At 40.8% G+C, this 57,671-nt stretch carries 44 protein-coding genes, 1 pseudogene and 1 other annotated feature; of the genes and pseudogenes, 42 read left to right on the top strand and 3 right to left on the bottom strand.

The genetic code is table 11. The features are described from left to right. Nucleotides 1-37 precede the first annotated feature (37 nt). From atpD to RDY04_RS07350, 14 genes are all read left to right on the top strand, one after another. The gene (gene atpD, locus RDY04_RS07415) at nucleotides 38-1,444 is read left to right on the top strand and encodes a F0F1 ATP synthase subunit beta (RefSeq protein WP_002885994.1); all 1,407 of its coding nucleotides are present in this window, start codon (nucleotides 38-40) and stop codon (nucleotides 1,442-1,444) included. 13 nt (nucleotides 1,445-1,457) lie between these two features. Continuing rightward, nucleotides 1,458-1,874 (top strand): F0F1 ATP synthase subunit epsilon, encoded by a 417-nt coding sequence (locus RDY04_RS07410; RefSeq protein ID WP_002890211.1) that lies wholly within the window; start codon nucleotides 1,458-1,460, stop codon nucleotides 1,872-1,874. 255 nt (nucleotides 1,875-2,129) lie between these two features. After that, nucleotides 2,130-3,410 (top strand): cell division peptidoglycan polymerase FtsW, encoded by a 1,281-nt coding sequence (gene ftsW / locus RDY04_RS07405; RefSeq protein ID WP_303951306.1) that lies wholly within the window; start codon nucleotides 2,130-2,132, stop codon nucleotides 3,408-3,410. Between the two features lie 236 nt (nucleotides 3,411-3,646). Beyond that, a complete protein-coding gene (tuf, locus tag RDY04_RS07400) occupies nucleotides 3,647-4,843 on the top strand; it encodes an elongation factor Tu (RefSeq protein WP_003095670.1) in 1,197 nt (398 codons plus the stop codon). 250 nt (nucleotides 4,844-5,093) lie between these two features. Next, nucleotides 5,094-5,852: a triose-phosphate isomerase gene (gene tpiA / locus RDY04_RS07395; RefSeq protein ID WP_303951304.1), complete on the top strand. Its 759-nt coding sequence runs from the start codon at nucleotides 5,094-5,096 to the stop codon at nucleotides 5,850-5,852. A gap of 235 nt (nucleotides 5,853-6,087) precedes the next feature. Next, nucleotides 6,088-6,717: a dTMP kinase gene (tmk, locus tag RDY04_RS07390; RefSeq protein ID WP_303951302.1), complete on the top strand. Its 630-nt coding sequence runs from the start codon at nucleotides 6,088-6,090 to the stop codon at nucleotides 6,715-6,717. Between the two features lie 8 nt (nucleotides 6,718-6,725). After that, a complete protein-coding gene (locus tag RDY04_RS07385; RefSeq protein ID WP_003095448.1) occupies nucleotides 6,726-7,601 on the top strand; it encodes a DNA polymerase III subunit delta' in 876 nt (291 codons plus the stop codon). After that, on the top strand, nucleotides 7,598-8,404 hold the full coding sequence (ricT, locus tag RDY04_RS07380) for a regulatory iron-sulfur-containing complex subunit RicT (RefSeq protein ID WP_303951300.1): 807 nt from the start codon (nucleotides 7,598-7,600) through the stop codon (nucleotides 8,402-8,404). The genes RDY04_RS07385 and ricT overlap by 4 nt, the downstream gene beginning before the upstream one ends. Next, nucleotides 8,391-8,711 (top strand): DNA replication initiation control protein YabA, encoded by a 321-nt coding sequence (yabA, locus tag RDY04_RS07375; protein ID WP_002887582.1) that lies wholly within the window; start codon nucleotides 8,391-8,393, stop codon nucleotides 8,709-8,711. Before ricT ends, yabA begins: the two co-directional genes overlap by 14 nt. A gap of 2 nt (nucleotides 8,712-8,713) precedes the next feature. Then, a complete protein-coding gene (gene rsmI, locus RDY04_RS07370) occupies nucleotides 8,714-9,580 on the top strand; it encodes a 16S rRNA (cytidine(1402)-2'-O)-methyltransferase (RefSeq protein WP_303951296.1) in 867 nt (288 codons plus the stop codon). A gap of 136 nt (nucleotides 9,581-9,716) precedes the next feature. Next, a complete protein-coding gene (locus RDY04_RS07365) occupies nucleotides 9,717-10,952 on the top strand; it encodes an ammonium transporter (RefSeq protein ID WP_303951294.1) in 1,236 nt (411 codons plus the stop codon). Nucleotides 10,953-10,962: 10 nt separating this feature from the next. Further along, nucleotides 10,963-11,304, top strand: a complete 342-nt coding sequence (locus tag RDY04_RS07360; protein WP_303951291.1) for a P-II family nitrogen regulator — start codon at nucleotides 10,963-10,965, stop codon at nucleotides 11,302-11,304. Between the two features lie 90 nt (nucleotides 11,305-11,394). After that, entirely contained in the window at nucleotides 11,395-12,051 is a 657-nt protein-coding gene (locus tag RDY04_RS07355; protein WP_303951290.1) for a glycoside hydrolase family 73 protein, read from the top strand. Nucleotides 12,052-12,073: 22 nt separating this feature from the next. After that, on the top strand, nucleotides 12,074-12,895 hold the full coding sequence (locus tag RDY04_RS07350; RefSeq protein ID WP_303951288.1) for a Cof-type HAD-IIB family hydrolase: 822 nt from the start codon (nucleotides 12,074-12,076) through the stop codon (nucleotides 12,893-12,895). An 18-nt stretch (nucleotides 12,896-12,913) separates the two neighbouring features. Here RDY04_RS07350 and RDY04_RS07345 read toward each other — a convergent pair whose 3' ends face one another. After that, nucleotides 12,914-13,420, bottom strand: coding sequence for a YgjV family protein (locus RDY04_RS07345; RefSeq protein ID WP_303951286.1), 507 nt, complete (start codon nucleotides 13,418-13,420; stop codon nucleotides 12,914-12,916). A 385-nt stretch (nucleotides 13,421-13,805) separates the two neighbouring features. Here RDY04_RS07345 and RDY04_RS07340 point away from each other — a divergent pair, with 385 nt between their 5' ends. From RDY04_RS07340 to RDY04_RS07305, 8 genes are all read left to right on the top strand, one after another. Next, a complete protein-coding gene (locus RDY04_RS07340) occupies nucleotides 13,806-15,437 on the top strand; it encodes a Na/Pi cotransporter family protein (protein ID WP_303951284.1) in 1,632 nt (543 codons plus the stop codon). 84 nt (nucleotides 15,438-15,521) lie between these two features. Continuing rightward, on the top strand, nucleotides 15,522-16,670 hold the full coding sequence (gene nagA, locus RDY04_RS07335; RefSeq protein ID WP_303951282.1) for an N-acetylglucosamine-6-phosphate deacetylase: 1,149 nt from the start codon (nucleotides 15,522-15,524) through the stop codon (nucleotides 16,668-16,670). A gap of 105 nt (nucleotides 16,671-16,775) precedes the next feature. Further along, nucleotides 16,776-18,020, top strand: a complete 1,245-nt coding sequence (locus RDY04_RS07330; RefSeq protein WP_303951280.1) for a hypothetical protein — start codon at nucleotides 16,776-16,778, stop codon at nucleotides 18,018-18,020. A gap of 273 nt (nucleotides 18,021-18,293) precedes the next feature. Further along, nucleotides 18,294-18,665, top strand: coding sequence for a GFA family protein (locus tag RDY04_RS07325; protein ID WP_303951278.1), 372 nt, complete (start codon nucleotides 18,294-18,296; stop codon nucleotides 18,663-18,665). A gap of 35 nt (nucleotides 18,666-18,700) precedes the next feature. After that, nucleotides 18,701-19,618 carry a glycine--tRNA ligase subunit alpha gene (gene glyQ / locus RDY04_RS07320; protein ID WP_049496776.1) on the top strand — a complete coding sequence of 306 codons (918 nt, stop codon included), beginning with the start codon at nucleotides 18,701-18,703 and terminating at the stop codon, nucleotides 19,616-19,618. A 208-nt stretch (nucleotides 19,619-19,826) separates the two neighbouring features. Beyond that, complete coding sequence (glyS, locus tag RDY04_RS07315) at nucleotides 19,827-21,863, top strand: glycine--tRNA ligase subunit beta (protein ID WP_303951275.1); 2,037 nt, start codon at nucleotides 19,827-19,829, stop codon at nucleotides 21,861-21,863. Nucleotides 21,864-21,875: 12 nt separating this feature from the next. Further along, nucleotides 21,876-22,133: a DUF896 family protein gene (locus tag RDY04_RS07310; RefSeq protein ID WP_303951274.1), complete on the top strand. Its 258-nt coding sequence runs from the start codon at nucleotides 21,876-21,878 to the stop codon at nucleotides 22,131-22,133. 167 nt (nucleotides 22,134-22,300) lie between these two features. Next, nucleotides 22,301-23,692, top strand: a complete 1,392-nt coding sequence (locus tag RDY04_RS07305) for an amino acid permease (protein ID WP_303951272.1) — start codon at nucleotides 22,301-22,303, stop codon at nucleotides 23,690-23,692. A 71-nt stretch (nucleotides 23,693-23,763) separates the two neighbouring features. Here the strand turns inward: RDY04_RS07305 and RDY04_RS07300 are convergent, their stop codons facing one another. Then, complete coding sequence (locus tag RDY04_RS07300; RefSeq protein ID WP_303951270.1) at nucleotides 23,764-24,399, bottom strand: nucleotidyltransferase; 636 nt, start codon at nucleotides 24,397-24,399, stop codon at nucleotides 23,764-23,766. Nucleotides 24,400-24,707: 308 nt separating this feature from the next. On the opposite strand from RDY04_RS07300, the gene RDY04_RS07295 reads away from it, so the two are divergent. Next, nucleotides 24,708-26,609, top strand: a complete 1,902-nt coding sequence (locus RDY04_RS07295; protein ID WP_303951268.1) for a beta-glucoside-specific PTS transporter subunit IIABC — start codon at nucleotides 24,708-24,710, stop codon at nucleotides 26,607-26,609. Between the two features lie 35 nt (nucleotides 26,610-26,644). Here the strand turns inward: RDY04_RS07295 and RDY04_RS07290 are convergent, their stop codons facing one another. Further along, complete coding sequence (locus RDY04_RS07290; RefSeq protein ID WP_303951266.1) at nucleotides 26,645-27,403, bottom strand: peptidylprolyl isomerase; 759 nt, start codon at nucleotides 27,401-27,403, stop codon at nucleotides 26,645-26,647. A 288-nt stretch (nucleotides 27,404-27,691) separates the two neighbouring features. Here RDY04_RS07290 and RDY04_RS07285 point away from each other — a divergent pair, with 288 nt between their 5' ends. The 19 genes and pseudogenes from RDY04_RS07285 to RDY04_RS07195 form a co-directional block, all read left to right on the top strand. Next, complete coding sequence (locus tag RDY04_RS07285; protein ID WP_303951265.1) at nucleotides 27,692-28,948, top strand: hypothetical protein; 1,257 nt, start codon at nucleotides 27,692-27,694, stop codon at nucleotides 28,946-28,948. 720 nt (nucleotides 28,949-29,668) lie between these two features. After that, on the top strand, nucleotides 29,669-29,947 hold the full coding sequence (locus RDY04_RS07280; RefSeq protein WP_303951263.1) for a hypothetical protein: 279 nt from the start codon (nucleotides 29,669-29,671) through the stop codon (nucleotides 29,945-29,947). Between the two features lie 856 nt (nucleotides 29,948-30,803). Continuing rightward, nucleotides 30,804-32,042, top strand: coding sequence for an MFS transporter (locus RDY04_RS07275; RefSeq protein WP_303951262.1), 1,239 nt, complete (start codon nucleotides 30,804-30,806; stop codon nucleotides 32,040-32,042). A 112-nt stretch (nucleotides 32,043-32,154) separates the two neighbouring features. Next, the gene (locus tag RDY04_RS07270) at nucleotides 32,155-33,060 is read left to right on the top strand and encodes a LysR family transcriptional regulator (protein WP_117648136.1); all 906 of its coding nucleotides are present in this window, start codon (nucleotides 32,155-32,157) and stop codon (nucleotides 33,058-33,060) included. A gap of 10 nt (nucleotides 33,061-33,070) precedes the next feature. Further along, a complete protein-coding gene (gene lspA / locus RDY04_RS07265; RefSeq protein WP_303951260.1) occupies nucleotides 33,071-33,532 on the top strand; it encodes a signal peptidase II in 462 nt (153 codons plus the stop codon). Next, nucleotides 33,516-34,406 carry an RluA family pseudouridine synthase gene (locus RDY04_RS07260; RefSeq protein WP_303951258.1) on the top strand — a complete coding sequence of 297 codons (891 nt, stop codon included), beginning with the start codon at nucleotides 33,516-33,518 and terminating at the stop codon, nucleotides 34,404-34,406. Before lspA ends, RDY04_RS07260 begins: the two co-directional genes overlap by 17 nt. A 220-nt stretch (nucleotides 34,407-34,626) precedes the next feature. Further along, nucleotides 34,627-35,148 carry a bifunctional pyr operon transcriptional regulator/uracil phosphoribosyltransferase PyrR gene (gene pyrR, locus RDY04_RS07255; protein ID WP_295494461.1) on the top strand — a complete coding sequence of 174 codons (522 nt, stop codon included), beginning with the start codon at nucleotides 34,627-34,629 and terminating at the stop codon, nucleotides 35,146-35,148. A gap of 290 nt (nucleotides 35,149-35,438) precedes the next feature. Beyond that, on the top strand, nucleotides 35,439-36,716 hold the full coding sequence (locus RDY04_RS07250) for a uracil-xanthine permease family protein (RefSeq protein ID WP_303951257.1): 1,278 nt from the start codon (nucleotides 35,439-35,441) through the stop codon (nucleotides 36,714-36,716). Between the two features lie 24 nt (nucleotides 36,717-36,740). Then, nucleotides 36,741-37,667, top strand: coding sequence for an aspartate carbamoyltransferase catalytic subunit (locus RDY04_RS07245; RefSeq protein ID WP_303951255.1), 927 nt, complete (start codon nucleotides 36,741-36,743; stop codon nucleotides 37,665-37,667). Between the two features lie 152 nt (nucleotides 37,668-37,819). Further along, nucleotides 37,820-38,908 carry a carbamoyl phosphate synthase small subunit gene (locus tag RDY04_RS07240; protein ID WP_303951254.1) on the top strand — a complete coding sequence of 363 codons (1,089 nt, stop codon included), beginning with the start codon at nucleotides 37,820-37,822 and terminating at the stop codon, nucleotides 38,906-38,908. Nucleotides 38,909-39,251: 343 nt separating this feature from the next. Further along, nucleotides 39,252-42,431 carry a carbamoyl-phosphate synthase large subunit gene (gene carB, locus RDY04_RS07235; RefSeq protein ID WP_303951253.1) on the top strand — a complete coding sequence of 1,060 codons (3,180 nt, stop codon included), beginning with the start codon at nucleotides 39,252-39,254 and terminating at the stop codon, nucleotides 42,429-42,431. 119 nt (nucleotides 42,432-42,550) lie between these two features. Then, nucleotides 42,551-43,306, top strand: coding sequence for a class I SAM-dependent methyltransferase (locus RDY04_RS07230; RefSeq protein WP_303951251.1), 756 nt, complete (start codon nucleotides 42,551-42,553; stop codon nucleotides 43,304-43,306). 63 nt (nucleotides 43,307-43,369) lie between these two features. After that, nucleotides 43,370-44,623, top strand: coding sequence for an efflux RND transporter periplasmic adaptor subunit (locus RDY04_RS07225; RefSeq protein WP_303951249.1), 1,254 nt, complete (start codon nucleotides 43,370-43,372; stop codon nucleotides 44,621-44,623). Between the two features lie 10 nt (nucleotides 44,624-44,633). Beyond that, nucleotides 44,634-45,320: an ABC transporter ATP-binding protein gene (locus RDY04_RS07220; RefSeq protein WP_374110371.1), complete on the top strand. Its 687-nt coding sequence runs from the start codon at nucleotides 44,634-44,636 to the stop codon at nucleotides 45,318-45,320. Between the two features lie 9 nt (nucleotides 45,321-45,329). Then, nucleotides 45,330-46,538, top strand: a complete 1,209-nt coding sequence (locus tag RDY04_RS07215) for an ABC transporter permease (protein WP_303951246.1) — start codon at nucleotides 45,330-45,332, stop codon at nucleotides 46,536-46,538. Between the two features lie 108 nt (nucleotides 46,539-46,646). Continuing rightward, nucleotides 46,647-46,783: a sequence feature (ribosomal protein L10 leader region), on the top strand. Between the two features lie 31 nt (nucleotides 46,784-46,814). Next, nucleotides 46,815-47,318, top strand: a complete 504-nt coding sequence (rplJ, locus tag RDY04_RS07210; protein WP_004183007.1) for a 50S ribosomal protein L10 — start codon at nucleotides 46,815-46,817, stop codon at nucleotides 47,316-47,318. Between the two features lie 74 nt (nucleotides 47,319-47,392). Then, a complete protein-coding gene (gene rplL / locus RDY04_RS07205) occupies nucleotides 47,393-47,761 on the top strand; it encodes a 50S ribosomal protein L7/L12 (RefSeq protein WP_002886110.1) in 369 nt (122 codons plus the stop codon). Between the two features lie 335 nt (nucleotides 47,762-48,096). After that, nucleotides 48,097-48,322: pseudogene (locus RDY04_RS07200) on the top strand (IS30 family transposase); the annotation flags it as partial. A gap of 227 nt (nucleotides 48,323-48,549) precedes the next feature. Continuing rightward, a partial coding sequence (locus RDY04_RS07195) for a YSIRK-type signal peptide-containing protein (protein ID WP_308000858.1) occupies nucleotides 48,550-57,671 on the top strand: 9,122 nt, incomplete at its 3' end.

Below are 57,671 nucleotides of genomic sequence, written 5' to 3'. Positions count from 1 at the left end.
TGATTGTCATCCAGAAAACTATCATAAGGAGAAAACAATGAGCTCAGGCAAAATTGCTCAGGTTGTTGGTCCTGTTGTAGACGTAGCGTTTGCAGCTGGTGATAAACTTCCTGAGATTAACAATGCATTGGTCGTTTATACTGATGAACAAAAGTCTAAACGTATCGTGCTCGAAGTAGCTCTTGAACTTGGAGAAGGTGTGGTTCGTACCATTGCCATGGAATCTACTGATGGATTGACTCGTGGACTAGAAGTTCTGGACACTGGTCGTCCAATCAGCGTTCCTGTTGGTAAAGATACCCTTGGACGTGTCTTTAACGTTCTTGGTGATACCATTGACTTGGAAGCACCTTTTGCAGATGATGCAGAGCGTGAACCAATTCACAAAAAAGCACCAACTTTCGATGAATTGTCAACATCTACTGAAATCCTTGAAACAGGGATTAAAGTTATCGACTTGCTTGCCCCTTACCTCAAAGGTGGTAAAGTCGGACTCTTTGGCGGTGCCGGTGTTGGTAAAACGGTTCTTATTCAAGAGTTGATTCACAACATTGCCCAAGAGCACGGTGGTATTTCCGTGTTTACAGGTGTTGGTGAACGTACACGTGAAGGTAATGATCTTTACTGGGAAATGAAAGAATCTGGCGTTATCGAGAAAACAGCCATGGTCTTTGGTCAAATGAATGAGCCACCAGGAGCACGTATGCGTGTTGCCCTTACTGGTTTGACAATTGCGGAATACTTCCGTGATGTCGAAGGTCAAGATGTGCTTCTCTTCATAGATAACATCTTCCGTTTCACTCAAGCGGGTTCTGAAGTTTCTGCCCTTCTTGGCCGTATGCCATCAGCCGTTGGTTATCAACCAACACTTGCTACTGAAATGGGGCAATTGCAAGAACGTATCACATCAACTAAAAAAGGTTCTGTTACATCAATCCAAGCTATCTATGTCCCAGCCGATGACTATACTGACCCAGCGCCAGCTACAGCATTCGCTCACTTGGATTCAACAACCAACCTTGAACGTAAGTTGACACAAATGGGTATTTACCCAGCCGTTGACCCATTGGCATCAAGCTCACGTGCCCTTTCACCTGAAATTGTTGGTGAAGAACACTATGCTGTTGCGACTGAAGTTCAACGAGTGCTTCAACGTTACCGTGAATTGCAAGATATTATCGCTATCCTTGGTATGGATGAATTGTCAGATGAAGAAAAAACATTGGTTGGACGTGCTCGTCGTATCCAATTCTTCTTGTCACAAAACTTCAACGTTGCTGAACAGTTTACAGGTCAACCAGGTTCTTATGTTCCAGTTGCTGAAACTGTTCGTAGCTTTAAAGAAATCCTTGAAGGTAAATATGACAATCTTCCTGAAGATGCCTTCCGTAGCGTAGGCCCAATTGAGGATGTAGTAGCTAAAGCTAAAGCTATGGGCTACTAAATGAGGTGAAGATATGGCACAAATGACCGTACAAGTGGTAACTCCAGATGGTCTTAAATATGACCACCATGCCAGCTTTATCCACGCGGTTACTAAAGATGGTCAAATTGGTATTTTACCAGGCCATATTAACTTGATTGCTCCACTTGAAGTGGATGAGCTCAAGGTTCGTCGTGTGGATGACGAGAGTCACGTCGATTGGATTGCCGTAAACGGTGGTATCATCGAGGTTAAAGATGATTTCATTACTATCGTTGCCGATTCAGCAGAACGTGAACGCGACATTGACGTTTCTCGTGCCGAACGTGCCAAGCAACGTGCCGAACGTGACTTGGAAGAAGCAACCAAATCTGATCGTATTGATGAAGTTCAACGTGCTCAGGTTGCTCTCCGTCGAGCACTTAATCGTATCAGTGTCGGTACAAAATAAGATAAAAAAACGGGGCCTAAGTCTCGTTTTTTGTTTATCCTTAAAGAAAATATGAGAACTAGCAACATTACCACAGAAAGCTAGTTGCCAAATGAATTTGAGTATAAAAGATTAAATAAAAGTTTCAGCAATGAAAACGGTTAATTTAGCTTTTACTTTAGTTTAAGATATCAAAGTGTTATAATATAAGCTGTTAGCTTTATGTTTTTTATGAAAATGTAGGGTAACGTAATAGAAAGTATGAGTTTTTTAGATATGAAAATTGAAAAGAAACATCTTTTGGACTATACCATCTTGATACCTTATTTAATTTTATCAGTGGTTGGTTTGATTGTGGTTTATTCAACAACGAGTGCTCGTTTAGTAACTTATGGAGCCAATCCTTTCGCATCAGTTATGAACCAAGGTGCCTTCTGGATAGTATCCTTACTATTTATCTTCTTCATTTATCGATTGAAATTGAATTTCCTCAGAAAAGATAAGCTCTTAGGTGTTGTTCTATTTGCCGAAGTTTTGCTTTTGGTTGTTGCGAAGTTTTTCACTAAAGAAATTAATGGTGCGAATGGATGGATTGTACTGGGTCCCTTTTCTTTCCAACCAGCGGAGTATCTTAAGGTTATTGTAGTTTGGTATTTGGCGCACACTTTTTCAAAACAACAGTCTGCTATAGAACGTTATGACTATCAGGCTTTAACTAAGAATAGGTGGATACCGAGGAATAAAAAAGAATTTAATGACTGGCGTTACTATTTGCTGGTAATGATTGGCTTAGTTGCCATCCAACCGGACTTGGGGAATGCGGCCATTATTGTATTGACTACGGTAGTTATGTTTTCAATTTCTGGTGTCGGCTACCGCTGGTTCACGGCCTTATTTGCCGGTATTGTAGGAGTTTCATCTGCCTTCCTAGGTTTAATTGCCTTGGTAGGGGTACAAACCATGGCTAAGGTACCTATCTTCGGTTATGTTGCCAAGCGTTTCGCAGCTTATTTTAATCCTTTTAAGGATTTGACAGGATCAGGTCTACAGTTATCTCATTCTTACTATGCTATGAGCAATGGGGGCTGGTTCGGTCTTGGACTTGGAAATTCGATTGAGAAAACTGGCTATCTTCCAGAAGCTACAACAGACTTTGTCTTTTCAATTGTTATTGAAGAGTTAGGCCTTATCGGAGCTGGCTTGATTTTGGCTCTCCTCTTTTTCCTCATTCTTCGTATTATGATTGTGGGAGTTAAGGCCAGAAATCCATTTAACTCTATGATGGCGCTTGGTGTGGGAGCTCTCATGCTTATGCAGGTCTTTGTTAACATCGGAGGAATTTCAGGGCTAATCCCATCGACAGGGGTTACCTTCCCCTTCCTTTCACAAGGTGGTAACTCGCTTCTGGTAACTTCTGTTGGGATTGCATTTGTTTTAAATATTGCTGCCAACGAAAAGCGTGATAATATTGTTCAAGCTATTGAGGACGAGTTATCTCAGACTCAAGAATTGGAAAATCAAGATGAAAAAATTGTACCTTTAAGAAGAAGTCGTTAATACGGCTTCTTTTTTTACTTGATAGCGTTTGGCATTAGCAAGGGATTACTAAAAGCTTATAGAAGTGGTAGAAATAGAAATACTGAAAGAAATATTTGTGATTACTCTAAAGAAAAATTGAAAACTATATAAAATACTTGCAATTCTATGACATTTTGATAGAATAGTAGAGTAAAGTTAGACTGTATTGCCTACTGTCTATCTATAAAATATATTTTATTGGAGGCTTTTCCTAAATGGCAAAAGAAAAATACGATCGTAGTAAACCACACGTTAACATTGGTACAATCGGACACGTTGACCACGGTAAAACTACTTTGACAGCTGCTATCACAACTGTATTGGCTCGTCGTCTTCCTAGCGCAGTTAACACACCAAAAGACTACGCTTCAATTGACGCTGCTCCAGAAGAACGTGAACGCGGTATCACAATCAACACTGCACACGTTGAGTACGAAACTGAAAAACGTCACTACGCTCACATCGATGCGCCAGGACACGCGGACTACGTTAAAAACATGATCACTGGTGCCGCTCAAATGGACGGTGCGATCCTTGTAGTAGCATCTACTGACGGACCAATGCCACAAACTCGTGAGCACATCCTTCTTTCACGTCAGGTTGGTGTTAAACACCTTATCGTCTTCATGAACAAAGTTGACTTGGTTGACGATGAAGAATTGCTTGAATTGGTTGAAATGGAAATCCGTGACCTTCTTTCAGAATACGATTTCCCAGGTGATGACATTCCAGTTATCCAAGGTTCAGCTCTTAAAGCTCTTGAAGGTGATTCTAAATACGAAGACATCATCATGGACTTGATGAACACTGTTGACGAATACATTCCAGAACCAGAACGTGACACTGACAAACCATTGTTGCTTCCAGTCGAAGACGTATTCTCAATCACTGGTCGTGGTACTGTTGCTTCAGGACGTATCGACCGTGGTGTTGTTCGTGTTAATGATGAAGTTGAAATCGTTGGTCTTAAAGAAGAAATCCAAAAAGCAGTTGTTACTGGTGTTGAAATGTTCCGTAAACAACTTGACGAAGGTATTGCCGGAGATAACGTCGGTGTTCTTCTTCGTGGTATCCAACGTGATGAAATCGAACGTGGTCAAGTATTGGCTGCACCTGGTTCAATCAACCCACACACTAAATTCAAAGGTGAAGTTTACATCCTTTCTAAAGAAGAAGGTGGACGTCACACTCCATTCTTCAACAACTACCGTCCACAGTTCTACTTCCGTACAACTGACGTAACAGGTTCAATCGAACTTCCTGCAGGTACTGAAATGGTTATGCCTGGTGATAACGTGACTATCGACGTTGAGTTGATCCACCCAATCGCCGTTGAAAAAGGTACAACATTCTCTATCCGTGAAGGTGGACGTACTGTTGGTTCAGGTATCGTATCTGAAATCGAAGCTTAATTAATATTAAGTTCCCAATACAATTATTCGTCAGACAATAATTGAGAGAGTCGAGTTTACTCGGCTCTTTTTGGTTTTTAAAATATCTGAGAGTCGTCTTTGTTTGCATTTAGTTGACTAAACTTAGCTTTTATAGAGAACAATCTTAATAAAGCAAGTCGAGTTTTCGGAATTTTCCTAAAATCCTAGTAATAGTAAGGGATTTGTGATAAAATAAACGAGTAAATAAATAAAAGAAGAGGTATGTGAAATGTCACGTAAACCATTTATCGCTGGTAACTGGAAAATGAACAAAAATCCAGAAGAAGCAAAAGCATTTGTTGAAGCTGTAGCGTCAAAACTACCTTCAGCTGACCTTGTTGAAGCTGGTATTGCGGCTCCTGCAGTTGATTTGACAACTGTTCTTGCTGCTGCTAAAGGTTCAAACCTTAAAGTTGCTGCACAAAACACTTACTTTGAAAATGCAGGTGCTTTCACTGGTGAAACTAGCCCACAAGTTTTGAAAGAAATCGGTACTGACTATGTTGTTATCGGTCACTCAGAACGTCGTGACTACTTCCACGAAACTGATGAAGACATCAACAAAAAAGCTAAAGCAATCTTTGCTAACGGTATGCTTCCAATCATCTGTTGTGGTGAATCTCTTGAAACTTACGAAGCTGGTAAAGCTGCTGAATTCGTAGGTGCTCAAGTTTCAGCTGCTCTTGCTGGATTGACTGCAGAACAAGTCGCTTCAACAGTAATCGCCTACGAACCAATCTGGGCTATCGGTACTGGTAAATCAGCTTCACAAGATGATGCACAAAAAATGTGTAAAGTTGTGCGTGATGTTGTAGCAGCTGACTTCGGTCAAGAAGTTGCTGACAAAGTACGTGTTCAATACGGTGGTTCAGTTAAACCTGAAAACGTTGCTGAATACATGGCTTGTCCAGATGTTGACGGAGCTCTTGTAGGTGGTGCATCACTTGAAGCTGAAAGCTTCTTGGCATTGCTTGACTTCGTTAAATAATTTTAGATAAAGTCGGGGTTTTCCTCGGCTTTTTTGTTTGTAAATATGTGTCTAAAAAACTAAACCTAATAAGATAAATATGTGGTTTATATAAATAGAGTTTTGAAATGTTTTGTGGTTTTGATGACATGCTAAGATATACACTCTTTTACCATAGGCTATTTACTTTTTGAGATTGTTCTTTTAGCCTAAAATTTGATAAAATAGAAGATAATAAAATAGAAAAGGAAGTATCATGTCAAAAGGGTTATTAATCTCAATCGAAGGGCCAGATGGTGCTGGAAAGACTACAGTTTTGGAGGCACTTTTACCTCGTCTTAGAGAAGCCTATCCAGCTAAAGTCGTGACGACACGTGAACCGGGCGGAGTCGCTATTGCAGAGCAAATCCGTGAGGTTATTTTGGATGTCAATAATACGGCTATGGATGCTAAGACAGAGCTCTTGCTTTATATTGCGGCTCGCCGTCAACATTTGGTTGAGAAGGTTTTGCCAGAGCTTGAAGAAGGCAATATGGTCATCATGGATCGCTTTATTGATTCATCAGTTGCCTATCAAGGGACTGGTCGTGGCTTGAATCAGGATGAGATTGCCTGGTTAAATGCCTATGCGACTGATGGGTATAAACCTGATGTGACCCTATTGTTTGATGTGGATTCTGAAACTGGTTTGGCCCGCATTGCAGCTAGTGGCGAACGTGAAGTCAATCGGTTGGATTTAGAGAAGCTTGACCTACATCAGCGTGTACGTCAAGGTTATTTAGATTTAGCACAGGCTGAACCAGAACGTATCAAGTTAATCGATGCCTCACAGGATTTTGAGGATGTTGTAGAGCAAGCTTGGAAAGTAATTAAAGGCTATTTATAAGGAGCAAGATGAAGTTAGCTGAGAGTCAAAGCAAACTATTTGAAGAGTTTTCACAAATTATCAGAGAAAATCGTTTGAGTCATGCTTATTTGTTTTCGGGTGATTTTGGAAGTCTCGATATGGCTATTTGGCTAGCACAGAGTCGGTTTTGTGTGACTCCTGAGAATGGTCTACCTTGTGGTCACTGTCGTCCCTGTCGCTTGATTGCACAGGGGGACTTTTCTGATGTTAAAATAGTAGAGCCACAAGGACAGATTATTAAGACGGACACGATTCGTCAGTTGACTAGAGAGTTTAGTCAATCGAGTTTTGAAGGGCAGGCTCAGGTTTTTATCATTCGTGATGCAGATAAGATGCACGTCAACGCTGCTAATAGTCTATTAAAGTTTATTGAAGAACCTCAAAGTCAGATTTATATTTTTCTTTTGACAGCTGATGATAGTCGTATGTTACCTACGATTAAAAGCCGAGCTCAACTCTTTTATTTTCCTAAGAATCGGGCTTATCTGGAAGAATTGCTGCAGAAGGAAGGTTTGTTGCTGACACAAGCCAAAGTGTTGGCAGATTTTGCTAAAGATGATGTTCAGGCTTTAGACTTAGCTAAAGATAATAAGGTTCTTGATCTGATTAATACAGTAGAGCGTTTCACACAGTCCCTGCTATCTAATCAGGACCTGCTTTATTTGGACGTTGCAAAACTGGCTGTCCAGTGTAGTGAAAAGTCGGAACAAGAGATAGTCTGGGCTTTTTTAACTTATCAATTGGGGAAGGATATACAAAATCCACAAGCAAGACGATGGCTAGACTTAGTTTATGAGGCACGAAAAATGTGGCTTGCTAATGTCAGCTTTCAAAATGCGATGGAGTATATGGTATTATCATGACAGAAGTCATTGGAATAAAATTTGAAGAAACTGGAGCAGTAGAATACGTTGTTCCTGATAAAAATTACGCCAAAGATGACTTTGTAGTCGTTTTGGAGAAAAAAGATAAGCGCCTAGCCCAGGTTGTCATGGAAAACACAGATTTTCCTGAGGTTAGTTTGCCTGCGGATTTGAATCGGGTTGAAGGATTGGCAGGAGAGAAAGATTTTGCTAGATATGATGAAAATCTTTTGAAGGCTGAAAAGAGTATGGGAGTAGTGGCTGATTTAATTGCTCAAAATCAGCTAGATATGAAGGTGGTTGATATTGTCTTTCCGCTAAATAACTCTTATGTGTTAATCGGTTTTGTAGCTGAAAAACGGGTAGATTTTCGTCAGTTGCTCAAAGATCTGGCTTCTTACTTTAAGACACGTATTGAGTTACGTCAGATTTCAAGTCGTGAGGAATCAAAAATCTATGGTGGCTTAGGACCTTGTGGCCGGGCACTTTGTTGTTCTAGTTTTTTGGGTGAATTCCCACCAGTATCGATTAAGATGGCTAAAAATCAGAGTTTATCTTTGAATTCTGGTAAGATGAATGGGGTCTGTGGTCGACTTATGTGTTGTCTCAGTTATGAAGATGACTTTTACCGAGATAGCAAGGCGAGTTATCCTGACTTGGGTGATGAAATTGAAACCAAGGATGGCACGGGTCAGGTCGTTGCCATTGATGTGATTGCAGGGACTATTAAGATTGTATTTGAAAAAGGGCGTGCGCCCCTAACTTATGGAGTGGAGGAAGTTCAGCTAAATGGAAAAGCGTGAATTGTATGATAAATTCGAGGAATTATCACAAAATTTGATGTCGATGTTGGCAGAAGTGGAAGCAATTAAGGCGAACTTCTCAGGGATTCTAGATGAAAATACGGCCCTCAAGTTGGAAAACGACAAATTACGTGAGCACTTGAGTCAAGTGGTTCAGGAGGAGACAGGGACTAAAATGTCTCATGGTAAGGTGAATCTCGAGGCTATTTATGATGATGGATTCCATATCTGCCCAGATTTTTATGGTCAACGTCGTGATAATAATGAAGCTTGTGGCTTCTGTGCAGAATTGTTGTACGGAGATTAAGCATGCAGGTTCAAAAGAGTTTTAAGGGGCAATCTAATTATGGTACCCTTTATTTGGTTCCCACACCTATTGGTAATTTGCAGGATATGACTTTTCGCAGTTTGCAAATCCTGAAAGAGGTGGATCTTATTTGTGCGGAGGACACGCGTAATACAGGTCTCTTGCTCAAACATTTTGAAATTGAAACCAAGCAGTATTCTTTTCATGAGCATAATGCTTATGAAAAAATTCCAGATTTACTGGAACGCTTGAAGTCAGGTTTTTCTTTGGCTCAGGTTTCTGATGCGGGTATGCCTTCCATTTCGGATCCTGGGCATGATTTGGTCAAAGCCGCCATTGCTGAGGATATTCCTGTGGTGGCCTTACCGGGAGCATCAGCTGGTATTACAGCCTTGATTGCCAGTGGTTTAGCACCGCAACCTCATATTTTTTATGGATTTCTGCCTCGTAAAAAGGGACAGCAGATTGATTTCTTCAAGGAAAAAGTATCTTATCCTGAGACACAGATTTTTTATGAGTCACCATACCGTGTGGCGGATACCCTTGAAAATATGAATGAGGTCTATGGTAATCGTCAAGTAACTCTAGTTCGAGAATTAACCAAGCTTTATGAAGAATATCAGCGAGGATCAATTTCAGAAATTTTAGAGTATATTGCTAGTAATCCTCTCAAGGGAGAATGTTTACTGATTGTGGCTGGAGCTTCTGAGAATGGTAGGGAAGAAAATCTAACATCAGATGTTACGCCAGTAGAGGCTGTTGAAGCTTTAATTGCTTCTGGTATGAAACCTAATCAGGCTATAAAAACCATTGCTAAAGAGCGAAAAATAAACAGACAAGAGCTTTATAACCTTTTCCATGGGCTTTAAGAGGCTCTTTTTTTGTGGCAACACAAGATGTCAGAAAAGAAAGAATTATCAAAAAATTCCGTAAATATACTTGTTTTCGTTGTGGTTTTATGTTATGTTATCTAACATAAAATAAATTGTGAATTGGAGTGGTTTCATGGAGATAGGTAGTAGTGCCTTTATATTGATTTGTTCGGCCATGGTTTGTTTGATGACACCGGCCTTGGCCTTCTTCTATGGTGGGCTCGGACGTCGTAAGAATGTTATCAATACCATGATGATGTCTGTTCTTCCCTTAGCTATAGCTTCTCTCTTGTGGATTGTTGCTGGCTACTCGCTTTCTTTTGGCGGTCATGGGAATTTCTTCGGTAATTTTAGTCACCTTTTTTTAAATGGTGTGTCTGAAACGGCCTCAAGCCGTGGTCTAACCATTCCTGATATGCTGTTTGCTGCTTTCCAGATGATGTTTTCAATTATCTGTGTGGCGATTTTGACAGGTTCAGTGGTAGGAAGGATGCGCTTTACACCTTTAGCCATCTTTGTTGTCTTTTGGTTACTTCTTGTCTACTATCCATTTGCACATATGGTTTGGGACGAAGGGCTCCTTGCTAAATGGGGGACAATTGACTTCGCAGGTGGTGATGTGGTTCATATTACCTCGGGTGTATCGGCTTTGGTTCTGGCCATCGTTGTTGGTAAACGTCGTGATTTTGGCATTTTAGAACACCGTCCTCATAATGTTCCTTTTGTCCTATTGGGAGCGGGTCTCTTATGGTTTGGTTGGTTTGGTTTCAATGCAGGATCAGCCTTGGCTGCTAATGGCTTGGCAGTTCACGCGCTAGTAACCACCCATGTTTCAGCTGCTGCATCTATGTTTTCATGGCTAGCTCTTGAAAAATATGTGACAGGTCATCCCTCTTTGGTCGGTGGTTCGACTGGGTTAGTGGCCGGACTTGTTGCCATCACACCTGGAGCAGGTTTTGTTTCAATTTGGAGTGCCATTCTAATTGGTCTTATGGTTAGTCCGATTTGTTTCTATGCTATTTCAGTCTTGAAGAAGCGTTTTGCCTATGATGATGCTTTGGATGCTTTTGGTTGCCATGGTGTCGGAGGTATCTTTGGTGGTTTGGCTACTGCGATTTTTACGACACCAGATTTAGCCCTAGATAAGGTCAATATTGGCTTGATTTATGGAAAGGCCCATCTCTTTATTGTGACCATCTTGGCTATTATCTTTACAGCTATCTGGTCTGCTCTTGTGACCTATGGTATTATTAAAGTAATTGCTCATTATATGCCTTTACGTGTTAGTGACCGTGATGAGGCTATTGGTCTTGATGACTGTGAACACAAGGAAACAGCCTACCCAACCTTTATGGGTATGGATTCGTAGGAGGATACTGATGAAAAAAATAGAAGCGATCATTCGTTCGGATAAATTGGAAGATTTGAAAAATGCCTTGACTGGTAGTGGTTTGGCCAAAGGGATGACGGTGAGTCAAGTACTAGGTTACGGTAATCAACGTGGCTTTGCAGAGTTTGTTCGTGGACAGCGTATTGTTCCCACCTTATTAGCTAAGGTTAAGGTTGAAATTGTAGTTAAGGATATGGCAGTTGACGAAGTTGTTGATGCCATTCGGAGCGCCGTGGCGACAGGAGAAGTTGGTGATGGGAAGATTTTTATTGTTCCTATTGATGATGTTATCCGCATTCGTACTGGTGAACGTGGTGGAGACGCCATATAATATAATGAAGGCTTAAACCAGTTGGTTTGGGTCTTTTTTAGTGAATTTTGATATACTTAGAGGAGTTAGTATGATTGAGGGGGTGACCGATTGGCGAAAGGGAAAAAGAAAAGCAAGTCGAAAGCTAGACCTAAGAAAACTAAAAAGAAAAAGAAGTCTTTCTTGCTTTTTCCTAAATTTTTCCAAAAGTGGAGTCTGATTTTTATTGGCCTATTTGCCTTATTGGGACTCCTAGCTAGTTTGAATTTTCCAAAGTTGACTATGGAAAAAAACATGACATCTACAGATGAGAGGACGGTTGCTTTTATTGCTGAGATTGGCGAGACGTCGCGCTATTTGGCGGCTAGAAACGACCTTTATGCATCTGTCATGATTGCTCAGGCTATTCTAGAATCTGACTCTGGACAATCCAGTTTGAGTCAGAAGCCGTCCTATAACTTCTTTGGGATTAAGGGGGACTACAATGGTCAAAGTGTGACCCTACCGACTTGGGAGGATGATGGTAAGGGTAATCCTTACTATATTGATGCGGCCTTTCGTTCTTATGGTTCCGTGGAAAATTCTTTACAGGATTATGTGGACTTTCTTGAGGGAAGCTACTATGTAGGAGTGCACCGTTCCAAGACAAAGAGTTATAAAGATGCGACGGCAGCCCTAACAGGCGTTTATGCCACCGACACAACCTATGGGGATAAATTGAATAGCATCATAGAACAATATCAGTTAACTATTTACGACACATATTAGGATCAAGGAGAATAAGAAAAATATGAACCAGAACCAAGTGAAACTCATTGCAATTGACATGGACGGGACACTCTTAAATAGCCAAAAAGAGATACCTGAAGAGAACATCAAGGCTATTCAAGATGCGGCTACGGCAGGTATTAAGATTGTCCTTTGTACGGGTCGCCCACGTTCAGGCATTGTTCCCCATTTTGAAAAATTGGGTCTTAGTGAAGAAGAGTACATTATCATGAACAATGGGTGTTCAACTTATGAAACTAAAAATTGGACCTTGATTCAATCTGAAAGTTTATCCCGCTCTGAAATGGAAGAACTCTTGCAGGTTTGTGAAGACTTCCCAGGGGTGGCTCTAACCTTTACTGGTGAAAAAACTTACTATGTTGTGGGGAATGAGGTACCTGAGCTAGTAGCTTATGATGCTGGGACTGTTTTTACAGAAGCGAAAGCTAGGAGTTTGGAAGAAATCTTTGAGGAAGGGCAAGTGATTTTCCAAGCTATGTATATGGCTGATTCGGAACCTTTGGACACCTTACAAAATGCGATGGAAGATAGTCTTAGTCAGCACTATAGTACGGTTCGCAGTCAAGATTATATCTTTGAAATTATGCCACAAGGAGTAACCAAGGCCAGTGGACTGAAGCATTTAGCTGAAAAGTTGGGTATCAATCCCGAACAGATTATGGCTTTGGGAGATGCTGCCAATGACCTCGAAATGCTACAATTCGTCGGTCAAAGTGTTGCCATGGGTAATGCTAGTGACGACATTAAAGATTTGTGTAAGTATGTGACCTTGACAAATGACGAGGCAGGCGTAGCCTACGCTATTCGTACTTGGGCTTTATAAGAAAAAGACCTTTAGCTTCTATTTGCTAAAGGTTTTTCGATTTTTAATAATGGCAATAAGAGTAGTCAGTGTGATAGTGATATCAGTGACGGCAGCTGGGTAAGCCTGAATGGTCAAATCGTAAATTAGCCAGAGTAACATATTTTCAATAATGACCCAGCGAAGCCATTGGAGGTTTCGTGTGATAGCAATTGCTAGACTATAAGAGACTGAAGAGATGATTGGCAAATAGCCAATAACTCCAAATTGATTGAGATAAGACCCTACGATGATTTGAAAAATGATGAGGATAGTCAAGATAGTTTTGGTCATCTTCTTTTTGACCATCAAGCTATTACGAATGATGGAAATACTAATGGTTAAAGCACCGGTATAGCCACCCAATAAGAGGTTGGCTATAGCAGTAAAAATGTAGTCGGTAATTTGCCAGACTAGCATTTTATTTTTTGATTTTGCAAAAGAAGATATGGCGACACATAGGGCACCTATGGCTGAGAATACTTGTGCTAGAATGTAGATTGTCATGATGCAACTTCCAATTTTTTCCTTTATTATATCACAAGAAAGAAGGATTTATTTCGATAATATCTATCCGTTATTTTGAGGTCATAAAAGATGAAGGAACAACTAAAAAAAGCATCTCCCAACGGATGATGGTATTGCTATGCTAGGTTCCATTTATGAAAATCTCCAAACACTGCTAGTAATGTTTTTCTGACTGTTTTTGCTTGAAATCTGGTGACAAGTATCAGATAAAAGCGCAGCATACTCGAGACGGGCATTGATGGCTTTCTGATATGAGTATCTGATCTTTTTATTATTTTTGGGAAAAGTCTTGTTTATTCCTTAATAAATAGATACAATAGAAGAGTCGGTCTTACCGAAAATTTTATATAATGAGGACAAAAATGTGTCAGTAAATTGGCAGGATATTGCGTTTTCTTTCCTCGGTGGTTTGGGACTTTTCCTATTTAGTATTAAGTACATGGGTGATGGTCTTCAACAAGCGGCCGGAGATAAACTACGCTTTTACATCGATAAGTACACCAGTAACCCATTTTTAGGGGTTCTGATTGGTATTGTCATGACGGCCTTGATTCAGTCGAGTTCCGGGGTAACCGTTATTGTCGTAGGTCTGGTTTCGGCAGGGCTTTTGAGCCTTCGTCAGGCTATTGGTATTGTCATGGGGGCGAATATCGGGACAACCGTAACCTCCTTTATGATTGGTTTCAAGCTTGGAGACTATGCCCTTCCAGTGCTTTTCCTAGGGGCGGCGTTTCTCTTCTTTACGAGTAATAAGAAGCTCAATAACCTAGGACGTATCTTGTTTGGTGTTGGGGGGATTTTCTTTGCCCTTAACCTGATGGGAGATGCGGTAGAACCTTTGAAGTCAGTAACAGCCTTTAAAGATTACCTGGCAACTTTAGGTGACCGCCCAATCATGGGAGTTATCATTGGTTCTGGTTTGACCATGTTGATTCAGTCTTCGGCAGCTACCATTGGTATTCTTCAGAGCCTTTATTCAGGTGGTTTGCTCGACTTGCAAGGTGCTCTTCCAATCCTCTTTGGTGATAATATCGGGACAACAATTACAGCGGTTCTAGCTGCTCTTGGTTCTAACATTGCGGCCAAACGTGTGGCAGGGGCTCACGTGTTGTTCAATGTTATTGGGACGGTCTTGTGTTTGATTCTCTTGGTACCATTCACAGCTCTGATTCAATGGTTTAAGTCTGTGCTTGGTTTGACACCTGAGATGACTATCGCCTTTGCTCACGGTACTTTTAACATTGCAAATACTATCGTGCAATTCCCATTCATTGGGCTTCTTGCTTATCTTGTAACTAAGATTATTCCTGGTGAGGATGAAGTTAACAAGTACGAAGCGCTTTACTTGGATCGTTTGCTTATCACACAAGCGCCAGCCATTGCCCTTGGTAATGCTAAGAAAGAGTTGGTTCACTTAGCGTCGTATGCCATTCAATCTTTGGAGGCTTCATACGCTTTCTTTGATAAAGGTGAGGAGAAATACTTTGACAAGGTAGAGAAGTATGAAACAGCTGTTAACAGTATTGATGAAGAGTTAACAACTTACTTGATTGACATCTCTAATGAATCGCTTAGTGTTTCTGAAAACGAAATTTTGGCAAGTGTTTTAGATTCTGTTCGTGACTTGGAGCGTATTGGTGATCTGGCAGTTGCAAGTGCCAACCTTTCACAACATATTCATAATAAGGGGATTGAATTCTCTGAGACTGCTAAGGCCGAGCTTGGGGATGTTTATAATCGTACGCACCGTATTGTTCTCGATAGTATTCGTGTTGTTGTGGATGATGACAAGGTACTTGCAGGTCAAGTCATCCTTCGTCATGAAGAATTGGAAAAACTTGAAAAACAATTGCGTAAAACACATACCAAACGTCTTAACAATGGTGAATGTACTGCGCAAGCAGGTATCAACTATGTTGATTACCTCTCACATTACACACGTATCGCGGACCATGCGATTAACCTTGTTGAAAAGGTTACAGAAGGTGTGATTTAATAGAGAAAGTCGAGAAAATTTCTCGGCTTTTTTGATATAATGAAGGCGTATTAAAAACATAGAAAAATGATGAGAGGTGGTCCTATGACCTATTATATTTCAGCCAAACGTTTTTATTTTGATTACAAGGTCAAAGAAGGTGGCTACTTGGCAGTCACAGATGGTCATTTTAGTGATTGGACAGAAAATGTGCCAGAAGGTGCAGAAGTGCTAGATTACAGTGATTATCAGATTGCTCCTGGTCTTGTGGATACTCACATCCATGGATTTGCGGGATACGATGTTATGGATAATTCGGCAGAAAGTCTCCTTGGTATGAGTCAAGCCTTGCTTTCAGCAGGTGTGACTTCTTTCTTACCGACAGCATTGACAGCGCCATTTGAAGAGTTAAAAGCTATCTGTCAGACAACAGCAGAGACGGCTGGTAAGGAGTCTGGTGCTAAAATTCAGGGGCTCTTCTTTGAAGGACCTTATTTCACTGAAACCTATAAGGGAGCTCAAAATCCGAAATACATGGGCAATCCAAGTGTGGAACAACTGAAGGCCTGGCAAGAGGCAGCTCAAGGAAAATTAATCAAGCTGGCCTTGGCTCCTGAACGTGAGGGAGTAGTTGAATTTATCAAAGAAGCGACTGAGCAAGGTGTGACAATCGCTCTAGGTCATTCCAATGCTACTTACGAGGAAGCTGTAGCGGCTGTGGAAGCTGGGGCATCTGTTTGGGTTCACGTCTACAACGGTATGCGTGGGTTTACGCATCGTGAACCTGGAATGGTTGGTGCAGCCTTCGATAGTCCAGAAACGATTGGTGAGTTGATTGCAGATGGTCATCACGTGGTTCCTGCAGCTTGTAAGGTTCTTATCAAGCAAAAGACTCCTCAAGGAGTTGCCCTTATTACAGACTGTATGTCAGCGGGAGGTTGTCCGGATGGAGACTATATGTTAGGCGAACTTCCTGTTATTGTTGAAAATGGTACTGCCCGCCTCAAAGAAGGTGGTAACCTAGCTGGATCTATTCTACAACTTAAAGATGGTGTTAAACATGTGGTTGACTGGGGACTTGTGACGGTTGCTCAAGCTCTGCAAATGGCAACTAGTGTTCCAGCTAAATCGGTTGGGCTTGAAAATACTTGCGGAAGCCTAAAAGCAGGTCTACCAGCTGATTTTATCGTCTTAGATGACTCCTTGAATTTGCAAGCAACCTATATTGATGGACGAAAAGGTTGGGAAAAATAAGAGTATAAGTAGCACTTTCTTATGAAGGTGCTGTTTTTAATTAATTTTTACAAAGGTGTCAGAGTAGTGTAAAATAGAAATACTTTATATTTTACAGGAGGTAATATGTCAAAACGTATTTGGAGCATTGCCCTGGCCTACGTCGGTGTAATGATTGGTGCAGGGGTATCTTCAGGACAGGACCTCTTACAGTATTTTGTTAGTTTTGGAGCCTGGGGATTGATAGGTGTTATAGTTCTAGGGATTTTGCATGTTGGCTTTGGGCGACTCATGATTGCTCTGGGAAGTTATTACCGTTCAGATGATCATTCAGTAGTCCTGGCAGAAATCAGTCATCCTGTGATTTACCGTATTTTGGATATCGCTTTGATTATCACTTGTTTCCTGTTTGGTTTTGTGATGACAGCAGGTGCGGGGGCTAACCTAAACCAACAGTTCGGCTTTCCGATTTGGGTAGGTGCCTTCCTGTGTACAGCTCTGACTATTTTTGTGAGTTTCCTAGATTTCAAAAAAATCATCGGTGTTATTGGAGTTTTTACCCCTATGATTTTGGTTATGATTGCCATGATATTCGTGACCAATGTTCTAGGACGTCACTGGGATTTTGCTGAGATGGATAAGGTGTCGCAAACCATTCAATCACCCTTTCCAAGCGTTTGGATGTCTGTGATCAATTATTTTGCTGTCTGTGTCATGTCGGCTATAGCGATGGCCTTTGTGATGGGCGGCTCTATTCTCAAAATAAATGAAGCTGAAAAGAGCGGAACATGGGGTGGCCTTATGGTTGGTGTGATTTTTTTCATCACGACCTTGATTCTCTTTGCTAACAGTGATAAAGTTGCTAGCTCAGATGTTCCTATGCTGGCTATTGCCAAGGAAGTGAACCCTATCTTTGCGACACTCTACGCCTTAGTGATTTTTGGCTTGATTTTCAATACCGTCTTTAGTCTTTACTATGCCCTTGGGAAACGCTTCTCAGCGGGTAGTGATAAACGATTCAAGTTCTTTGTGGCGGCATTTGCCCTTGCTGGTTTTGCTGTTTCCTTCATGGGCTTCCGTCAATTGGTAGCGGTTATGTATCCTATTATCGGTTATTTGGGAATGCTGATGTTGGTTGTGCTCGTTGTAGCTAGTTACCGCAAAAAAGCCAAAATTCGTAAGGAAAAGGAAATTCGAAATCATCTCTTGTCTATCGTCGAGAAAGCTTATGATCCCAATCAAGACTTAACCCATCAGGACAAGAAAAAAGCCGAAGAACTTCGAGAAGCCTCAATTATTGATAATGATATTCTCCATGAAGATTCCCATGCACATGTTCGTCAGGAAATGGGAATCAGTGAGAAGGATTAGAATTTTATTTTACAAGTTTCTCTATTTCTGCTATAATACTGACAAGAAAGAAGGGCTTATGGCGTTTTTCTAGCGAGCTTGGGATAGTGAAAGCCAAGTAGAGCAAAGTAAGCAAGTGGCGCTTTCTCTCAGCAAAGAGCTGAATACAAACAGATAAAATGAAGTAATAAATTAGGGTGGAACCGCGTTTCTGACGCCCCTAGGTCGAACGACTTAGGAGCAGAGACACGGTTCTTTTTGAATTTGTCTAATGCCTAAGTAGAAAGGAGTACAATGCTTAAAGGATCTTGTTTATGTAAAGCAGTGACTTACACTCTAGATGAGGAATTATCTGAATTAGTGTTTTGCCACTGTTCATTCTGTCGGAAGGCAACTGCGTCTGCCTATACAGTTAATGCCAAAGTTAGCAGTAAAAAGCTAGTATTGCATGGAAAAGAAAAGCTTGTTACTTATAGTTCTTCTCCAGGAAAACAGCGTTATTACTGCCAGAACTGTCATAGTCAGATTTTCACTGTTCAAGAAAATATACCAGAAGTCTGTGCTTTGAAATTAGGTACAATAGATGAATGCGATCAGAATTTACAAACTATTCCCAAACGTCATATTTTTCAGGATCCAGCTTTTTCTTGGTTGCTTGATAAATAAACCTAAAAAGATAATATAAATTAAAGGAGTAAATAATGTCTAAAAAACTAACCTTCCAGGAAATTATCCTTACTTTGCAACAATACTGGAATGACCAGGGTTGTATGCTCATGCAGGCTTATGATAATGAAAAGGGTGCAGGTACCATGAGTCCCTACACCTTCCTTCGTGCCATTGGTCCTGAGCCATGGAATGCGGCTTATGTAGAGCCATCTCGTCGTCCAGCTGATGGTCGTTACGGGGAAAACCCAAACCGTCTTTACCAACATCACCAATTCCAAGTGGTGATGAAACCATCACCATCAAACATCCAAGAGCTCTACCTTGAGTCGTTGGAAAAATTAGGTATCGATCCTTTGGAACACGATATCCGTTTCGTTGAAGATAACTGGGAAAACCCATCAACTGGTTCAGCTGGTCTTGGTTGGGAAGTTTGGCTTGACGGTATGGAAATCACTCAGTTCACCTATTTCCAACAAGTTGGTGGATTGGCAACTGGTCCAGTAACTTCTGAGGTCACTTACGGATTGGAACGTTTGGCTTCTTACATCCAAGAAGTTGACTCAGTTTATGATATCGAGTGGGCTCCAGGCGTTAAATACGGAGAAATCTTCCTTCAACCAGAATATGAACATTCAAAATACAGCTTTGAAGTTTCTGACCAAGATATGCTTCTTGAAAACTTCGAAAAATTTGAAAAAGAAGCAGGACGTGCTTTGGAATTGGGTCTTGTTCACCCTGCCTATGACTACGTTTTGAAATGTTCACATACCTTCAATTTGCTAGATGCTCGTGGAGCAGTATCCGTTACAGAACGTGCAGGTTACATTGCTCGCATCCGTAACTTAGCCCGTGTCGTAGCCAAGACCTTCGTTGCAGAACGTAAGAAACTCGGCTACCCACTTCTCGACGAAGCCACACGCGCCAAACTCCTAGCAGAAGAGGAAGAATAAAAAGGGCGTATTAGATGGGATTGGATGATAGAGCAATCCTACAGAACCAGTTGCCGCAGTGATAAAGGTATCGTTAGAGAAACTAACGATACCAGGCAAAATTGGAGACCTTAGGCTCCAATTTTAGCAATGAAACGACGAAGTCGGTTGCTTGCGTGCCAATCACATAAGGCAAACTGGAAAAAAAGATATTTTCCGGAGAAAAAACATGACAAAAAACTTATTAGTAGAATTAGGACTTGAAGAGTTACCAGCCTATGTTGTCACACCAAGTGAAAAACAACTCGGTGAGAAAATGGCAACCTTCTTGGATAACAATCGTCTTTCGTACGAAAGCATTCAAACTTTCTCAACACCGCGCCGTTTGGCAGTCCGTGTCATTGGATTGGCTGATCAACAATCTGATTTGACAGAAGATTTTAAAGGACCTTCTAAGAAAATCGCCTTGGATGCGGAAGGTAACTTCTCAAAAGCGGCACAAGGATTTGTCCGTGGAAAAGGTTTGACTGTTGATGACATCGAATTCCGTGAAGTTAAGGGTGAAGAATATGTCTACGTGACGAAACATGAAGCTGGAAAACCTGCCAAAGAAGTCTTGGCTGGCGTTCCAGAAGTGCTTTCTTCATTGACTTTCCCTGTTAGCATGCACTGGGCTAACAACACCTTTGAATACATCCGCCCTGTTCATACTTTGGTTGTCCTTTTGGGTGACGAAGCGCTTAACCTTGATTTCTTGGATATCAAGTCAGGTCGTGTGAGCCGTGGTCACCGTTTCCTTGGGCATGAAGTGGAAATCACCAATGCAGATTCTTATGAGGAAGACCTTCGTACCGTTTACGTGATTGCGGATAGCAAAGAACGTGAAAATATGATTCGTGAGCAAATCAAAGCCATCGAAACAGAACAAGGCGTTCAAGTTCAAATCGAAGAAGGACTTTTGAATGAGGTCTTGAACTTGGTCGAATACCCAACTGCCTTCATGGGAAGTTTTGACACTAAATATTTGGACGTTCCAGAAGAAGTTTTGGTGACCTCAATGGAAACGCACCAACGTTACTTTGTAGTACGTGACCTTGAAGGTAAGCTTAAACCAAACTTCATCTCAGTCCGTAATGGTAACTCTGAGCACTTGGAAAATGTCGTTCGAGGAAATGAAAAAGTCTTGGTGGCACGTCTCGAAGATGGTGAATTCTTCTGGCGTGAAGACCAAAAACTCAAGATTGAAGACCTCGTGGCTAAATTGGCGAACGTCACTTTCCATGAAAAGATTGGCTCTCTTTCAGAACACATGGCACGTGCTGGTGTCATTGCGGCTTCCTTGGCTGAGCAAGCTGGTTTAACTACAGAAGAAAGGGCAGCCGTAGCGCGTGCAGCTGAAATCTACAAATTTGACCTCTTGACTGGTATGGTTGGAGAGTTTGATGAATTGCAAGGAATCATGGGTGAAAAATATGCCCTCCTTGCTGGTGAAGATGCGGCAGTAGCGACAGCTATCCGTGAGCACTACCTTCCTGATTCAGCAGACGGAGCCCTTCCTGAAACCAAGGTTGGTGCCATCCTTGCCCTTGCAGATAAACTGGATACCCTTCTTTCCTTCTTCTCCGTAGGTTTGATTCCATCAGGTTCCAATGACCCTTATGCGCTTCGCCGTGCAACACAAGGGATTGTTCGTATCTTAGATGCCTTTGGTTGGCATATTCCTATGGATGAGTTGATTGCCAGCCTTTACGGACTTTCATTTGATAGTCTTTCATATGACAATCAAGCAGAAGTCATCAACTTCATCAAAGCGCGTGTGGACAAGATGATGGGACGCACTTCAAAAGATATCAAAGAAGCCGTTCTTGCTGGTTCAAACTTTGTCGTGGCTGATATGCTTGAAGCAGCTGTCGCCCTCTCAGAAGCTGCTAAGGCTGATGGTTACAAAACAGCTGTTGAATCACTCTCACGTGCTTTCAACTTGGCAGAAAAAGCAGATGCTTCAGTAGCAGTCGATGCTAGTCTCTTTGAAAATGATCAAGAAAATGCCCTTTCTAAAGCGATTGAAGAGCTTGAATTGACTGGTTCAGCTAGCGACAAATTGGCTCAACTTTTTGCTCTTAGCCCAGTCATTGATGCTTTCTTTGACAATACGATGGTTATGGCAGAAGATGTGGCTGTTAAAAATAACCGTTTGGCTCTTCTTTCTGCTCTTGTGGCTAAAGCCAAAGTTGTTGCAGCCTTTAACCAATTGAATACAAAATAGAGGTAAGAGGAAATGGATTCTAAAAAAATTGCTCGAATCAATGAGCTTGCCAAAAAGAAAAAAACAGAAGGTTTGACTCCAGAAGAAGCAGTGGAACAAGCAAAGCTTCGTGAAGAATACATTGAGGGCTATCGTCGCTCAGTTCGTCACCACATTGAAGGGATCAAAATTGTGGATGAAGAAGGAAATGATGTGACACCTGAAAAACTACGTCAAATACAACGTGAAAAAGGTTTGCATGGCCGTAGCCTTGATGATCCTGAATCATAATAACGATGTACAAGGGTTTGGAATTTTTCCAATCCCTTGTTTTGAAGCATAAAATTCTGAATATTCTGTATAAAATTGACCAATTATTTCAAAAATGGTAAAATATAAGTTATGTTAAAAATGGCATGATTCAATGAGTCGTGCTCAATAGAATTGGAGTGAAAAAAATGTCGCAAAAGCAACATCATAAAGACGACGACAACCAGACTGAGAATGGGATGGTGCGTGGTCTTCAAAACCGTCACGTCCAGCTGATTGCCATCGCTGGTACAATCGGTACAGGTCTCTTCCTTGGGGCGGGGCGTTCCCTATCCCTAACAGGACCTTCAATCATCTTAGTATATATACTAACTGGTATCTTCATGTATCTTATGATGCGAGCGATCGGTGAGATGCTCTATATGGATCCTGACCAGCACACCTTTATCAACTTTATTACCAAATACCTTGGTAAGGGCTGGGGATTTTTCTCGGGTTGGTCTTACTGGGTATCATTGATATTCCTTGGAATGGCAGAAATTACGGCCGTATCAACCTATGTGCAATATTGGTTCCCAAGTTGGCCTGCCTGGCAGATTCAGATTGTCTTCTTGATTATCCTGAGCTCGGTTAACCTGATTGCGGTTAAGATTTTCGGGGAAGTTGAGTTTTGGTTTGGGATGATCAAGATTGTCACCATTCTTGCTCTTATCGCAACAGGTATCTTCATGGTAGCAACTAACTTTGAAACGCCTGCTGGACATGCTAGCCTTGCCAATATTACACACGGCTTCCAGATGTTCCCTAAAGGTTGGGTAAGCTTTGTTATGACCTTCCAGATGGTTTTCTTTGCCTACCAAGCTATTGAGTTTGTAGGAATTACAACATCTGAGACAGCGAATCCTCGTAAGGTGTTGCCAAAGGCAATCAAGGAAATTCCGGTTCGTATTGTCATCTTCTATGTGGGTGCCCTCATTGCCCTCATGGCTATCTTCCCATGGCAAAAACTTCCAGTTAATGAATCACCGTTCGTAACAGTCTTCCAAATGGCTGGTATCAAGTGGGCAGCAGCCTTCATTAACTTTGTTGTCTTGACAGCAGCGGCTTCATCATTGAACTCAACGCTTTACTCTACAGGTCGTCACCTTTTCCAAATTGCTAAGGAAACACCAAATAGTAAAGTCATGAAAGCTTTGAAGCTAGATACTTTGTCACGTAATGGTATTCCTTCACGTGCCATCATTGTTTCAGCCATTGTAGTATGTGTTTCAGCCTTCATCAATGTCTTGCCTGGTGTATCTGACGCCTTCGCTTTGATTACCGCATCATCATCAGGGGTCTACATTGCCATCTATATCTTGACCATGCTTGCTCATCTCAAGTACCGTAAATCTCAAGAGTTCATGGCAGATGGATTCCTTATGCCAGCCTATAAGATTCTTAATCCATTGACTATCCTTTTCTTCATCTTCGTCTTTGTTTGTCTCTTCTTGCAAAAGTCAACAGTTGCCGGAGCTATTGGGGCAGCTATCTGGATTGTCGTATTTAGTATCTATAGTAACTGGAAACACAGAAAATAAATCAATTTAGCTCACCTTTATGGTGAGTTTTTTGTTGTCAAAAAAAGGACACAAGATGTCCCAGTTATTAGTTATGCAATACTTTCTTGGTTTCCATGGTGAAAGAAACCACCTAAGAGGCCCTTGCTACGATGGAAAATAGCGGGCTTGTGATCGTTGTGCGAACGGCCATTAACATCAAGTTTAGCCCATTCAAGAGCCTGGTAAGCATTTCGGTCTGAAACTGTAGATGTCCCAATATAGCTATAGATACCTGCCTGAGCAAGAATAAAACCTTGAAGTTGGCGAATGTGTTCGTCGTTAAGTGTTTCAGAAAAATGAATCTTAACTGTCTTATAAGTTAAAGCTTGGACAGACTCGACGATTGGTGACTCTGCTAAGAGGTGTAAAAGTTCTTGATGTTTAGTAAAGTACTTATCATAGTCCATCGGAAGAATGATAGTATGAGCAATCCAATCTTCCAAGTTGGATTTAGCTTTTTTACTGAGACCTCTTGCTGTGATACTGAGATCATCTATATTGAAAGGAAGCTGGTCGATGTGAGCAGTGTTTGAACCATATGCCTTTCTGAAAAGCGGTGTACTTGATAGAATATGTCCAGCGGGAGAAATAATAGCCAAGGCAGTTTCCTTGGTTTGGTAACCAAGCTCGTGGCATTCCATGCTAGCGTATGTGTCTTTAAATTCAATAATTGCTCTTGTTTTCATCGTGTAACTCTCTTTCTGTTAGTTTATAAACTAACAATAGTTTATCATGACTTATAATCTTGGTCAAGATTTTACCTTCAAAAACAAAAAAATATTTTTGTAAGGGCTTGCAAAAATATTTGAACTCTGATATTATATAACCATAGCAAAAGGATTGTTACTGCTCAGCAGGCAAAACCTAGATAAATACGAAAAACTAATGGGAGTAGTGTACGCTCATCTCAATTGGTTCTTGGTATTTATTTAGGTTTTTTTCGTTGAAAAAGCCTTAAAGGAGACTAAAAATCATAGAAAAGAAAGGACCCCTTATGGCTAAATATACTGAATTAGCTGAGGACATTCTCAAACACGTTGGTGGTAAGGAAAATGTCAATAGCTTGAAACACTGTGTGACACGTTTGCGCTTTGATTTGAAAGATGAATCTAAAGCAGATGATGACTACCTTAAAAGCCGTGACGGCATTGTTACTGTTGTTAAGGCAGGTGGACAATATCAGGTGGTGATTGGTAACCATGTGCCTGACGTTTATGCGGAGGTTCTCCAAGTTGGTGGTCTTCCAGCGGGTGGTAGTCTTGATCTTGATGAAGGTGATGCGCCTAAAGGAAATCTCTTTGACCGCTTTGTATCTTTGGTCTCAAGTATTTTCCAACCTTTCCTTGGGCCATTGGCAGCAGCCGGTATTATCAAGGGTGTAGTCGCTATTATGGCAGCATGTGGTCTGTCAGCTGCGACAAGTTCTATGTATGTCATTTTAAATGCAGCGGGGGATGGTTTCTTCCAGTTCTTGCCAATCTTAATTGCCTTGACATCTGCTCGTCGTTTCAAGGTTAATGAATTTACAGCTATTGCGATTGCAGGAGCACTTGTTTATCCTGATATTGCTACGCTAGTGACAGCTCTTCAAAAGGCTGGTCAAGGTCATGTTCTGGGGGTTATTCCGTTTACGCTTCCTGCAGGGGGTTACCTCTCAACTGTAATGCCTTCTATCTTGGCGATTTGGGTGGCTTCATACATTCAAAAATTCTTTATCAAGATTACTCCAGATGTCATTAAAGTCTTCGTAGTACCCTTCTTTACGTTGCTCATTACTGTTCCATTAACATTCTTGGTGGTAGGACCAGTTGCTAACACTTTCTCTGATGGATTGACAAATCTTTTCCAAGCGATCATGAACTTTAGTCCGATTGTCTTTGGTCTTATACTCGGTATCTCATGGCAAGTCTTGGTCATGTTCGGAATGCACTGGGCGCTTGTTCCCCTTGCTATTCTAGATGTGGCAACAAACGGAAGTTCTATTATTCTTTCGGCAGCTATTCTTCCATGTTTCACGCAAACAGGTGTGTTGGGAGCTATCATGCTTAAAACGAAAGAAGAAAAAGTCCGTACCATCTCTATGCCAGCCTTCATTTCATCTATTTTTGGGGTTACAGAACCTGCTATCTATGGGGTAACCCTTCCAATGAAAACACCTTTCTACATTTCATGTGGTGTTTCAGGACTTATGGGGGCTGTCATGATGGCCCTAGATATTAAGACGTATTCAATAGGTGGTCTGGGTGTCTTTGTCTTCCCAAGTCTTATTGGGCCTGACGGTAACCTTTCTAAAGTTATCTTTGCCATTATTATTGCCATTGTGGGTGGTGTTCTTGCCTTCCTCATCCAACTCTTTGTACGAGTACCAAATCTATACGGTGGTGGAGCAGCTAAGGGTGAAGAAAAAGCTGAAGAAGTTGCACCTGCTCCTAAAGAAATTCAACAAGAAATTATTGCGAGCCCACTTATCGGGAATGTTATCCCACTTGACCAAGTTCCTGACCAAGTCTTTGCCTCAGGAGCTATGGGTAAAGGAATCGCTATTGACCCAACTGATGGGGTGGTTGTCGCACCAGCTAAGGCAACCGTTAATTTAGTCTTCCCTACTGGTCATGCGATTGGTTTGACAACTGAAAATGGTGCAGAGCTTCTCATCCATATTGGTATAGACACTGTGTCTCTTGCTGGTAAAGGCTTCAAGACCTATGTAGAAGCAGGGGATGTCGTAGAAGCAGGCCAAAAACTTATAGAATTTGACCTGGCAACTATACGAGACACTAAATTACCAGTCGTCACACCGGTCATTGTGACAAACACTGCTGACTTTGATGATGTCTTAACGACTAAAGAAGCCCGCGTTAACACTGGTGATTATCTCCTCACCGCTGTTAAATAACAAAAAATCCGAGAAGCCGATTCTCGGATTTTTGTTTATTTGAATTTATAGTCTTTAACAACTTCAACGGAATTAACCGTTACATTTTCTTTTGGTTTGCTGTTGTCATCGACTTCAAGGTTAGCAATGGTATCAACGACATCCATGCCTTTGATGACTTGTCCAAAGACAGTATATTTAGTATCACCAGCTGGGTAACCACCTTTTTTGTAGGCGTCAACGATAGGCTTTGGATAGCTAGCATTTCCTAGTTGCTTGCTTTGATCGTCCTTGTTTTGAACAATGTAGAATTGGCTGCCGTTTGAATTTTTAGAACCAGTATTGGCCATAGCAAGTGCGCCACGGATGTTGTAGAGGAATGGTGTAGGCTCAACAGCGAAACCTTTCTTCCAGATAGATTCTCCGCCAGTACCATCACCCTTAGGGTCACCACTTTGAACCATGAAGTCCTTGATCACACGGTGGAAGGTAAGACCATCGTAGTATTTATCCTTGGTGTGCTTCAAGAAGTTTTCAGAAGCCTTAGGAGCAAGCGTAGGGAAGAGTTTAACAGTGATATCACCTTTTGAAGTATGGAGGATAACTTCAGCTTCGTCCTTGTCGACCTTGTCTGTCAACTGTGGAAAAGCCTCTTTTCCAGATTTTTGAGCTTTTTCTAATTGTTTAGTGAATATCTTACTATCCACGTAAGCGTCTCCACGAACAGCACGTGAAATGTTCTCACGGTAGATAAATCCTAGTACAGCGAGAACAAGTACAATAATTAATGGAATGTACTTTTTAATGTTTTTCATATAAACTCCTTTGGTGCATTATACCTACTATTGTAGCAGAAAAAAACCTTTTGGGAAATGGTTAACAGAGGTCTTTAGATATGGTAGAATGGGATTATCAACAAGAAAATGAACAATGGGATTAGATATAGGAAAAAGGTTGCCTCAGGCTAAAAGGTGAGGTCTGACTTTTGAAAGGACGCATGCTACTTACTCTTATCAGAGATAGCTGTCTAAATCCTAACTATAGAAAACTTCGCCAAGTCGAAGGGACCTCTTGTTTGGATTTCTTGAAAAAAGGAGATTTTTATGTCAACTAAAGCAGAATGGGCTGAACTCTTTGAGTCGGTACATGGGCGTAAGCCTAGCCCCCAAGAATTTTTGGATGCTAAAGCAGCTGACTTTGATACAAGTGCTTTGGCTGCTCAAGCAGCATCTGTAGAAGCACCAGCTAATGAACCTGTCGCTGAAGAAGTAGCTCCAGAACCAGCAAGCAGTGAATCACCAGTTGGTGCAGAAGCTTTTTCAGAAGCACCTGTCCAACAACCAACCCCACAATTTGATTCAAGCATGTTTGAAAAGGCACCTATCTCTTCAGCTCAAGGATTTGGAATAGTTCCTAATCCAGCAGCTGGCTCAGCAGATAAACCTCTTTTCAATCTTATCTTGCCAATAGTTGCGATTGCACTTTCAGTAATCTTTGCAATCTTGGCATGGTTTGTAAGTCCTGCTTGGGTCTTCATCATCTTGACAGTCCTCGCAGTTGCGGTAGCAGTTGTTTCGCTTGTCATTAGCCTTAAATCAAGTAAGAAATTGCTTTCAATCATTGCAACAGGTGTTGCTGGTCTCATGCTCTTTGTGTCTATTGGTGGTTTGATTTTCCAAATCTCTCAAAATGCTAGCAACAACACAAGCTCAAGCAAGACATCAAAAGTTGCTGATAAAGACGATGATGACAGCGATTCAAAATCTGACTCAAAAGGCGACAGTACTGATGTCAACGACTACATTGACAAAAATGCTAAATTTGATTGGAATGAATCTAAGTTCAAGAAGTTGAAAGCAGGTAAAGACACTGTTAAATCAATCGTTAAAACATACGGCAAGGCGTCAGATGCTGAGGTGTCAGGTGATGAGTTGAAGTTGACATACTCTGGTAAAGACTATGGCGAGAGTGTCTACCTAAACTTTAAGAAACAATATGACGGTACATTTATCTTGTCATATGCTTCTGGTAGATTCCCTCAAGATAAGGTAGAAGTTGATCGCTCTTACAAAGCTGACTGGACAAAAGAACAGTTTGATGCTCTCAATAAGGGTGATTACACTGATCCATCAAATGGTACGAAACTTGAAGATGTCGTTAAGGATCACCCTAAAGCTTCAAGTGCAGAATACACGATTTCAACATCTCGTCAAGGTGAATTCACAAAAGAAATGACTATTTCTTATAGTGATTATAAGGCTGAAGATGGCAAGCTCAAGAGTGTTTACTTATCATTTGATACCAAAGAAGGGGAAGATATATTCTACCTTACTTATAAATCAGGTCCAGATGAGGATTAATTAAGGAACAGGAGGGAAAACCTTCCTGTTTTTATGAGAATAATGTATTTACATTAATTTAAGGGAGAGTTAATTTGGGAAAATTGTTTAAATTTATTTTGTCGGTTCCTATTGTTAGTTTGCTATTTAATTTAATATTATTTTTGGGGTTAAAGAATTCTTACCATGTTTGATAATTCAGTTTTTGTTTAATTTGACCATGTTATAGTTTTTGAAGAAAGACTTGAAAGATAATTTTCTTATGAGAGCTTGATTTAGTTTAGTGTTCTCGTCTATAGAATTTCTACTAATAAGAGAACTAGCGGAACTAAATTTTATTAATATCAGTATTCTTCTAATATTATTTAGTATAGTTTATTTTGTTTATTGGAATAATAAATCGTATTCTTACATAATGAGTCAGAAACCGGTTTCATATATAGTGTGTGATGTGTTAACATCTATCGTGTTTTTCGTGTTCGTTTCTATTGCTACACCTAATCCTCTCATCTCCACGGTAAATAAGAATGCTATATTTTATTTTAAAAATAATCTTGGAGAATGGGTATTATTTGCATATAGTATTATTGTTTCACTTATTGTTTATTTCATTGTTCAACGTATATTTATGAAGAAAAGTTGGGAGTATGTTCTAGGAAATTTAGCTTCATTTTTTTTGTTAGTGTCTCTTTTGCTATTTATCTTTTCTTTTTGCCTATTCGATTATGCATCACTGATAAAATGAAAATTGATCAAGAAAATATGAAACTCCTTTTTGTTATCTTATTGGGTCTAATAGTATTGGTGTTACCCCTAACAATAATATTGTTAAAAGATGCTTTTGGAAAAGGTCAAGGTCTGTTAGGTTCAGCGTTATTATTTTGGGGTATTCCTAAACTATTACCTTTTTGTCAAGATAAAATGTTTTCTTATTTAGATCTAAAATGCAAAAATGGTTCAGGTTTTAAAATTAATAAAAAGATAGATTCGATTGTTTCAACGATAAGTATAGGATTTTGAATAATTCTATTTACTTTAAGTCTGAAACATATTGTAATTAATCCCTCAAGTAAAGATTCTTTTATTGTTAAATTTGCGATTGCATATTGGGTATTTAACTCAGTAACAATCGGAACGATAGTAACGACTATGATTGTGGCTTTATCAATACTTGTTTATTCGAAAAAAGAGAAAATTTATGAAAAAATGAAGTGTTTATTGGACCGTATAAATAGTGTAGTTGTGGTAAATGTCTGTTAAATTATCCTAATTATAGGACTAGTTTCTATGATGAGATTTCTTGGAAAGACATCTTTAAATAGCGAGGGGTTCCTTGAACTTTATAAATGGTCTCTACTGATGTTGGTACCAATGATACTTAAGACATTGCCGTTGTTGATAAATACAATGTCGAATGGCAAGTTAGATTCATTTCCTGAGGCTCCTGTATATTCACATTTTCGTAATGTTGTTGAATTGAATTTGTTTTGTTTGTTCATTGTATTATATCTTCCTTTTTATTTCTATAATTATGACTTGACAGATCATCTTGTATATTTTGGTTTTGCTATAATTTTTACTAATTTAGTGATTCATTTTGTTATTTTTGATTGGTTGGCTAAAAAAATAGGAGAAACAGACAATTCTTATTGATAAAGTCTACATAAATCAACGTCGTTATTTTACAGCTAGCAATTGATATCTACTATTTTCAACCACCCTCGAGGTGGTTTTCTTCCATCCATTTTCATGAGATGGCTTATCACTTAAGCACCTAAGGTAGTCTCAAAAAAATTCTCTCTTATATCCGACCTTATTTTCATAAGACCAGATTAAAGTATGATAAAATAAAGAAAAAGAGATAAAGGAGTCAGCTATGGCAACTAGAGAAGAATGGGTGCGTCACTTTGAGGACGTCAATGGACGTAAACCAAGTCCTGAGGAGTTTATGGAAGCTAAGAAAGAGGGCTTTGTCATTGCTTCGGAGAAACCAAGTGTCCAAGTGTCTGAGGAGGTTGAGGCTGAGCAGGTGGATAGCTCTGAAACTACTGAAGAGGTGACAGCTGACTCAGTAGCAGATACGCAAACAGACGAAACACAGGTGGCATTAGAGGAGGAAGCTCCTAAGCCAATGCCTGAGTTGAATATGGAGAAAGAGCAAGAAAAAGAAGCTCCAAAGGCAAGTCCGATACCTTTGGAAAACCCTTATTACAAACCAAAAGTAACCAAGAACAATGCTTTTGTTAATATTGCTTTGCCAATCATTATCCTAGTTTTGGGGCTTTTATTTGTCGTTTTGTCTTGGACGCTTCCTATCGGTTTTGTCTTTACTTTCCTTGCCTTCTTCCTTATCATTTTGGCGATTGTGACCATGGTGCTGAGTCTAAAGTCGACACGCAAGGCACTATCTATCATCGCTCTGGTTATGTCAATCATCTTCTTCATGACGTCACTTGCTGGAGCAGGTTATCAAGCGGTGAAATATGTTATGAATCATGCTGAGCAGTTTGAGGCTGATATTCGTTTCAGAGCAAATAAATACATTGATAAAGATTATCAATTTGACTGGACTGAGGATCAGTTTAAGGAGTTGAAGGTCGGTACTTTGACATTGGACGGGGTCTTGGATGCTCACGGTAAGGCGACTGATGCCGAGTATAGTAATGCTTACGAGAAAGATAAACCATATTTGTTAGATCTCACCTATAGAAAAGAAGATACAGATGGAAACAACTATGTTCGTTTGACTTTCGAGAAAAAAGACGGTGTCTATGTTTTGAAATCTGCCTCAGCAACCTTTAACTATGATAAGGTCAAAGAAGTCGATGACTATCATAGCAACTGGACAAAAGATGACTATGAAAAGTTGTCTGTAGGTACACAAGCTGATTTGCTCAAGGGGACACGACTCTCTGAGGTGGTTGAAAAACACCCAGAGGCTAGCTTTACTTATCATGAAATGACACAAACCGAACAAGGAGATCTCACTCAGTCAGTGAGTCTTAGCTACCGTGATTATAATCCAGAAAGTAGTAAGTTAGATACTGTTCGTTTGACCTTTGACTATGATAAACGTGAAAACGAGTACTTCTTGACAGACAAATCAGACGAATAAGACTATTTTTTAGTAAAAAGCTCAGGGTTGCCTGGGCTTTTTACTATCAACAAAAGAGGATAAAATCTGGTATAATAGAATCGATTGATTTTTCAAGAAAGAAGTGTCACATATGAACATACAACAACTACGTTATGTCGTAGCCATTGCCAACAGTGGAACTTTCCGTGAGGCGGCCAGCAAGCTCTTTGTGAGTCAGCCTAGTCTTTCAGTGGCTATCAAGGATTTGGAGCAGGAGTTGAATTTTAAAATTTTCACTCGTACAACGACGGGGACTGTCTTGACCAGTCAGGGCATGACCTTTTATGAACGTGCGCTTGAGGTTGTGCGCAGTTTTGATAGTTTTGAAAATCGCTATCTCAATGCTTCTGAAAAGGGGAACCAGTTTTCTATTGCCAGTCAGCACTATGACTTTTTGCCACCTTTGATTACGACTTTTTCAGAGCGTTACCCTGATTACAAGGATTTTCGTGTCTTTGAGTCTACGACCATTCAAATTTTGGATGAGGTAGCCAAGGGGCACAGTGAGATTGGAATTATCTATTTGAATCGTCAAAATAGTAAGGGCATCCAACAAAATATGGACAAGCTTGGGCTTGAGGCTATTGATTTGATTCCATTTAAGACTCATATTTATCTTCGTAAGGGCCATCCACTGGCTCATAAAGAGAGTTTAGTCATGGAGGATTTGGCGCACCTACCTACCGTACGTTTTACTCAGGAGAAGGACGAGTACCTATACTATTCTGAAAACTTTGTGGATACGTCAGATTCGTCTCTGATGTTTAACGTGACAGACCGTGCGACTTTGAACGGTATCTTGGAGCGTACGGATGCTTATGCGACGGGTTCCGGTTTCCTAGATGCTCAAAGTGTAAATGGTATTACAGTTATTCCGCTTGAGGATAATTTGGATAACAAGATGGTTTATGTCCGTCGTAAGGGCATTAATTTGTCGTCGTGTGCTCTCAAGTTTGTCAATGTTATGTTTGACTACTTTGATACATACAAACCATAGGAGGGGGCTTATGCGTAAGGTTGCGATTCCTTTGGCTATCTTGGCTCTGATTGGTTTGGATCAGTGGGTTAAGCATTGGGTTGTGGCAAATATTGCCCTCAACCAAGTTATCAAGGCTATTCCTGGACTTTTCAGCTTGACCTATCTACAGAACCATGGTGCTGCTTTTTCGATTTTACAGAATCAGAAATATTTCTTTGTGATTTTGACGGTTCTGGTGATTGGTGCGGCTATGGTCTATCTGGTTAAGAATTACCAGAAGAGTTTTTGGCTAGTGCTATCCTTGGTTTTGATTATCTCAGGTGGTATTGGTAACTTTATTGACCGTGTGCACTTGGGTTACGTGGTTGATATGGTTCAGCTTGATTTTATTGATTTTGCGATATTTAACGTGGCAGACTCCTATCTAACGGTAGGCGTGCTGCTCTTGATTTTAGTCTTATGGAAAGAGGAAAATGGAAGTCATCATTAAAGAGGCGGGAAATCGTCTGGACAAGGCTTTGGCAGATTTGACAGAATTGTCACGTAGTCAGGCCAATGAAGCGATTAAGGCTGGAACAGTCTTGGTTAATGGTAAGTCAGCAAAGGCCAAGTATGCGGTTAAAGAGGGTGATGTCATCACCTATGAATTGCCAGAAGAAGAGGTCTTGGAATACAAGGCTGAAGATATTCCTTTGGATATTATCTACGAAGATGCGGATGTGGCAGTGGTCAACAAACCTCAAGGCATGGTTGTCCATCCATCAGCTGGTCACACATCTGGTACCTTGGTCAATGCCCTTATGTATCATGTCAAGGACCTTTCGTCTATCAATGGTGTGGTTCGTCCAGGGATTGTCCACCGTATCGACAAGGACACGTCTGGTCTCCTTATGATTGCTAAGAATGATAAGGCCCACAATGCTTTGGCGGCTGAGCTTAAGGATAAGAAGTCACTTCGCAAGTATGTGGCTATCGTGCATGGCAATTTGCCTAACGATCGAGGCGTGATTGAGGCTCCGATTGGGCGTTCGGACAAGGACCGCAAAAAGCAGGCAGTTACAGCTAAAGGAAAACCTGCAGTTACACGATTTACCGTTCTTGAACGCTTTGGCAACTATACCTTGGTAGAGTTGCAGCTGGAAACAGGTCGTACGCACCAGATTCGTGTGCACATGGCTTATATTGGTCACCCAGTGGCAGGAGACCCTCTTTATGGGCCACGCAAGACCCTCAAGGGCCATGGACAATTTCTACATGCTAAGGCCCTTGGTTTCACGCATCCTACGACTGGAGAATTGGTCGAATTTACAGCGGAAGAACCTGCTATTTTCAAGGAAACCTTGGAAAAGTTGAGAGAAGCTTAATAGTCATCCAACGGATGTTCTTTTTTGTGAGAGAGTGTCCGTTTTTTTCTTGTAAAAGAGTCTGAAGTTTGCTATAATTTACCTAATTAAATAAGTCCTTTAATCACTGTCCAGAGAGGCAGGCAAGGAGCCATGAGAAGTGTACGGGTGAACTGTACTCATATTTTTGTGTATCTCCTTGTTTTCGAGGGGATTTTTTGTATTTAGAAAGGTTCTTTTTATGAAGAAAAAAGAGATCGTCGATGACGTAACCATGAAACGTGCCATTACACGTATCACTTATGAGATTATTGAGCGTAACAAAAATCTCGACAAGATTGTCTTGGCTGGTATTAAGACACGTGGTGTTTATATTGCCCAGCGTATCCAAGAGCGCTTGAAACAGTTGGAAAACCTTGATGTGCCATTGATTGAGCTTGACACTAAGGCTTTCCGCGATGATGTTAAATCTGAACAGGACACATCCCTTATTCCTATCGAAATTGATGGTACGGATGTTATCCTTGTAGATGATGTGCTTTACACAGGTCGTACGATTCGTGCAGCTATTGATAATATCGTTAGCCATGGGCGTCCGGCGCGTGTTGGTTTGGCTGTTTTGGTTGACCGTGGTCACCGTGAATTGCCAATCCGTGCGGACTATGTGGGTAAAAATATCCCAACTAGTGAGTCAGAAGAAATCGAAGTTTTGGTCGCAGAAGTTGACGGTAAAGATAGCGTCAACATTATCGACCCAAGCTAAGTTGACTGACGGATAGGGTGAAACGCCCTTTGTATCTTGTTAAATGAACACGGACTAAGAGCTGTGTAAAATAGATAAATCTTCCTAGAAGCTAAAGCTTCTGTGTCAGATTTCCTAATTTTACTTTGCTCTTTATACGCCCTTTGTATCTTATTAATTGAACATGCCCTAAGCCTTGTGCAAAAAAGATAAATATTCTTAGGAGCTGGCGCTCCATCATCATATTTCCTATTTTTGCTTTAGGCTTTATACGGGCTTTGTATCTTAATTTTAAGGAGTACTCTGATATCGTGAATAACGTAAAATATGATGTGAATGATATGCCCAAAGCTGGTTTATTGGTGGGTTTGTCATTCCAGCACTTGTTTGCAATGTTTGGTGCGACGGTTCTTGTACCGATTTTGGTTGGGATTGATCCCGCTATTGCTCTTTTCTCATCTGGTTTGGGAACTTTGGCTCACTTGACGGTGACTAGGTACAAGATTCCAGCTTACATGGGGTCTAGTTTCGCCTATATTGCGGCTATGCAGATGCTTATGAAGACTGACGGTATCGCAGCGGTGGCTCAAGGCGCCATGGCTGGAGGTTTGGTCTACTTGATTGTTGCCTTGGTTGTTAAGTATGCGGGAAATGCTTGGATTGATAGAGTCCTACCGCCAATTGTGGTTGGTCCAATTATCATCGTCATCGGTTTGAGTCTTGCGGCTAATGCAGTCAAGGATGCGACAATGGTTAATGATACCTATAGTATCTTTAGTCTGGTGATTTCTATGGTAACTCTCTTTGCTGTCATCCTCTTTAACATGTATGGTAAGAAAATCATCGGTGTTATCCCAATTTTACTTGGTTTAATCGTGGGTTACATTTTCTCAGTGGTTCTTGGTTGGTTGACGGGACATGAGTTTGTTCAATTTTCAAAAGTTGCGGCTGCTCATTGGTTCCAAGTTCCAAGTTTTGACATTCCGTTTGTGAATTATGACTTCAAACTCTATCCAAGTGCGATATTGACCATGGCTCCGATTGCCTTTGTGACAATGACCGAACACTTTGGGCATGTTATGGTTTTGAATAGTTTAACTGGACGTGATTACTTTAAAGATCCAGGTCTTGATCGTACTCTAACTGGTGATGGTTTGGCACAGATTATCGCTGGTTTCTTTGGAGCTCCACCAGTAACTTCTTATGGTGAAAACATTGGAGTTATGGCCCTCAGTAAGGTATACTCAGTTTACGTTATTGCGGGCGCGGCAGTGATTGCGGTCTTGATGAGTTTTATCGGTAAGGTGTCTGCTCTCTTGAGTTCTATACCAACAGCTGTTTTGGGTGGAATTTCAATTGCCCTTTTTGGGGTTATCGCTGCTAGCGGTTTGAAAATTTTAGTTGAACATAAGATTGATTTTGATAATAAAAAGAATCTCTTGATTGCTAGTGTTATCTTGGTATCTGGTATTGGAGGTTTGATGATTGACCTTGGTGGTCTTCAAATCACGGGTGTGGCAACCTCAACCATTCTTGGAATATTGCTTTACCAAATCTTGCCAGATCCTAATAAAGGTAGCAAGGACTAATCAATCATTAAAAAAGGAAAAACTATGGCGATTGCAGATGGAAAAGTGTCACTAAAACATTTGGTGACTATGGAAACCCTCACGAATGAAGAGGTTTTGGGCCTGATTCGTCGAGGTGGAGATTTTAAAAACGGCAGAGCTGATTTCCAGCTGGATCGACAGTATTTCGCTGCCAATCTCTTTTTTGAAAATTCAACACGAACGCATAAGTCCTTCGAAGTGGCTGAGAAAAAACTTGGATTGGACGTGATTGAGTTCGATGCTGGGACTAGCTCAGTAAATAAGGGTGAAACCCTCTATGATACGATTTTGACGATGTCTGCTTTGGGTGTTGATATCTGTGTGGTTCGCCACTCGGAAGTCGATTACTACAAGCAGTTGATTGACAGTAGGACTATTCAGACCTCTATTGTTAATGGTGGTGACGGTTCTGGGCAACACCCAAGTCAGTGTTTGCTCGACTTGATGACAATTTATGAAGAGTTCGGAACCTTTGAAAATCTAAAGATTTGTATTGCAGGAGATATTACGCATTCGCGTGTGGCTAAGTCAAATATGCAAATTCTCAAGCGTCTGGGAGCACAGCTTTATTTTGCTGGCCCTACAGAGTGGTATTCAAGTGAGTTTGATATTTATGGTCACCATGTGGCCATTGACGATGTCATTGAGGACTTGGATGTACTCATGTTGCTTCGTGTTCAGCACGAACGTCATGGGGATGACAAAGGATTTTCAAAAGAAGAGTACCATACTCTCTATGGTTTGACTGAAGAACGTTATGCCAAGTTAGCAGATCAAGCAATCATCATGCACCCAGCTCCGGTTAATCGTGATGTGGAAATTGCTGATAGCTTGGTTGAGGCACCTAAGGCTCGTATCGTTGCTCAGATGCAAAATGGAGTCTTTGTCCGTATGGCGATTATCGAAGCTATTTTAAATGGCAAAGTGTAAACAACGTTAACAGATTCCTGAGAGAATCAGACGAAAAAGAACACGCCCTAAGCCTTGTGCAAACGAATTACTTTTTGGTGCAGCTGCATTATTGTTGTTTGCTTTAGAGTTGAGACGGGCTTTGTTCTAAGTGAAAGGAACAATTTACTATAATGGCAAAACGTTTACTTATTTTAGAAGACGGCACTATTTTTGAAGGTCAGGCCTTCGGTGCTGATGTGGATGTGACGGGTGAAATCGTCTTTAATACTGGTATGACGGGTTATCAAGAATCTATCACTGACCAGTCTTACAACGGTCAAATTTTGACTTTTACTTATCCACTGGTTGGAAACTATGGGGTTAACCGTGATGACTATGAGTCAATCACGCCAACAACTAAGGGAGTGGTTGTTTCAGAGGCTAGCCGTCGTGCTAGCAATTGGCGTAACCAAATGACCTTGGATGAGTTTTTGAAAGCTAAAAACATCCCGGGTGTTTCTGGTATTGATACACGTGCTTTGACTAAGATTATCCGTCGACATGGTACCATGAAGGCGACTTTGGCTAATCCTGGAGACAGCATTGAGCACTTGCAAGATCAATTGCGTGCCACTGTTTTGCCAACGAACAATATTGAGCAGGTATCGACTAAGACAGCCTACCCAGCACCTGGTGTTGGTAAAAATATTGTTTTGGTTGACTTTGGTCTTAAGCACTCAATCTTACGTGAATTCTCAAAACGTGATTGTAACGTGACTGTTGTGCCACATGATATCACTGCTGAAGAAATTCTCCACCTTAATCCAGATGGTGTGATGTTGTCAAACGGTCCAGGTAACCCTGAAGATGTACCATATGCACTTGATATGATTCGTGGCATCCAAGGTAAAATTCCAATCTTTGGTATTTGTATGGGTCACCAGTTGTTTAGTTTGGCTAATGGTGCCAAGGCCTATAAGATGAAGTTCGGTCACCGTGGGTTTAACCATGCGGTTCGTGAAATTGCGACTGGTCGTGTTGATTTCACCAGCCAAAACCATGGTTATGCCATTGACCGTGACACTCTTCCAGAGTGCCTCATGGTAACGCACGAAGAAATTAACGATAAATCAGTTGAAGGTGTTCGTCACCGTGACTTCCCTGCTTTTTCAGTGCAGTTCCACCCAGATGCAGCGCCTGGTCCACACGATGCGAGCTATCTCTTTGATGAGTTCTTGGAATTGATTGATGCTTTCCAAGCTGAAAAAGCACGTCGTTAATTGCAACTGTCTAGTGACTATAGTGGGGTGTGACTCTTGTTCGCCCCAGTCTACTACCTTATTTAATGACAACCAGAGAGTTGTCAAATAGAAAGGAGAATTAAGGACCTGTATTCAGTTAAAGAGACTAATTGAACTGTATTGTTTTCTATTTTTTGATGGCTGCTTTTATCACAAGGAGTTCTGGATTCCTTACTAAGTTAAAAGCGTCATGTTAACAATATTGTCTTAAACTGAACACGGACGGAAAGCTCGGAATTTAGAACAATCGTTTTGGATGCTTGCATCCTGCAACGATTGCCTAAAATTCTAACGCTTTCTGGTCGTCCTTTGTATCTTAAATATGCCTAAACGTTCTGATATTAAAAAAATCATGGTTATCGGGTCTGGTCCTATCATCATTGGTCAGGCTGCTGAGTTCGACTACGCTGGTACGCAAGCTTGCTTGGCTTTGAAAGAAGAAGGCTACAGTGTTGTTCTTGTTAACTCCAACCCTGCGACTATCATGACTGATAAAGAAATCGCAGACAAGGTTTACATTGAACCAATTACGCTTGAGTTTGTCACACGTATTCTTCGTAAAGAGCGTCCTGACGCTCTCTTGCCAACACTTGGGGGGCAAACTGGTTTGAACATGGCAATGGAATTGTCAAAAGCTGGTATTCTTGAAGAGCTTGGAGTGGAGCTTTTGGGAACAAAATTGTCTGCCATTGACCAAGCCGAAGACCGTGACCTCTTTAAACAATTGATGGAAGATTTGGAACAACCAATTCCAGAATCAGAAATCGTCAATACGGTTGAAGAAGCAGTTGCCTTTGCGACAGAAATTGGTTACCCAGTTATCGTGCGTCCTGCCTTTACCCTTGGTGGTACTGGTGGTGGTATGTGTGCCAACGAAGAAGAACTTCGCGAAATCGCTGAAAATGGCTTGAAATTGTCACCAGTAACACAATGTTTAATTGAGCGCTCTATCGCTGGTTTCAAAGAAATCGAATACGAAGTTATGCGTGATGCCGCAGACAATGCTCTTGTGGTATGTAACATGGAAAACTTTGACCCAGTTGGTATCCACACAGGGGACTCAATCGTATTTGCCCCAACGCAAACCTTGTCAGATATTGAAAACCAAATGCTTCGTGATGCCAGCTTGAAGATTATCCGTGCCCTTAAAATTGAGGGTGGCTGTAACGTACAGTTGGCGCTTGACCCTAATAGCTTCAAGTACTATGTTATCGAAGTAAATCCTCGTGTATCACGTTCATCAGCCCTTGCCTCAAAAGCAACTGGTTATCCAATTGCCAAATTGGCAGCCAAGATTGCTGTTGGTCTGACACTTGATGAAATGATTAACCCAGTCACTGGTACAACCTATGCCATGTTTGAACCAGCTCTTGACTATGTGGTTGCTAAGATTCCACGTTTCCCATTTGATAAATTTGAACACGGTGAACGTCGTCTTGGTACTCAAATGAAAGCAACTGGTGAAGTTATGGCTATCGGTCGTAACATCGAAGAGTCACTTCTTAAAGCCTGTCGTTCACTTGAAATCGGTGTTTACCACAATGAAATGCCTGAGCTTGCGGACGTCACAGACGATGCCTTGGTTGAAAAGATTGTCAAAGCTCAAGACGACCGTCTCTTCTACCTTTCTGAAGCCATCCGTCGTGGTTACACTATTGAAGAATTGTCAGAGTTGACTAAGATTGATATCTTCTTCCTTGACAAATTGCTCCATATCTTTGAATTGGAACAAGAATTGGCTACTCACGTAGGCGATGTTGATGTTCTGAAAGAAGCTAAGCGTAACGGTTTCTCTGATCGTAAGATTGCTGATCTTTGGAATCAAACAGCTGACCAAGTTCGTGCGACACGTTTGGAAAATCAAATTGTTCCTGTTTACAAGATGGTTGATACTTGTGCGGCTGAGTTCGAGTCATCAACACCATATTTCTACTCAACTTACGAGTGGGAAAATGAATCAATCAAATCTGATAAAGAATCTGTCATCGTTCTTGGTTCAGGTCCTATCCGTATCGGACAAGGGGTTGAGTTCGACTATGCGACAGTTCACTCTGTAAAAGCCATCCAGGCTGCAGGTTACGAAGCTATTATCATGAACTCTAACCCTGAGACAGTTTCAACAGACTTCTCAGTATCAGATAAACTCTACTTCGAACCATTGACTTTCGAAGACGTGATGAACGTTATCGAATTAGAACAACCTAAGGGTGTCGTAGTTCAGTTTGGTGGTCAAACAGCCATTAACTTGGCAGAGCCATTGTCTAAAGCTGGTGTGAAAATCTTGGGTACACAGGTTGCTGACCTTGACCGTGCCGAAGACCGTGACCTCTTTGAACAAGCCCTTAAAGATCTTGATATCCCACAACCACCAGGGCAAACAGCGACAAATGAAGAAGAAGCGGTTGAAGCAGCTCGTAAGATTGGCTTCCCAGTTCTTGTTCGTCCATCATACGTTTTGGGTGGACGTGCCATGGAAATCGTTGAAAATGAAGATGATCTTCGTTCTTACATGCGTACAGCCGTTAAGGCAAGTCCAGACCACCCAGTCCTTGTCGATAGCTATATCATCGGACGTGAGTGTGAAGTGGATGCCATCTCTGATGGTAAGGATGTCTTGATTCCAGGTATCATGGAACACATCGAACGTGCAGGGGTTCACTCAGGGGACTCAATGGCGGTTTACCCACCACAAACCCTTTCTAAGAAAATCCAAGAGACTATCGCTGATTATACTAAACGCTTGGCTATTGGTCTTAACTGTATCGGTATGATGAACATTCAGTTCGTTATCAAGGACGAAACGGTCTATGTTATCGAGGTTAACCCACGTGCTAGCCGTACGGTACCATTCTTGTCTAAGGTGACTGATATCCCAATGGCTCAAGTTGCTACAAACTTGATTCTTGGTAAATCATTGGCTGAGCAAGGTTACAAAGATGGTCTTTACCCAGAAAGCAACCATGTCCATGTCAAGGCACCAGTCTTCTCATTCACAAAATTGGCTAAGGTAGATAGCCTCCTTGGACCTGAAATGAAATCAACTGGTGAAGTTATGGGTACAGATGCGACTCTTGAAAAAGCCCTCTATAAAGCCTTTGAAGCTTCTTACCTCCACTTGCCAACCTTTGGTAATGTTATCTTTACTATTCATGATGATACTAAAGAAGAAGCCCTTGACTTGGCTCGTCGTTTCGACGCTATCGGTTATGGTATCTACGCCACTGAAGGAACAGCCAAGTTCTTGAATGAACACGGAGTTCACGCAACGCTTGTTAACAAATTGGGCGAAAATGACGACAATGACATTCCAGCCCTTGTTCGTACTGGTAAAGCGCAAGCTATTATCAATACGGTTGGTAACAAACGTACCTATGATGAAGATGGAGCAGCTATCCGTAGCTCTGCTATTGAAGCTGGTATTCCACTCTTCACAGCCCTTGATACAGCAGATGCTATGGTGCGTGTGCTTGAAAGCCGTAGCTTTACAACAGAAGCTATCTAATCATGAAATAGAAGTCTCAGCTTTGCTGGGGCTTTTTTCTTACACAAATGTAAGCTCATAAATTAAAATGAAAGCTAAGACGATGGTTTTGTTTCCGAAGATTCTGCTATACTAGTAGCATGATTATTACCACATCTTTACGTGAAAATGAGGCCTTGATTGCGCGTGCACAAGAATTAGCTCACGAGCTAGGAGTTGACTACCAGCCTCGCCGCAAGTTATCTTTGGCAAAATGTTTAGAGCGATTTGGAGCTTTTTATCTTCTATATAAAGATAGATTGTCTTTTGTTAATGAGGATGGTAGTGAGTTGTCCTTTCATCCAGATACGGCGGTCCTTCGCATTAAGGCTCCACATGATGCTTTAATTAGTCTTTTGGGGCGGTCTCCCAAGTCTATTCTTGATACGACCATGGGGCTGGCTTCAGATAGTCTAGTGATGACAGCAGTGGGAAATAGGGTAACCGCCCTTGAGAGTCAAGAAGTGATTTTTCAGGTGGTTTCTCGTGGTCTGGCCACGTATCAAACGGATGATAAACAGCTTGAAAAAGCGATGCGGTCTATTAAGGCTATTAAGAGCGATAGCTTATCCTTTTTGAAATCCCAGGCTGATCACTCTTTTGATATCATTTATGCTGATCCTATGTTTTCAGAGACTATCAAGGAATCGGAAAATCTACAAGCTATCAAACCTCTAGCTAACGGCAGTCGTCTGACAGAAGAATGGCTAAATGAGGCTAAGCGTGTCGCACGAGAAAAAATTATCATCAAGGCACATTTTCGTGACCCTATTTTTGAGGAACTGGGGTTTGAACGTCAGGTTCGTCCCAATCAAAAGTTGCACTATGGCTTTATGGATTTAAAAGTCGGTCATTGACAATGAAAGTTAAAAGCATTATAATTGTTTTATCTGTGTAGTACAAATAGAAAAGAGAGATTTATGCGAAAGAAAATCAGTCCAAAGTTATTTAAAAATAAAAAAAGAGTTTGGATCATTGGAGGCATAGGGATTCTTGTCCTATTGGTTCTGATTTTTAACCTTTTTGGAGGAGGTGGCCAAGGGAACAAGGCTACTGAAGGTCCTACAGTAAGCAAGGTCATCAAGGGACAGCTGGCTTCCTCGACCCTCCTAACGGGTATGGTCAAGGCTCAGTCAGAGCAGTATGTTTATTTTGATAATACCATTGGACGCAATGCCACTGTGACAGTCTCTGTGGGTGAGGAAGTTAGCGTTGGGCAGCAACTGGTCCAATACGACAGTACCTCAGCCCAAGCAGCTTATGATACGGCTAGCCGTGCCTATAATAAGGCAGTTCGTGACCGAAATTATTTCCAACAGTATGGGACGGCTCCTGCGGCTTCGGCACAAACAAGTAGTGATTCGGATGAGGATGATTCGATGACTACCGTTAGCCCTCAACAGCGTCAGCAAACCGAGGCAAGTAATTACCAAACCTTGCAAGATTATAATGATGCTGTTTCTAACGCAGCATCAGAGCTAGAAAAGGCACAAGACGTCCTCAACCAAACGGTCATTGTTTCGGATGTTAATGGAACAGTCGTAGAGGTTGCGGACTCTGTGGACCCTGCTTCAAAAGAGAGCCAAACCCTAGTTCATGTGACAAGTGAAGGCCAATTTGAGATTCAAGGGACCTTAACGGAGTATGACATTCCAAATATTTCAGTAGGTCAAAAGGTCAAGATTACTTCCAAAGTATACCCAGATCAAACTTGGACAGGGAAAGTCAGCTACGTTTCCAATTATCCTAAGCAAAATGCCAGTCAGTCAGCGGGTACATCTGGCAACTCAGGTCAGTCAGGTTCTCAGTATGAATACAAGGTTCAATTGACTAGCCCTGTCGGTAAGCTCAAGCAAGGTTTTAATGTATCTCTTGAAGTGACCAAAGATGATGATGCCCTGTTGGTTCCAGCAACTGCTGTGACCAAGAAAGGGTCTGACAACTACGTCTGGGTTTACGATGACGAGAGTCAAAAAATCAAGCAGGTCAAGGTCAAACTTGGCAATGCAGATGCTAAGCACCAAGAAATTGCCTCAGGACTTAAAGAAGGTCAAAAGGTTATTACTAAGGCTGAAAAATCCTTTAAGGATGGCGAGACCCTGAAGGATGTGTCAGATGTTGATAGTAAGAAATCAAAAGATAGCAGTGGAGAAGAGGTGAAGTCTAGTGACTAAGCCAGCTCTTATGGTTTTAAAGGGCATTACCAAGTCTTTCAAAAATGGTCAAGAGTCCTTGCAGGTCCTTAAGGGAATTGACTTATCAGTTGAAGAAGGTGACTTCGTGGCAATCATGGGCCCTTCTGGATCAGGGAAATCAACCCTTATGAATATTATCGGACTTCTTGATCAACCAACTACAGGTTCCTATCAACTCGAGGGCGATGATGTGGCTGATCTCTCTGAAAATCGTTTGGCCAAGGTAAGAAATGACCAGATTGGCTTTATCTTTCAACAGTTTTTTCTCTTGCCAAAGTTAAGTGCCCAAAAGAACGTAGAGCTTCCCTTGATTTATGCAGGAAAATCTCCACGTGAACGTAAGCAAAGGGCAGAGCAATTCTTGAAAAAAGTCGGCTTGTCAGACCGTAGCCATCACCTACCGTCAGAGCTGTCTGGTGGACAGAAGCAGAGGGTGGCTATTGCGCGTGCACTGTCTAATGATCCGGCAATCATTTTGGCGGATGAACCTACGGGTGCGCTTGATACCAAGACAGGAACCCAGATTATGGATCTCTTAACCCAGCTAAACCGTGAAGGAAAGACCATTGTCATGGTTACCCATGAACCTGAGATTGCGGATTATGCCCGGCGTAAGATTGTCATCCGTGATGGGGAAATCACCCAAGACACAACGGACAGCGTTCGGATAGACTAGGAGGTAAGAATGGAAAATTGGAAATTTGCTCTTAGTTCTATTCGTTCTCACAAGATGAGGTCCTTCCTGACCATGTTGGGGATTATCATTGGTGTTGCTGCGGTAGTACTTATCATGGGTCTAGGAAATGGGATGCGTCAGAGTGTTACCGATAGTGTGACAGGTGATAAGGATACTGTTCAAGTCTACTATGAAGCCAAGGGTGAGGAGTTAGATCCTGCCTATGCGGACCTGTCACATCCGACCAAACCGGTTAAAGAAGTTTGGTTGGAACAAGTGGCTAGGCAGACGCCTGGTATTGATAGTTATTTTGTGACTAACAGCCTAACGTCCTCTATCTCCCTCCAAAAAAAGACCGTGAAGAATGTTAATATCACAGGTGCCAGCCAGGGCTACTTTAAAGCTAAAAAATTAGAGATGTTGACAGGACGTTTCTTGCAAGACAATGATTATAAAAACTTTTCACGAGTTATTGTCATTGATCAGATGGTGGCTAAAAAACTCTTTAAGACGAATGAGGATGCCCTTAACCAAGTGGTTACTATTGGGAACAATGATTATCGTGTGATTGGTGTTTATAAGAATAAAGACACAGCAATCGGTGCCTATGGTGAAATTGGAACAGCACTTGTGGCTAATACCCAGTTAGCGGCTGAAAATAACACTGACGCTATTGGTCAGATTTTTTTTCATGTGACCGATGTGAAAAATAGTAGCAGTGTCGCTAAGGATGCCGCTAAACGCTTGACCCAGTTGTCCCAAGTTGATAATGGAGAGTACAAGGCGGCAGATATGAGTTCAGCCTTAGATCAGGTCAACACAATCTTTGGAACCATTACCACTGTTGTCGGTGCTATTGCTGGGATTTCATTATTAGTTGGTGGAATTGGTGTTATGAATATCATGCTGGTTTCGGTAACTGAGCGGACACGAGAGATTGGTCTTCGTAAAGCTTTAGGTGCCACACGTCGTAAAATCTTGACCCAGTTTCTGATTGAGTCCATGGTTTTGACCATCCTGGGAGGTTTGATTGGGCTAGGCTTTGCGGCCCTAGTCGTTGGACCAATTGGGAGTGCAATGAATCTTAAAGCTACGGTCTCTCTTAGCGTAGCCATGGGAAGTATAGCCTTTTCAGCAGCTGTAGGAATTATCTTTGGCCTCCTACCGGCTAATAAAGCTTCGAAACTCGATCCTATCGAAGCACTTAGATATGATTAGACATCACCTCTTGAAATCTTTGGATTTTGAGAGGTTTTATGGTCTTCAAAAAAATAAAAAAAATGCATTTTTTTCTTGACGTCTGATTTAGGTCATGATATTATAAATAAGGTTTGAAAAAACTGACCTAAGACAGTTGGGGAGTTAAACTCATAAACATCCAACCGAGGCACAAAACGTAACTATTTTTTGGTAACGTATTGTACTTTCGTGTCTAGGTTTAGGTACGATTTTTTTGTGCCTAGCCCAAAAATAAAAACGGAGGTAAAACTACTAATGAGTGAAGCTATTATTGCTAAGAAAGCTGAACAGGTTGCGATTGTCGCTGAGAAAATGAAAGCTGCAGCATCTATCGTTGTTGTTGACTCTCGTGGACTTACAGTTGACCAAGATACAGTTCTTCGTCGTAATCTTCGTGAATCAGGCGTTGAATTTAAAGTTATCAAAAACTCAATCTTGACTCGTGCAGCTGAAGAAGCAGGTCTTGAAGACCTTAAAGGACTCTTCGTTGGTCCATCTGCAGTAGCATTCTCAAACGAAGATGTTATCGCACCAGCGAAAGTTATTAGCGAATTTGCTAAAGACGCAGAAGCTCTTGAAATCAAAGGTGGTGTTGTTGACGGCGCGTTCACTTCAGTCGAAGAAATCAACGCTCTTGCATCACTTCCAAACAAAGAAGGTATGCTTTCTATGCTCCTTTCTGTACTTCAAGCGCCAGTGCGCAACGTTGCATACGCTGTCAAAGCGGTTGCAGAAAGCAAAGAAGACGGTGCTGCGTAAGCCCATCTTCACAACTCGTAGCCTAAGCTACGTTTAAAAAATTATATTAAAAAACACATTTGGAGGAAATCACAATGGCATTGAACATTGAAAACATTATTGCTGAAATTAAAGAAGCTTCAATCCTTGAATTGAACGACCTTGTAAAAGCTATCGAAGAAGAGTTTGGCGTAACTGCTGCTGCTCCTGTAGCTGCTGCTGCAGCTGGTGCTGCTGACGCTGGTGCTGCTAAAGATTCATTCGACGTTGAATTGACATCTGCAGGCGACAAAAAAGTTGGCGTTATCAAAGTTGTACGTGAAATCACAGGCGAAGGTCTTAAAGAAGCTAAAGCTATCGTTGACGGTGCACCATCAGTTCTTAAAGAAGGTGTTGCTGCAGCTGAAGCTGAAGAAATCAAAGCTAAACTTGAAGAAGCTGGAGCTTCAGTTACTCTTAAATAATAAGGTAACGACTCAAGTCGCTTAATAAAGGAACCAGGGCATTAGCTCTGGTTTTTTATTGCCATAAACGATTATGAGAAACTGTTTGAATTAATGGGGTTCCCTACCTAAAAACTGCCAAATTTATTTTTGGCAGTTTTTTGTTTTTCTATTTTAGACTGATTTTGTTTATCGTATCCTCTACTATGAGATTAAAATATGAACGATTTTTCGATTTATTATTTTTTACTTGAAACAATTAAAGCATGTAAGAATAGACTGTCGCCTAGATCATAATTTATATCTGATCCTCACCTTTTTTAATATATTGGAGTTTGCTTGCTATTCTTAGGTAGAAAAATTTAGGAATTTCCTTTTTCTTTGCGGACGCCTATTCATCCTGGTAGAGAGGAGGCAATGAAGACTCAAATGCTTACTAAGAGAATATTCTCCCCCAAAAAAGATTAAGCCACTAACTCTGATGAGGCTTTGAACAAGGTCTTATATGATATCAATCACCGACCACGAAAATGTCTAGCTTACAGAACTGCTTGTGAAGCTCTAATGGATGAGTTCGAGTAAATGTTGCACTGATTCTTGCAATTTGTCATTTCAAAAATTAATAAAAATTTGCAGTTTCAAATTATATTATTTGATTAGGATGTAGTAATTTGTTAAAATAATAGTGCATGTGAAAGAATAAAAACTGAGAATTATCTTCCGTACTATTTTTGATAATATTTGGAAGTTTTTTTATTTGAGGTATTTCTGAGAACATGAAAATAAATAAAAGGAGGTTGTTTGACCCAATGAAAGGCAAGCAACAACAAGATTTTAGAGTAGAAAAATACATCCGTTACGGTATCCGTAAATATAGTTTTGGAGCGGCATCGGTAGCTATTGCGGCTGGTTTGATGTTCCTTGGAAATGGAGCAGTATCTGCTTCAGAAACGTCAGTTAATGGGAATACTGCAGATTCATCAGTAGTATCTTCTAATCCAGAAATTGATGGGACTTCGACGAAAGCAGAAACTTCAGTAACTGAAAAAGAAGTAAAGGCAGAGGAGCCTAAAAAGGAAGATACTTCAGCTCAAAAAGAAGCGGAAGTTAATAAAGTAGCAGAAGAAAAAACGCTAACAGAAGCTCCTAAAGCAAATACTGAAAAAGCTGTTGAAAAGGTTGCTGCCAATAAAACAGCACTCTATGAAGCAATTTCAAGTTTAGAGAACCGTATCGCTGTAGCTAAGAATGCAGATGCAAGTGCTCTTTCTGCTGCTAAGGAAGCTTTAGCAACCGCAAAATCGGTTTTTGCGAATCCAACAGATGGACAATCAGAAGTTGATAGTCAAGCAGAAGCACTTAAGGCTTTAGTGACAGTTCTTGTAGAATCAAACGCTGCTGAAACTGCAAAGAAAGAAGAAGCGACTAATCAAAATCAAGACAATCCTACAGTAGACACCAAGGTCTTGAACCAAATTTTATCTGAAGCAGAAGTTACCAACCAATTAGCTTATTCAGAGATGAATAAAAAGGATCTTTCTGCTGAAAGCAAAGATGCTATCGAGGCAGCGATTGCTAAGAACAAAGTTGTCCTTGCGGAAACAACCAAATTGTTGGCTGATAAGAGCTTGGCACAAGAACAAGTGGATGCTCAGTTGAATCGTTTGAACGAGTCAATTCAGGCAGTCTATGATGAATTGAAACGAAACGGTATCGGCCGAGATGGGAAATTCGCTGTAGCTCTTTCAGCTAATGAAGGATATACTGCAGCATCTACAGACTTAAGAAAAGAAAATGGAGAATTTCTTGGTTCTACAGGTAAATCTTACAAAGTACTAGATGGTAACGCCAACTATAAAATTTATGTTCATGGATATCAATCTGAGAATACTGATGTGCCTGCGGTAGGTAATGGACAATCAGGGACAAGTGGACGTACAGATATTCCTTTATCAAAAACAGAAGCTCAAAAACTTGGACGAGAAGCTGCTCTATGGAATGGAAAAATTCGTGCTACAGGAAAAGTTAATGGAAAAACAACTTGGGGATCTAGCGGAGCGTACGAGTATCTAGCTACAGAAATCTACGGATATACTTATGAACAAGGAAATCACTATGTATATCTTACAGATGTAAAAAAACGTTTTAGTTTATCACCAGAAGCAACAGCTGCAGGATATACAATCACAAACGTCGCATTAAGCAACTTAGTTCCAGGATTAGCCTATAATGAAGCTACAGATACTGTAGAAGGATATGTATCATCTAGTCTTCAAAATGGTGTATATGACATGCGTTATATTGTAACTGTAGAGAAAGGTGGAGCTACTCAGCAGGTTACTTTTAGAGATTTAACGGCTGGATGGATAGGATGGCAAGATACATCCGCACCACTTATTCAAGGGTCATCAAAATTAGTAACAATAGGCGACCAAGTTAGTCATGATATTAAATATGTTGATAACGATGGAATGAGTCGTGATGAAAGAGCTGGCTATGTATACAGAAGTAATGGAGAAAAAGTTGTTGCCGGTTCAAAAACTGCTCCTGGAAATGTGGCTGGAGCAACTTTCACTGCAGTCGATGGATCTAAAGTAAATACCGAGAACGGACCACAAACAGTCACAGCGCATACAGCTTTAAATGGTACATATACAGGAAGTCAAACTTCAATAAATGATGTCGTACCAGGATTAAATTATGATCCTAAGACAGGATTGATTACAGGAACAGCAAGTGAAGCTGGAATTTTCACATCAGCTGCTTATGCGAAAGACTATAACAATACAACCAATGCGAAAAATCAGGATTGGAACATGTATGGTCAAGAAGCACACGAAAATATTACAATCGCTGTAGCACCTAAGATTACTGTTAAGAATGTTGAAGCATATGCAACAAATGTGCCTGTAACAATTTCAAATGGAGCTAACAAAGCAGAAATTACAATGCCAGATGGAACAGTTACAAAACTTGTAGTTAAAGATGGAAACTGGACAGTAGCAGCTGGTACTACAAATACGGCTGTACAAGAAGGTACGGTATTAGGGGCAGCATCTACAACAGCACCTTCGACATTCACATTACCAGTAACGTCTGATGCTACGCAATACGTGGGTGTAGATAGTATCGCGGCTAAAGCAACAACTGACAAGGTAAAAGCGAATATTCAACGTGAATTTGCTATGGTAAATGATGCAGCAGGAAACACATACAAAGCGATGTTTAACCGTGCGACAGGTAAATATTCATTACCTAATGAAAAAGCTTATGAGTTAAAAGATAACGGTAATGGTACATCAACTCTTATTGAACGTCGTGTTTACACAGATGCGCAAGCAAATGGTGATGTTAAGTTTGTTGTTTATGAATTTGAACGTACATGGAATGCAACATCTTCAGCGTCAACATTAGTAGATAAGATTGCTGAAATTCGTAAAAATGGTGAGGTAACAGCAGTAGGTAATGTTACACGTACAGAAACTCTAGTTAAAAAAGATAACACATCTTCAGAACAAGGAATGGTAGTTACAGTAAGTTACGACTCAGTAACAAACCAATGGACATCTTCTGACGGTACAGCGGTAACAGCTAAAGAATCAAATGCAGGTTGGGAAGTCGAAACAGCATCTGGATTTAAAGGATATGTTTCATACCGTGAAGCAAGTTCAACAGATGTAGCATCTATTCAGAATGCTAAACCAACAGGAACTTCAACAAGTTATTCAGAAGCAAAAGGTACATCAGTAGACTTAATTAAATCTACTAAAGCAAATGTAGCATTCGCAGATACAATCGATGATAAATCAGATGATGCACAATCAGAAACAATTAAAACAAAAGTAACAGTAACAGCTCCAGACGGAAGCCAAAAAGTATTCGATGCGGCAAAAGCAGAAGAAGCAGCGTACATCACAGCTCAACGTACAGCGGCAGCTAAAACTCAAGCGGCAGCAACAGCTGTAAAAGAACAACAAGATGCACAAAACGAACTAGCTCGTCTTCAAGAACTATTAGATCGTTCAACAAGAACTGTAGAAGACGCGCAGAAAGCATTAGATGACTTGAAATTACGTACAATTTCGCCAACAGCTCAAGAATTAGCAGAAAGAAAACTTGCTAATGTAAAAGAGTTCAAAGCATCTATTGAGGCGCAATTAGCAACAGCTCAAGCAAATCTTTCAACAAAAAATACTGAAGTAGAGTCAACACGTACAGCTGCTTTAGAAGCTGAAAAAGCGGTAGAAACAGCTCGTGAAGCGTTGAAAACAGCTGCAGCAGCAAACCTAGCAAACCCAGAAATCGCAGCTTACACATTAGGACAATATGGAAGCTATAAAGTTACAGTAGGAGCAGTTGACTCAAACGGTGTTGTAACTACTCCAACTGTAGGAGGAACAGATTCAGGTGAAGTAACTGATGATGCAGTAGCAGAAACAACTTACTACATCGTTGTACCTAAACCAGAAATCTCAGGTGGCGCACAAGATACTCCACAAAGTGATACTATGGAAAAAGGATTCAAAACTGGTCTTCCTGAAAGTTCTACAGTATCTGACTACAAACTAGTAGATCCAGCAACAGGAGAGAAAAAATCTTCTGTAACTACAGATGAAGGAACTTACACAGTAGATCCTACAACAGGAAAAGTAACTTTCACACCAGCTCAAGGATATATCGGAACTGCTAAACCAATTTCGGTAGCAGCAAATGTAACTATTCCAGGAGAAGATGGTACCCCTGTAACAGTAGAAGCATCAACTACTTACACACCAACAGTATACGGTGTTAAAGGTAATGATGACACTACTAAAGATGTTCAAGGAGCAGTCCAAACTTCTAAACCAGGAAGTGAAAGATTCTCTAAACTAAATACTCCAGAAAACACACCAGACGGTACAAATGTTGATTTAACTACAGCTAAGTACTCACTAGAAGGTGCTGACAATGAAGGAAAAGTTGTTGTACCAAACGAAGGAACTTACACAATCGATCCAACAACAGGAGTCGTAACATTTACGCCACTTCCAACATTCACAGGAACAGCTCAAGGTGTAGATGTAAAAGTAACAGCGAATGCAACTGACAAAGAAGGGAATACTGTAGAAGTATCTGCTAAAGGAAAATACACTCCAGTAGTAGAACCAGCAACTCCAACTGCAGAAGCGGCAACATCAACAGATGTACAAGGTGCAACTCAAGAGCACCCTGTAACATTTAACGATTCGAAAACAACAATCGATGGTGTTGAGAAAAAAGTACCAATCGATCCAACAACATACACATTATTAGATGAAAATGGCAACCCAGCTACAGAAGTACCAGCTAAAGACGCTACAGGAAAAGTAGTAGGTACTTACACTGTTAAAAATGTAGATGGAAAAGCAGTTGCGGTATTTACTCCAACTGATAAAACATATGTAGGTAAAGTAGAACCAGTAACTGTTCAAGCGAAAGATAAAAACGGAACACCTGTAACAACTACTTATACACCGAACATTACACCGGTAAAACCAACAGGAACTCCGGCAACTTCTGAAGGAATCCAAGGTTCACCTCAAGAAGGAACTCCAACATTTACGCAAGGACACCCAGTTGCTCCAATTAAAATTGATGCAACTCAACCTGCTAAATTAGTAGATCCAGAAACAGGTAAACCAACAGATGAACCAACAATTCCAGCTAAAGATGCAACAGGAAAACAAGTTGGTACATACACGATTGATCCAACATCAGGAAAAGTAACATTCACACCGAATAAAGACTTCGTAGGTACTCCAGTGCCAGCAACAGTAGAAGTTAAAGATGCGAATGGAACTCCTGCAACAGCGACTTACACACCAACTGTTAAACCAGTAACTCCAATTGGTAAAGTTGCATTCACAGAAGATATTCAAGGTGCAACTCAAAGTGGAAAACCAGCCTTCGAAGGTGGTAAAACAACAGTCAACGGTAAAGAAGAAACTGTACCGATGGATGATACAGTACCAGCAACATTCGAAGATGGTAATACAACTAAGACAATTAAAGGAGAAGGTACGTATACAGTAGCTCCAGATGGCACAGTAACATTCGTACCAGAGAAAACATTCTCAGGTAAAGGTACGACTTTAACAGTTATCCGTAAAGATAAAAACGGAACACCAGCTCGTGGAGAATACACTGCAGTCGTTCACCCAGTAACACCTACAGGATGGGATGTCATCTCTGCAGATATCCAAGGTCAAGAACAACATGGTAAACCTAAGTTCAAAGGTGGAACAGTCGAAATCGGTGGAGAAGAAAAAACAGTTGAAATCGATGAAAATGTTGCTCCAGTAGTACTTGATCCAACAACAAAACAACCAGTAGCAGTAGGAACTCCAATTAAAGTTGACGGAGAAGGGGAATATACTCTTCAACCAGACGGAACAGTGAAATTCGTTCCTGAGAAAACATTTGTTGGGGAAGCTAAAGGGGTAATCGTTCAACGTGTTGATAAACTTGGACAACCAGCTATTGGTAAATACCGTCCAATCGTTATCGGAGCTAAACCAAAAGCACAACCAGCTACATCACAAGATGTTCAAGGTCAAGTTCAAAAACAACCTGTTACATTCATCGATAGTGTGGTAGATAAAACGACTGTACCTGATATCGATCACCCAGATATAAAAGTAGCAGAACAAAAAACTGTACCGATTGATCCAGCAACGTATACATTATTAGATGAAAATGGACAACCAGCTACGAAAGTTCCTGCCAAAGATCCAGAAGGAAATGTCATCGGGGAATACACTCTCGAAGTAGTTAACGGTAAGGCTGTCGGAGTCTTAACTCCAAATGCAACTTACCATGGAGAAGTTCAACCAGTTCGTGTTCAGGCAGCAGATACAAATGGTATTACAGTAGAAACGACTTATACACCATATATTACACCGGTAACACCAACAGCGACTCCAGCAACTTCAGAAGGAATCCAAGGTAAATCACAAGAAGGTACACCTACATTCAAAGAAGGTGATAAAAAAGTACCTATCAACACTGAAAAAGCGCCAAAACTAGTAGATCCATCAACAGGTAAACCAACAGAAGAAAAATCTGTAACAGTACCAGGTGAAGGAACTTACGAAATTGATGAAAATGGAAAAGTAACCTTTACCCCAGAACCAAACTTCACTGGTGAAGCTAAAGGAATTGAAGTTCAACGTGAAGATAAAAATGGTACTCCAGTAAATGGTAAATATACACCATTTGTTAAACCAGTAACACCAAAAGGTGACGATAAAGTTACTGAAGATGTTCAAGGAGCAACGCAAAAAGCAACTCCAACATTCACAGGTGGTAAAACAACTGTTAATGGTAAAGAAGAAACAGTCGAAATTGATACTACAAAACCAGCTAAATTGGTAGATCCAGCAACAGGACAACCAACAGATGAAACAACTGTGAAAGTACCAAACGAAGGAACATACACAATTGATCCGAAAACTGGAGAAGTAACATTCACCCCAGAACCAAACTTCACAGGTAAAACTTCTGGAATTAAAGTTCAACGTGTTGATAAGAATGGAACACCAGCAACAGCGACTTATACACCAACTGTAGTTCCAGTAACGCCAACTGGAGAAGAAAAAACGACTGTAGGTATCCAAGGAGCTGTTCAAAAAGCAACTCCAAACTTTACACCTGGTAAAACAACCGTCAATGGAGAAGAAAAAACAGTCGAAATTGATACTACAAAACCAGCTAAATTCGTTGATCCATCAACTGGACAACCAACGGATGAAACTACAATTAAAGTACCAAACGAAGGAACATATACAATTGATCCGAAAACTGGAGAAGTAACATTCACCCCAGAACCAAACTTCACAGGTAAAACTTCTGGAATTAAAGTTCAACGTGTTGATAAGAATGGAACACCAGCAACAGCGACTTATACACCAACTGTAGTTCCAGTAACGCCAACTGGAGAAGAAAAAACGACTGTAGGTATCCAAGGAGCTGTTCAAAAAGCAACTCCAAACTTTACACCTGGTAAAACAACCGTCAATGGAGAAGAAAAAACAGTCGAAATTGATACTACAAAACCAGCTAAATTCGTTGATCCATCAACTGGACAACCAACGGATGAAACTACAATTAAAGTACCAAACGAAGGAACATATACAATTGATCCGAAAACTGGAGAAGTAACATTCACCCCAGAACCAAACTTCACAGGACGCGGAACGGGTGTATCTATCCAACGTGTTGACAAAAACGGTACTCCAGCTGAGTCAACATATACACCAACAGTTGTAGGAGTAACACCAACAGGTAAAGAAGCTAAATCTAAAGATCTTCAAGGTGAAACTCAAACAGGAAAACCAACCTTCACAGGTGGTAAGACAACTGTAAATGGTAAAGAAGAAACAGTAGAAATCGACAACGATAAACCAGCAACATTCGAAGATGGTTCAACTACCAAAGTAGTACCAAACGAAGGTACTTACACAGTAGCACCAGATGGAACTGTAACATTCGTACCAGAACCAAACTTCACAGGTGTAGCAACAGGTGTAACAGTTCAACGTGTTGACAAAAACGGAACACCGGTAACAGCGAAATACACACCAACAGTAATTCCAGTATCACCATCTGGAGAAGATGTCACATCAGTTGGTCCTAAGAACACAGCTCAAGAAGGAACACCAGTCTTCAAAGGTGGATCAGAAACTGTTAATGGTAAGAAGAAAACAGTAGAAATCGATAACGATGTACCAGCGACATTCGAAGACGGTTCAACTACAAAAGCTGTACCGGGCGAAGGAACTTACACTGTTGATAAAGATGGAAAAGTAATCTTCACTCCAGAAAAAGACTTCGTAGGTGTAACGAAAGGTGTAACTGTTAAACGTGTTGATAAAAATGGCACACCGGTAACAGCGAAATACACACCAACAGTTCTAGGAGCAACATCAACTAAAGATGTGGTATCTGAAGGACCAAAAGGTAAACCACAATCAAATACTCCAGTATTCGAAGGAGACATCGACAAAGATGTACCGCCAACATTCGAAGATGGTTCAACTACAAAAGTGGTACCAGGTCAAGGAACATACACTATTGATCCAAATGGAAAAGTAACCTTCACTCCAGAACCAGAATTCGTAGGAACAGCATCTGGTGTAACAGTTGTTAGAAAAGATAAAAACGGTAAAACTATTTTTGCATCTTATACACCAACAGTTCGTCCAGAAACTATCTTTAGAGATAAAGAAGGCAAAGAAATTCCAGGTTATCCAAGTGAAGACGGAACAACTCCTAAGAAAGATATCCCAGGATACCGCTTCGTAGAAACTGTAACGGATAACGATGGAAATACAAAACATGTCTACGAAAAAGTTAAGACATACTTCAAAGATAAAGACGGCAACGAAATTCCAAACTATCCAACAGAAGATGGCGAACAACCTAAGAAAGATATCCCAGGACACCGCTTCGTAGAGACTAAGAAACTTCCAAACGGCGATATAGAACACGTTTATGAGAAAGTTAAGACAAGTTATAAGGATAAAGACGGAAATGAAATTCCAAACTATCCAACAGAAGATGGTGAACAACCTAAGAAAGATATCCCAGGATACCGCTTCGTAGAGACTAAGAAACTTCCAAATGGCGACATCGAGCACGTATATGAGAAAGTTAAGACAAGTTATAAGGATAAAGACGGAAATGAAATTCCAAACTATCCAACAGAAGATGGTGAACAACCGAAGAAAGATATTCCAGGTTACCGCTTCGTAGAGACTAAGAAACTTCCAAACGGCGATATAGAACATGTTTATGAGAAAGTTTCAACACCAGCTCCAAGATCGGTTGAACCAAGTCAACCAGCAACACCAAAATATGTTGAAGGTCAAAAAGAGTTGCCAAATACAGGTACAGAAGACAATGCTAGCCTAGC

The organism is uncultured Streptococcus sp., from assembly GCF_902463925.1.
Lineage (GTDB): Bacteria > Bacillota > Bacilli > Lactobacillales > Streptococcaceae > Streptococcus.
The sequence above is the reverse complement of the archived record's forward strand: the minus strand, read 5'-3'. Positions and strand labels throughout refer to the sequence as shown.

What these genes read in the sequence shown, in the direction of transcription:
- atpD (WP_002885994.1), top strand. Translation starts at nt 38, where the DNA reads ATGAGCTCAGGCAAAATTGCTCAGGTTGTTGGTCCTGTTGTAGACGTA.
- tuf (WP_003095670.1), top strand. Translation starts at nt 3,647, where the DNA reads ATGGCAAAAGAAAAATACGATCGTAGTAAACCACACGTTAACATTGGT.
- RDY04_RS07280 (WP_303951263.1), top strand. Translation starts at nt 29,669, where the DNA reads ATGAAAATTGATCAAGAAAATATGAAACTCCTTTTTGTTATCTTATTG.
- RDY04_RS07385 (WP_003095448.1), top strand. Translation starts at nt 6,726, where the DNA reads ATGAAGTTAGCTGAGAGTCAAAGCAAACTATTTGAAGAGTTTTCACAA.
- RDY04_RS07260 (WP_303951258.1), top strand. Translation starts at nt 33,516, where the DNA reads ATGGAAGTCATCATTAAAGAGGCGGGAAATCGTCTGGACAAGGCTTTG.
- rplL (WP_002886110.1), top strand. Translation starts at nt 47,393, where the DNA reads ATGGCATTGAACATTGAAAACATTATTGCTGAAATTAAAGAAGCTTCA.
- pyrR (WP_295494461.1), top strand. Translation starts at nt 34,627, where the DNA reads ATGAAGAAAAAAGAGATCGTCGATGACGTAACCATGAAACGTGCCATT.
- RDY04_RS07345 (WP_303951286.1), bottom strand. Translation starts at nt 13,420, where the DNA reads ATGACAATCTACATTCTAGCACAAGTATTCTCAGCCATAGGTGCCCTA.
- nagA (WP_303951282.1), top strand. Translation starts at nt 15,522, where the DNA reads ATGACCTATTATATTTCAGCCAAACGTTTTTATTTTGATTACAAGGTC.
- carB (WP_303951253.1), top strand. Translation starts at nt 39,252, where the DNA reads ATGCCTAAACGTTCTGATATTAAAAAAATCATGGTTATCGGGTCTGGT.
- RDY04_RS07270 (WP_117648136.1), top strand. Translation starts at nt 32,155, where the DNA reads ATGAACATACAACAACTACGTTATGTCGTAGCCATTGCCAACAGTGGA.
- RDY04_RS07225 (WP_303951249.1), top strand. Translation starts at nt 43,370, where the DNA reads ATGCGAAAGAAAATCAGTCCAAAGTTATTTAAAAATAAAAAAAGAGTT.
- lspA (WP_303951260.1), top strand. Translation starts at nt 33,071, where the DNA reads ATGCGTAAGGTTGCGATTCCTTTGGCTATCTTGGCTCTGATTGGTTTG.
- ricT (WP_303951300.1), top strand. Translation starts at nt 7,598, where the DNA reads ATGACAGAAGTCATTGGAATAAAATTTGAAGAAACTGGAGCAGTAGAA.
- RDY04_RS07410 (WP_002890211.1), top strand. Translation starts at nt 1,458, where the DNA reads ATGGCACAAATGACCGTACAAGTGGTAACTCCAGATGGTCTTAAATAT.
- rplJ (WP_004183007.1), top strand. Translation starts at nt 46,815, where the DNA reads ATGAGTGAAGCTATTATTGCTAAGAAAGCTGAACAGGTTGCGATTGTC.
- RDY04_RS07365 (WP_303951294.1), top strand. Translation starts at nt 9,717, where the DNA reads ATGGAGATAGGTAGTAGTGCCTTTATATTGATTTGTTCGGCCATGGTT.
- tmk (WP_303951302.1), top strand. Translation starts at nt 6,088, where the DNA reads ATGTCAAAAGGGTTATTAATCTCAATCGAAGGGCCAGATGGTGCTGGA.
- RDY04_RS07295 (WP_303951268.1), top strand. Translation starts at nt 24,708, where the DNA reads ATGGCTAAATATACTGAATTAGCTGAGGACATTCTCAAACACGTTGGT.
- RDY04_RS07350 (WP_303951288.1), top strand. Translation starts at nt 12,074, where the DNA reads ATGAACCAGAACCAAGTGAAACTCATTGCAATTGACATGGACGGGACA.
- tpiA (WP_303951304.1), top strand. Translation starts at nt 5,094, where the DNA reads ATGTCACGTAAACCATTTATCGCTGGTAACTGGAAAATGAACAAAAAT.
- yabA (WP_002887582.1), top strand. Translation starts at nt 8,391, where the DNA reads ATGGAAAAGCGTGAATTGTATGATAAATTCGAGGAATTATCACAAAAT.
- ftsW (WP_303951306.1), top strand. Translation starts at nt 2,130, where the DNA reads ATGAAAATTGAAAAGAAACATCTTTTGGACTATACCATCTTGATACCT.
- RDY04_RS07330 (WP_303951280.1), top strand. Translation starts at nt 16,776, where the DNA reads ATGTCAAAACGTATTTGGAGCATTGCCCTGGCCTACGTCGGTGTAATG.
- RDY04_RS07300 (WP_303951270.1), bottom strand. Translation starts at nt 24,399, where the DNA reads ATGAAAACAAGAGCAATTATTGAATTTAAAGACACATACGCTAGCATG.
- RDY04_RS07220 (WP_374110371.1), top strand. Translation starts at nt 44,634, where the DNA reads ATGGTTTTAAAGGGCATTACCAAGTCTTTCAAAAATGGTCAAGAGTCC.
- RDY04_RS07290 (WP_303951266.1), bottom strand. Translation starts at nt 27,403, where the DNA reads ATGAAAAACATTAAAAAGTACATTCCATTAATTATTGTACTTGTTCTC.
- RDY04_RS07245 (WP_303951255.1), top strand. Translation starts at nt 36,741, where the DNA reads ATGGCGATTGCAGATGGAAAAGTGTCACTAAAACATTTGGTGACTATG.
- RDY04_RS07305 (WP_303951272.1), top strand. Translation starts at nt 22,301, where the DNA reads ATGTCGCAAAAGCAACATCATAAAGACGACGACAACCAGACTGAGAAT.
- RDY04_RS07360 (WP_303951291.1), top strand. Translation starts at nt 10,963, where the DNA reads ATGAAAAAAATAGAAGCGATCATTCGTTCGGATAAATTGGAAGATTTG.
- RDY04_RS07310 (WP_303951274.1), top strand. Translation starts at nt 21,876, where the DNA reads ATGGATTCTAAAAAAATTGCTCGAATCAATGAGCTTGCCAAAAAGAAA.
- RDY04_RS07285 (WP_303951265.1), top strand. Translation starts at nt 27,692, where the DNA reads ATGTCAACTAAAGCAGAATGGGCTGAACTCTTTGAGTCGGTACATGGG.
- glyQ (WP_049496776.1), top strand. Translation starts at nt 18,701, where the DNA reads ATGTCTAAAAAACTAACCTTCCAGGAAATTATCCTTACTTTGCAACAA.
- RDY04_RS07275 (WP_303951262.1), top strand. Translation starts at nt 30,804, where the DNA reads ATGGCAACTAGAGAAGAATGGGTGCGTCACTTTGAGGACGTCAATGGA.
- RDY04_RS07325 (WP_303951278.1), top strand. Translation starts at nt 18,294, where the DNA reads ATGCTTAAAGGATCTTGTTTATGTAAAGCAGTGACTTACACTCTAGAT.
- RDY04_RS07230 (WP_303951251.1), top strand. Translation starts at nt 42,551, where the DNA reads ATGATTATTACCACATCTTTACGTGAAAATGAGGCCTTGATTGCGCGT.
- rsmI (WP_303951296.1), top strand. Translation starts at nt 8,714, where the DNA reads ATGCAGGTTCAAAAGAGTTTTAAGGGGCAATCTAATTATGGTACCCTT.
- glyS (WP_303951275.1), top strand. Translation starts at nt 19,827, where the DNA reads ATGACAAAAAACTTATTAGTAGAATTAGGACTTGAAGAGTTACCAGCC.
- RDY04_RS07240 (WP_303951254.1), top strand. Translation starts at nt 37,820, where the DNA reads ATGGCAAAACGTTTACTTATTTTAGAAGACGGCACTATTTTTGAAGGT.
- RDY04_RS07215 (WP_303951246.1), top strand. Translation starts at nt 45,330, where the DNA reads ATGGAAAATTGGAAATTTGCTCTTAGTTCTATTCGTTCTCACAAGATG.